General features: G+C 35.8%; 45 protein-coding genes and 2 tRNA genes (2 of these 47 cut by a window edge). 26 read left to right on the top strand and 21 right to left on the bottom strand.

Annotated elements, in window-relative coordinates; all coding sequences use genetic code 11:
- Positions 1–317 carry the end of a hydroxymethylglutaryl-CoA reductase, degradative gene (locus ACHRV3_RS19115; RefSeq protein WP_395435822.1) on the top strand. The gene continues 997 nt to the left of window position 1, outside the view, so the window shows 317 of its 1314 coding nt (coding positions 998–1314); its start codon lies off the left edge, out of view; the stop codon is at positions 315–317.
- 94 nt (positions 318–411) lie between these two features.
- On the top strand, positions 412–1326 hold the full coding sequence (locus ACHRV3_RS19110; protein WP_395435823.1) for a GYDIA family GHMP kinase: 915 nt from the start codon (positions 412–414) through the stop codon (positions 1324–1326).
- 362 nt (positions 1327–1688) lie between these two features.
- Here the strand turns inward: ACHRV3_RS19110 and ACHRV3_RS19105 are convergent, their stop codons facing one another.
- From ACHRV3_RS19105 to ACHRV3_RS19080, 6 genes are all read right to left on the bottom strand, one after another.
- Entirely contained in the window at positions 1689–3788 is a 2100-nt protein-coding gene (locus tag ACHRV3_RS19105; RefSeq protein WP_047772730.1) for a peptidylprolyl isomerase, read from the bottom strand.
- Positions 3789–3896: 108 nt separating this feature from the next.
- Positions 3897–5156 carry a hemolysin family protein gene (locus ACHRV3_RS19100; protein WP_395426536.1) on the bottom strand — a complete coding sequence of 420 codons (1260 nt, stop codon included), beginning with the start codon at positions 5154–5156 and terminating at the stop codon, positions 3897–3899.
- 3 nt (positions 5157–5159) lie between these two features.
- Entirely contained in the window at positions 5160–5354 is a 195-nt protein-coding gene (locus ACHRV3_RS19095) for a hypothetical protein (RefSeq protein WP_395426535.1), read from the bottom strand.
- Positions 5355–5362: 8 nt separating this feature from the next.
- Positions 5363–5914, bottom strand: a complete 552-nt coding sequence (gene lptC, locus ACHRV3_RS19090) for an LPS export ABC transporter periplasmic protein LptC (protein WP_047772725.1) — start codon at positions 5912–5914, stop codon at positions 5363–5365.
- Positions 5915–5964: 50 nt separating this feature from the next.
- Positions 5965–7197 carry an outer membrane protein transport protein gene (locus tag ACHRV3_RS19085; RefSeq protein ID WP_230004389.1) on the bottom strand — a complete coding sequence of 411 codons (1233 nt, stop codon included), beginning with the start codon at positions 7195–7197 and terminating at the stop codon, positions 5965–5967.
- Positions 7190–7924 carry a type III pantothenate kinase gene (locus tag ACHRV3_RS19080; protein WP_395426533.1) on the bottom strand — a complete coding sequence of 245 codons (735 nt, stop codon included), beginning with the start codon at positions 7922–7924 and terminating at the stop codon, positions 7190–7192. Before ACHRV3_RS19080 ends, ACHRV3_RS19085 begins: the two co-directional genes overlap by 8 nt.
- 99 nt (positions 7925–8023) lie before the next feature.
- On the opposite strand from ACHRV3_RS19080, the gene ACHRV3_RS19075 reads away from it, so the two are divergent.
- From ACHRV3_RS19075 to ACHRV3_RS19060, 4 genes are all read left to right on the top strand, one after another.
- Positions 8024–8099: transfer RNA gene (locus tag ACHRV3_RS19075), tRNA-Phe, on the top strand.
- A 1148-nt stretch (positions 8100–9247) separates the two neighbouring features.
- Positions 9248–9323, top strand: a tRNA-Phe gene (locus ACHRV3_RS19070).
- 1051 nt (positions 9324–10374) lie between these two features.
- Positions 10375–11868 (top strand): MFS transporter, encoded by a 1494-nt coding sequence (locus ACHRV3_RS19065; protein WP_395435824.1) that lies wholly within the window; start codon positions 10375–10377, stop codon positions 11866–11868.
- Between the two features lie 11 nt (positions 11869–11879).
- Positions 11880–12101, top strand: a complete 222-nt coding sequence (locus ACHRV3_RS19060; protein ID WP_047777813.1) for a DUF6814 family protein — start codon at positions 11880–11882, stop codon at positions 12099–12101.
- A gap of 249 nt (positions 12102–12350) precedes the next feature.
- On the opposite strand, the gene ACHRV3_RS19055 is transcribed toward ACHRV3_RS19060, so the two are convergent.
- The 4 genes from ACHRV3_RS19055 to ACHRV3_RS19040 all read right to left on the bottom strand — a co-directional run bounded on the left by ACHRV3_RS19055 (position 12351) and on the right by ACHRV3_RS19040 (position 21059).
- Positions 12351–15218 carry an alpha-amylase family glycosyl hydrolase gene (locus ACHRV3_RS19055; protein WP_395435825.1) on the bottom strand — a complete coding sequence of 956 codons (2868 nt, stop codon included), beginning with the start codon at positions 15216–15218 and terminating at the stop codon, positions 12351–12353.
- An 82-nt stretch (positions 15219–15300) separates the two neighbouring features.
- The gene (locus ACHRV3_RS19050; RefSeq protein ID WP_395435826.1) at positions 15301–16401 is read right to left on the bottom strand and encodes a SusE domain-containing protein; all 1101 of its coding nucleotides are present in this window, start codon (positions 16399–16401) and stop codon (positions 15301–15303) included.
- 19 nt (positions 16402–16420) lie between these two features.
- Positions 16421–18046 (bottom strand): RagB/SusD family nutrient uptake outer membrane protein, encoded by a 1626-nt coding sequence (locus ACHRV3_RS19045; RefSeq protein ID WP_047777836.1) that lies wholly within the window; start codon positions 18044–18046, stop codon positions 16421–16423.
- Between the two features lie 37 nt (positions 18047–18083).
- The gene (locus ACHRV3_RS19040; RefSeq protein WP_395435827.1) at positions 18084–21059 is read right to left on the bottom strand and encodes a SusC/RagA family TonB-linked outer membrane protein; all 2976 of its coding nucleotides are present in this window, start codon (positions 21057–21059) and stop codon (positions 18084–18086) included.
- A 236-nt stretch (positions 21060–21295) separates the two neighbouring features.
- Here ACHRV3_RS19040 and ACHRV3_RS19035 point away from each other — a divergent pair, with 236 nt between their 5' ends.
- The 11 genes from ACHRV3_RS19035 (at position 21296) to ACHRV3_RS18985 (ending at position 35898) form a co-directional block, all read left to right on the top strand.
- Positions 21296–22327: a LacI family DNA-binding transcriptional regulator gene (locus ACHRV3_RS19035; RefSeq protein ID WP_047777805.1), complete on the top strand. Its 1032-nt coding sequence runs from the start codon at positions 21296–21298 to the stop codon at positions 22325–22327.
- 180 nt (positions 22328–22507) lie between these two features.
- Positions 22508–24025 (top strand): MFS transporter, encoded by a 1518-nt coding sequence (locus tag ACHRV3_RS19030; protein WP_047777803.1) that lies wholly within the window; start codon positions 22508–22510, stop codon positions 24023–24025.
- Positions 24018–24677 carry a beta-phosphoglucomutase gene (gene pgmB, locus ACHRV3_RS19025; protein WP_395435828.1) on the top strand — a complete coding sequence of 220 codons (660 nt, stop codon included), beginning with the start codon at positions 24018–24020 and terminating at the stop codon, positions 24675–24677. Before ACHRV3_RS19030 ends, pgmB begins: the two co-directional genes overlap by 8 nt.
- A gap of 254 nt (positions 24678–24931) precedes the next feature.
- Positions 24932–27235 carry a glycoside hydrolase family 65 protein gene (locus ACHRV3_RS19020; protein WP_395435829.1) on the top strand — a complete coding sequence of 768 codons (2304 nt, stop codon included), beginning with the start codon at positions 24932–24934 and terminating at the stop codon, positions 27233–27235.
- Positions 27236–27260: 25 nt separating this feature from the next.
- Positions 27261–29375, top strand: coding sequence for a glycoside hydrolase family 97 protein (locus ACHRV3_RS19015; RefSeq protein WP_395435830.1), 2115 nt, complete (start codon positions 27261–27263; stop codon positions 29373–29375).
- Positions 29376–29530: 155 nt separating this feature from the next.
- Positions 29531–31393 (top strand): glycoside hydrolase family 13 protein, encoded by a 1863-nt coding sequence (locus ACHRV3_RS19010; RefSeq protein ID WP_395435831.1) that lies wholly within the window; start codon positions 29531–29533, stop codon positions 31391–31393.
- A 316-nt stretch (positions 31394–31709) separates the two neighbouring features.
- Entirely contained in the window at positions 31710–32387 is a 678-nt protein-coding gene (locus ACHRV3_RS19005) for a glycerophosphodiester phosphodiesterase (RefSeq protein WP_395435832.1), read from the top strand.
- Positions 32388–32526: 139 nt separating this feature from the next.
- Positions 32527–33735, top strand: coding sequence for an NAD(P)/FAD-dependent oxidoreductase (locus tag ACHRV3_RS19000; RefSeq protein ID WP_395426524.1), 1209 nt, complete (start codon positions 32527–32529; stop codon positions 33733–33735).
- Between the two features lie 10 nt (positions 33736–33745).
- Positions 33746–34318: a Crp/Fnr family transcriptional regulator gene (locus tag ACHRV3_RS18995; RefSeq protein WP_395435833.1), complete on the top strand. Its 573-nt coding sequence runs from the start codon at positions 33746–33748 to the stop codon at positions 34316–34318.
- A 60-nt stretch (positions 34319–34378) separates the two neighbouring features.
- Complete coding sequence (locus ACHRV3_RS18990) at positions 34379–35050, top strand: MBL fold metallo-hydrolase (RefSeq protein WP_395435834.1); 672 nt, start codon at positions 34379–34381, stop codon at positions 35048–35050.
- Positions 35051–35172: 122 nt separating this feature from the next.
- A complete protein-coding gene (locus ACHRV3_RS18985) occupies positions 35173–35898 on the top strand; it encodes a hypothetical protein (protein ID WP_395435835.1) in 726 nt (241 codons plus the stop codon).
- A 313-nt stretch (positions 35899–36211) separates the two neighbouring features.
- Here ACHRV3_RS18985 and ACHRV3_RS18980 read toward each other — a convergent pair whose 3' ends face one another.
- The 5 genes from ACHRV3_RS18980 to ACHRV3_RS18960 all read right to left on the bottom strand — a co-directional run bounded on the left by ACHRV3_RS18980 (position 36212) and on the right by ACHRV3_RS18960 (position 45790).
- The gene (locus tag ACHRV3_RS18980; RefSeq protein WP_395435836.1) at positions 36212–37771 is read right to left on the bottom strand and encodes a RagB/SusD family nutrient uptake outer membrane protein; all 1560 of its coding nucleotides are present in this window, start codon (positions 37769–37771) and stop codon (positions 36212–36214) included.
- 11 nt (positions 37772–37782) lie between these two features.
- Positions 37783–40824 carry a SusC/RagA family TonB-linked outer membrane protein gene (locus ACHRV3_RS18975; protein ID WP_395435837.1) on the bottom strand — a complete coding sequence of 1014 codons (3042 nt, stop codon included), beginning with the start codon at positions 40822–40824 and terminating at the stop codon, positions 37783–37785.
- Positions 40825–40905: 81 nt separating this feature from the next.
- Entirely contained in the window at positions 40906–41763 is an 858-nt protein-coding gene (locus ACHRV3_RS18970; RefSeq protein WP_395435838.1) for an ROK family protein, read from the bottom strand.
- A gap of 18 nt (positions 41764–41781) precedes the next feature.
- A complete protein-coding gene (locus tag ACHRV3_RS18965; RefSeq protein WP_395435839.1) occupies positions 41782–43041 on the bottom strand; it encodes an MFS transporter in 1260 nt (419 codons plus the stop codon).
- A gap of 136 nt (positions 43042–43177) precedes the next feature.
- Positions 43178–45790 carry a glycosyl hydrolase 2 galactose-binding domain-containing protein gene (locus ACHRV3_RS18960; protein ID WP_395435840.1) on the bottom strand — a complete coding sequence of 871 codons (2613 nt, stop codon included), beginning with the start codon at positions 45788–45790 and terminating at the stop codon, positions 43178–43180.
- A gap of 372 nt (positions 45791–46162) precedes the next feature.
- Between ACHRV3_RS18960 and ACHRV3_RS18955 the strand changes: the two genes are divergently transcribed.
- Positions 46163–47326 carry a substrate-binding domain-containing protein gene (locus ACHRV3_RS18955; protein ID WP_395435841.1) on the top strand — a complete coding sequence of 388 codons (1164 nt, stop codon included), beginning with the start codon at positions 46163–46165 and terminating at the stop codon, positions 47324–47326.
- Between the two features lie 195 nt (positions 47327–47521).
- On the opposite strand, the gene ACHRV3_RS18950 is transcribed toward ACHRV3_RS18955, so the two are convergent.
- Both ACHRV3_RS18950 and ACHRV3_RS18945 read right to left on the bottom strand, forming a co-directional pair.
- On the bottom strand, positions 47522–47995 hold the full coding sequence (locus tag ACHRV3_RS18950; protein ID WP_047777775.1) for a TspO/MBR family protein: 474 nt from the start codon (positions 47993–47995) through the stop codon (positions 47522–47524).
- A 102-nt stretch (positions 47996–48097) separates the two neighbouring features.
- Entirely contained in the window at positions 48098–48406 is a 309-nt protein-coding gene (locus ACHRV3_RS18945) for a hypothetical protein (RefSeq protein ID WP_395435842.1), read from the bottom strand.
- Between ACHRV3_RS18945 and ACHRV3_RS18940 the strand changes: the two genes are divergently transcribed.
- The 6 genes from ACHRV3_RS18940 (at position 48405) to ACHRV3_RS18915 (ending at position 53821) form a co-directional block, all read left to right on the top strand.
- The gene (locus ACHRV3_RS18940) at positions 48405–49508 is read left to right on the top strand and encodes a diphosphomevalonate/mevalonate 3,5-bisphosphate decarboxylase family protein (protein WP_395435843.1); all 1104 of its coding nucleotides are present in this window, start codon (positions 48405–48407) and stop codon (positions 49506–49508) included. The two genes, ACHRV3_RS18945 and ACHRV3_RS18940, sit on opposite strands and share 2 nt — an antisense overlap.
- 30 nt (positions 49509–49538) lie before the next feature.
- The gene (locus ACHRV3_RS18935) at positions 49539–49757 is read left to right on the top strand and encodes a hypothetical protein (RefSeq protein WP_395435844.1); all 219 of its coding nucleotides are present in this window, start codon (positions 49539–49541) and stop codon (positions 49755–49757) included.
- A gap of 308 nt (positions 49758–50065) precedes the next feature.
- Positions 50066–51004 carry a mevalonate kinase gene (locus ACHRV3_RS18930; RefSeq protein WP_047777768.1) on the top strand — a complete coding sequence of 313 codons (939 nt, stop codon included), beginning with the start codon at positions 50066–50068 and terminating at the stop codon, positions 51002–51004.
- Positions 51005–51120: 116 nt separating this feature from the next.
- Positions 51121–51711, top strand: coding sequence for a DUF502 domain-containing protein (locus ACHRV3_RS18925; RefSeq protein ID WP_230004362.1), 591 nt, complete (start codon positions 51121–51123; stop codon positions 51709–51711).
- A gap of 50 nt (positions 51712–51761) precedes the next feature.
- Positions 51762–52718: a geranylgeranylglycerol-phosphate geranylgeranyltransferase gene (locus ACHRV3_RS18920; protein ID WP_230004361.1), complete on the top strand. Its 957-nt coding sequence runs from the start codon at positions 51762–51764 to the stop codon at positions 52716–52718.
- 194 nt (positions 52719–52912) lie between these two features.
- The gene (locus tag ACHRV3_RS18915; protein ID WP_047777762.1) at positions 52913–53821 is read left to right on the top strand and encodes a pseudouridine synthase; all 909 of its coding nucleotides are present in this window, start codon (positions 52913–52915) and stop codon (positions 53819–53821) included.
- 87 nt (positions 53822–53908) lie between these two features.
- On the opposite strand, the gene ACHRV3_RS18910 is transcribed toward ACHRV3_RS18915, so the two are convergent.
- Both ACHRV3_RS18910 and ACHRV3_RS18905 read right to left on the bottom strand, forming a co-directional pair.
- Positions 53909–54508, bottom strand: a complete 600-nt coding sequence (locus ACHRV3_RS18910) for a DUF937 domain-containing protein (RefSeq protein WP_047777760.1) — start codon at positions 54506–54508, stop codon at positions 53909–53911.
- 284 nt (positions 54509–54792) lie between these two features.
- Complete coding sequence (locus ACHRV3_RS18905) at positions 54793–55293, bottom strand: DUF456 domain-containing protein (RefSeq protein WP_395426510.1); 501 nt, start codon at positions 55291–55293, stop codon at positions 54793–54795.
- Between the two features lie 93 nt (positions 55294–55386).
- On the opposite strand from ACHRV3_RS18905, the gene ACHRV3_RS18900 reads away from it, so the two are divergent.
- Positions 55387–55725 (top strand): hypothetical protein, encoded by a 339-nt coding sequence (locus ACHRV3_RS18900; protein WP_047777756.1) that lies wholly within the window; start codon positions 55387–55389, stop codon positions 55723–55725.
- A gap of 48 nt (positions 55726–55773) precedes the next feature.
- Positions 55774–56259 carry a hypothetical protein gene (locus ACHRV3_RS18895; protein ID WP_047777755.1) on the top strand — a complete coding sequence of 162 codons (486 nt, stop codon included), beginning with the start codon at positions 55774–55776 and terminating at the stop codon, positions 56257–56259.
- A 225-nt stretch (positions 56260–56484) separates the two neighbouring features.
- On the opposite strand, the gene ACHRV3_RS18890 is transcribed toward ACHRV3_RS18895, so the two are convergent.
- Both ACHRV3_RS18890 and ACHRV3_RS18885 read right to left on the bottom strand, forming a co-directional pair.
- Complete coding sequence (locus ACHRV3_RS18890; RefSeq protein WP_395435845.1) at positions 56485–57588, bottom strand: glycosyltransferase; 1104 nt, start codon at positions 57586–57588, stop codon at positions 56485–56487.
- Positions 57585–57671 carry the end of a lysylphosphatidylglycerol synthase domain-containing protein gene (locus ACHRV3_RS18885; RefSeq protein WP_395435846.1) on the bottom strand. The gene runs 858 nt beyond the window's last position, so the window shows 87 of its 945 coding nt (coding positions 859–945); its start codon lies off the right edge, out of view; it ends in the stop codon at positions 57585–57587. Before ACHRV3_RS18885 ends, ACHRV3_RS18890 begins: the two co-directional genes overlap by 4 nt.

Here is a 57671-nt window from a genome sequence, read left to right as displayed (position 1 = left end):
CACTTGCACTGGGTACCGTTGGCGGACTGACCTCCTTGCATCCGTTAGTAAAATTGTGCTTAGAGGTGCTTCAAAAACCTACTGCAAGAGAACTAATGGAAGTAGTTGCCGTTGCCGGTCTGGCTCAAAATTTTGCCGCATTACGCTCGCTAACGACAAACGGAATTCAGGCAGGCCATATGAAAATGCACCTAAATAATATTATCAACCAATTTGAAGCCACCGAAGAAGAGCGTCATTTGATTAAAACACACTTTAAGACCAATGCAATTTCTCACAGTGCTGTGGTTGAATTTATAGAAAACTTACGAAAATAATCAGAAGTTACTCTAGTGTTTGTTGTCCTTTTTTACTCCTCAAATTTTTTGAGGAATATAAAAAAAACATTGCACCGGAGTCAAAAGAGACAGAATGAAAACAACCTTTTACAGTAACGGCAAACTCTTAATTACGGGTGAATATCTGGTTCTAGATGGCGCTAAAGCTTTTGCCTTGCCAACAAAATTTGGACAAAATTTAGTCGTAGAAGACGGAACAAACAAGGAAATTAAATGGAAAAGTTACGATTTTGACCATCAGATTTGGTTTGAAGATTGTATCTCTTTTTCGGATATTATAAACAATCCAATTGCACAAATTGAGACTGTAAAAACGACCTTAATTACGATTTTGCATGAGGCTTATCTCTTAAATTCTGATTTTATTAATCAAGCTCAGGGTTACCTTGTCACAACGGAACTTACATTTCCAAAAAACTGGGGATTAGGCACTTCCTCTACCTTATTGAACAATATTGCTCAATGGGCCAAAATAGATGCCTTTACGCTACTTAAAAACAGTTTTGGAGGTAGTGGTTACGATATTGCCTGTGCACAACACAATACTCCGATTATTTATCGTCTGGAACAAAATGTACCTGTAGTAGAGTCTGTAACTTTTAATCCGGATTTTACTCAAAATTTATTCTTTGTTTACCTTAATAAAAAACAAAGTAGTAAAACGGCCATAAATGCTTATTACAATAATAAAAATCAAAATTTAGCCAACAGCATTACCGAGAATAACAAAATCACGGAGGCGGCCTTAAAGGCAAAAACCTTAACCGAATTTGCTTACGCCTTAGAAAAACATGAAACACACTTAAGTAATATCTTAGAATTGGAAACGATAAAAGAAATTGCTTTTCCTGATTTTAATGGTGTTGTAAAAAGCCTTGGTGCATGGGGTGGCGATTTTGTGTTGGTGATTTCAAAAGAAAACCCAAAGGAGTATTTTGCTTCAAAAGGATATGAAACCATTCTTACTTATGCGGAAATGATATTGTAAAAAGACACAATACTACGCAACAATTTAAAACTCATTTGATTATAACATACCAAAAGGAAGCAATCTCAAACAGCGAGATTGCTTCCTTTTTATTTACAAACACTTTTAAAAAGTTAAATCCAGAAGTACCTTCTTTACAGTAACTTCCTAATTGATTCAGCGAGTTTATATCAAAATCTTCGCTCCCTTGGTAATTTCTTACTTAAAAAATGTGTTTTTCTTCGAAGTGTAACCAGTTGCATTAGCGAAGCATCAATCCTTATTTCTTGCAATTCTGTCCTCACAACTAAGGAAAATAATAGGCAAAAAAAAAGCCATCTCTAATTTTAGCAGAGATGGCTTTTTTAATTATTTTGATAGACCTAGTAGTTAAACTGTAATCTGTTGTCTTCGATTTTAGCATTGTTTTTTAACGCTGGTAAAATTCTGCTTGCATCAGATGCGCTTTGTGCTTTTACCTTTTCAATGTAAGGAGCATGACTTGCAATCGCCGGAGCTTTTACAGTACTAACATTCTTCACTACATAAACTCCTGTATTTCCTTCAATTGGAGCAGAAATTTTATTTGCAGCTAAAGCAAATGCATTACCAACAACTTTTGGCTCTTGTCCAACTCCACCAGGTAAAACCGGATTATCCATAGTTACGTTAGCAGCTTGTTGAACAGCAACACCAGCACTTTTAGCAACTGCTTCAAGACTAGATCCTGTCATTTTAGCTTTTAGCATTTCTGCTTTTTTCTTGTTTTTCAAGATTGGCTCTACATAAGGTCTTGCCGCAACTACAGATACCAAACCTGATTTGTTTTCGCTTTTATATTGAGCAATAACGTGACCAATATTAGCGATTTCAAAACGCTTAACATCATTTTTATCTGTTTCTTTATCAAATGCCCATCTTATAATGTTACGTTGATTTCCTAATGAACCAAATGCTTCGTCCATTGCTTTTGCAGTTACAGGAGGAGCTACTTTTAATCCTAATTCTTTTGCTGTTGCATTAAAATCATTCTTAGCAGCATCCATTTCAAATTTAGTTGCCAAAGTAAATACTTTATCAGAAGTTACCTCAGAAGGCTCGATTTTTTGAGCTATTGTAGCTAAACGAATTCCGTCTTGTTTGTCTGTGATTTTGATAATATGAAATCCAAAAGGAGTTTCTACTAAACCAACTTTTCCAATTCCGTTACTGAATACAAAATCATTGAAAGGTTTTACCATTTGGTTTGGACCAAAATATCCTAAATCACCACCTTGTTGTGCAGATGAATCATCAGAACTTGTAAAAGCTAACATCATGAAACTATCCGGATTAGCCTGAACCTGAGCTAGAATTTCTTCTGCTTTAGCTTTTGCTTCTTCTTTCGTTCTTTTCTCTTTTGTATTTGGCGTTTGAGAACCTGTATATCCAATTAAAATATGGCTTGCTTTTGCATTAACTCCTGCTTTAAATCCAAGAGATTTAGAAATACAGTAGTATTTACCAAAAACGTAAGGTCCGTAGATTTGACCCGGAGCTAAAGAAAACAATTTATCTGCATCAACTGCAGGCAAGTTATTTTTAGCAACATAAGTAGAATCGTAAGGAACATCAGAATTTGAATTTACAAATTCAGCAATGTTAGTTGCATTTCTGAAACCTGGCAAAGTATCGTTTTTACCTGTTTTTGCATTGTAAACAACACTTCCTGATAACAAAGCAGTAATCTTAGCTTTAATTTCAGCTTCGTCTTCTTTTGAAGCTTTATCTTCAACTAAAACATATTGAATTTCACGAGTATCATCCGCTTTGAATTTTTTCTCGTTTTTCTTCATGTAGTCCACAATTTCTGAATCAGAAATTTTCACTTCACTATCTTTAATAGAAGAATACAATCCGGCAACATAAGCAAAATTTACTTTGTTCGCTTCCATTTCGTATTTCAACTTTCCTTCACTAGCAGTTGTGTAAAGTCCTGATTTTACTAATGTATTGTAGATTTGAAATTTTGCATTTAATGTAGCATCTTTCTCTTTATCTGCAATATATTGTTTTGCTTCAGGATTTGATTTAAAGTACTCTTTGAATTTAACGATATCAAACATACCAGCTGCATTTAAGAACATTGGGTTTTTACCAATATTCGGATCAGCTTTCAGAACTTCAATTAAGTGTTTTTCACCTACTCTCAATCCTAATTTTTCAAACTGAGTTGATAATAATGCGATTGAAACCTCTTGGTCCCAAACTCTGTTAGCAGCTTCGGTAGAAGAAATTCCCTGACCACTTTTTTCAACATTACTAACTTTAACTCTAAAGTCTTCAAATGAAATGTCTTTTCCATCGATACTTCCTACATCTTTCGAACTTTGACCGAAAGTCCCTCTGGTGAATAGATCTTGTATTATAAATGCAAATAATGCAAGTGCAATAACTCCTATTAATAAAGCGGAACGCTGTCTAATTTTTGCTAAAACTGCCATTTTTATTATCGTTAATTTTATATTCAGTTTGCGAAAATACAATTATCTAGTTAATAACAATACAACTAGGGTTTTATTTTACACATTTTTTTTCAATTACTAAAAAAATCACTCTTTTATAGTCATTTTTACTAATTCGATTTTCTTATTTGTTGCCTCTTCTATCACGAAATGATAGTTATCAATCACTATTTCTTCTCCTTTTTGAGGAATTTCTTTTGTTGAATTTACTATAAAACCTCCTAAAGTACCGTATGAATCCTCTTCGGGAATACCCAATTTATAGGCTTCATTCAAATATTCCACATCTAAACGAGTCGAAAACAAATACTTACCCTGACCCAGCTCCTGCTCTATCAATTCCTCATCCAGATCATGCTCGTCTTCGATCTCACCAAAAAGCTCTTCTACAATATCTTCTATAGTAATTATCCCTGCTGTTCCTCCATGTTCATCTAAAACAACGGCGACATTCTTTCTTTTTTTGATCAACAGATTTAACGCGTCTTTTATCGAAATAGTTTCCGGAACAAACTCTACTGTCATCAAAACCGATTTGATTGTTTTTGGCTTCTTAAACAGATCAAAAGAATGCACATAACCCACAATATCATCTAATGAGTTTTGACTCACTACAATTTTAGAATATCCGGTTTCTATAAAAACTTCTTTAAGTTCTTCAACACTGTCAAATAAATCCACCGCAACAATTTCTGTACGTGGTGTCATAATATCGCGCGCTTTTACACCCGAAAATTCTAACGCATTTTGAAAAATCTGAATTTCTGAATCGACTTCTTCATTATCCTCAACAGAACTCATTTGTTCGTTAATATAATTTCCGAGCTCTACTTTACTAAAATACAGCTGTACCTGATCTCCCTCTGTTTTAAAAAATTTCTTTAAAACAAAATCTGAAACCCAGATAAAGAAAGTCGAAATATAGTAAAATAGTCTATAAAACAGATAGGCCGGAATTGCAAAAAATTTAATTAAGGAATTGGCATAAATCTGAAAGAAAACCTTAGGAAGAAACTCAGCTGTAATCAAAACTATGAAAGTAGAAATTACGGTCTGAATCAACAAACCAGCAACCTCAGAAAACCGATAGCCCAATTGAGTTAGCTGCATCAGGATCAGATCACCCATAAAAAAACCATAAACCACCAGCGCCACATTGTTACCAATGAGCATTGCAGCAATAAATTTAGAGGGATTACCGGTAAGTTTGGTAAGAATTTGAGAGAGAAAATTATCCTGTTTTTTTTCTATTTCAAGATAAATTTTATTCGAGGAAATAAAAGCAATTTCCATTCCTGAAAAAAAGGCTGACAGTATTAAACATAGTATTATAATACCAATCTCCATTTTTTATTGTTTTTTGTTACGATCGTCAAATTTCCTGGCAAATTTTCTCCTGAAGAAAAACATAAAAACGGCTAAACCTGCAATTATAAAACTCATCGTAGAGCCCTCAATTCCTTCGTTTAGCTTTACAACGCCATCATAAATAAAGAAAACTGCAAATAATATGTAAACGTATTGTGTGTATTTTAAATAACCCATAATATAATTTATTCTTCGGCTTCTAATTCGCCTGTTATTCGTTGTGAATTTATCACTTTAAAATCCTTACTAAAATCAATTCCCTGTCCGTAAGAAACCCCTTTTGCATCTGTAAGCTTAAATTTTCTTTCGGTATAAAACCATTCGTTCTTCTGATCAAAATACAACTGCTCTGTCTCCAGCATCTGACCGGTTTCTGATGTGATTTTCACTTTTCCCTGCAAATCAATAATTCCGGTTGGCTTATAGGAAATAGCGTAATTTGATCTTATAAAGGTACGCTTTAGATTTTTATCATATAAAGTAACATCAATTCCCTTTGGAAACTCTGTAAACGGAAAATCGAGATTCGAATAATCCAACATTTTAGAACTAACCAAAACTCCGGTTATACGTCCTGAATCCGTATATTTTATATTTACGGTATCGGCATCACTACCGGGAACAAACTCTGAAAAGTTACTTTTCTGAACTTCTTTAAAATTACTTTCGCATCCAAAAAACATTGTCACAGCAAGAACTGTGACAATTGTTAGTATATATTTCTTTGGTAAATTCATTTGCCAAATGTAGTAAATTGTACTGAGCTTAAAAAAACATAAAGTTATGTTTAGTTGAATCTGCTTTTCACAAACCATCTATCGTTAAAAGAGAAACTCATGCTAAAATTCATGTAATTTTCTTTAACTAAACCTGATGAAGTAGTTCCCTTTTTACCAAATTCAATTCCAAAATTTACATTTGAAAAAGTCCCTGTAATTGGAAAACCGGCACCCAATGTCATACCAACATCATTAATTGATTCATTATTGATAATCAAACCTACTTTTTCATATTTAAGACCTGCTCTATAGGTAACTCTGCTTAAGTAACTTGAGAAAGAAGTATAGTTAGGAATGTAATAACCCCCAACAGCATATTTTGAAGATTTTTCGTAACGTACATTACTAGCTGTATTGTAATAATTAGCAAGTGAACCTGCATCACCTTGAAAAGCCATTGTAGTACCTACTAACCATTTTCTCGCTTCTCCAATACCTGCACCAAATGTAAATTTACCAGGAATCTTTAACTTAACCGAATTTTCAGGATAGGTAAACGTGTTCGGATCTCCGTCAACTTCAGTAATTCTGCCATTGTCTGAATTTAAATTACCCGAGAAGGTATAACTCAAACTCGTATACAAGTTCAATTTTTTATCAATCTTCGTCTGATACATTGTACCAATATTAAAGTTCACCCCTGATAACTCAGAAGTATTTGTTTCTCTGGTAGCATTTTGAACATCAGTTTTCATCTCTACGCTTGTAGTCGTGATTTTACCAAAATTATATTGTACATCAGCACCAATATTCCATTTAGGTGTAATTTTGTAACCAAGTCCGAAAAACACTTTATTAACTCCACCCTTTCCTTCTAACTGACTGCTTATTGCGTCCGGAATAGTAGTTTTGTCATTTGAAATTCTATACCCAACTGAAGTTAAAGGAACCAAACCAATAGCAGCACCAAACTTACCCATCGGAATACCTAAAGCCAAATAATCAAAAGTTGATCTTTGTGCTTTTGAAGTCTCTTTATCCGTTTTTATTTTAGTTGTTCCAAAAGTACCTCCAACACTAAAAGTGGTTTGTCCCAAACTGGCATAACTTGCGGGATTTTCAATATTCAAATGTATCGAATCCTGCTCTACTGCAACTCCCCCCATAGACCTGTATTCAAGAGTTCCTTTGAATCTTGCATCACCAATTCCGTAAAAAGAATAAGGCGATGAAGTACCTTGCTGTGCAAATGAAACGAACGATATAAGTAAACAAGTACTTATTATAATTTTTTTAATCATTGTCGATTTTATATTGAAATGTTTGGTTCAAACTTTCTAAAAGGAAATTTGAATTGGCAAATATGGTATTTTTTAATCGTTTAGCCAAAAAATCTGCATCGCCACCCGTTAAAATTATTATAAAATTTGAAAAATTTGCCCGATACTCCTCGATAAAACCATCAACCTCATAGACAAACCCGTTGACAACACCAGAATGAATGGCCTCTTTTGTAGAATCACCTATATAGTGTTCCGGCACTTCTAAAGTTAGCAAAGGCAACTTGGCCGTAAAATTATGCAGTGCTTCATAACGCAATCTGAGTCCGGGAGAGATTGCACCACCTAAATACTGATCTTTTTCGTCTATAAAATCATAAGTAATACAAGTCCCGGCATCTATCACCAATCTATTTTGTTTTGGAAACTGCAAAGTGGCTCCGGCTGCCAAAACCATCCGGTCTATTCCTAACGTTTTTGGAGTTGCATATTTGTTTATGAAAGGAAAAACGTCTTCATGTGTCAAAAAATGAATCGTAAGCTGCTTTTCGAAAGTCAAAAAAGCTTGTTTTTCGATATTTCCGACCGACGCAACGACCAAATCGGTGCAATTTTGAAATTTTTTTAAAATATTTTCAATTTTATTCTCGAACTCACTTTTCTCAAAAACGAAGCTCTCCAAAATACTACCTCCCTCAAAGACAGCCGCTTTAATTCTAGTATTTCCAACGTCAACTGTTAAAACCATATTTATTTTTTTACCTGTGCGAAGATACGAATTGATTTTTTTAAACAAATGTTTTGGATAAACCAAAAATGGTTCTATCTTTGCACCCGCAATCAGCACGGTGCCTTAGCTCAGATGGTAGAGCAATGGACTGAAAATCCATGTGTCCCTGGTTCGATCCCTGGAGGCACCACCAAAACCCGAATAGCAATATTCGGGTTTTTTGTTTTTATACCTTTTCTAAAAAACAAAGACTACTTGTTCTTGATCCCAGATCTGATGTTTATTAAATTCCAAATTTTGAAATTCCAAATTCCAATCTCGAAGAAGCGGAACGGATGTAGAAATTGTCTTTCTTGTTTTTAAATTAAACCTAACAGGTTTTAAAAACCTGTTAGGTTTGGTTTTTGAGGTATTTTTTCACGCAGATTTAGCAGATTTTTTTAGCATTGCTTCTGCCGAAATCTGCTAAATCTGCGTGAAACTTTATTTTGCCCCCAACTTATTCTTGATCCCAGATCTCATGATTTTGAAATTCCAAATTTTGAAATTCCAAATTCCAATCTCGAAGAAGCGGAACGGATGCAGAAATTGTCTTTCTTGTTTTTAAATTAAACCTAACAGGTTTCAAAAATCTGTTAGGTTTGGTTTTTGAGGTATTTTTTCACGCAGATTTTGCAGATTCTAGCAGATTTTTTCAGCATTGCTTCTGTCGAAATCTGCTAAATCTGCGTGAAACTTTATTTTGTCCCCAACTTATTCTTGATCCCAGATCTGATGTTTATTAAATTCCAAATTTTGAAATTCCAAATTCCAATCTCGAAGAAGCGGAACGGGTGTAGAAATTGTCTTTCTTGTTTTTAAATTAAAGCTGACAGGTTTTCAAAACCTGTTAGGTTTGGTTTTTGAGGTATTTTTTCACGCAGATTTTGCAGATTCTAGCAGATTTTTTTAGCATTGCTTCTGCCGAAATCTGCTAAATCTGCGTGAAACTTTATTTTGTCCCCAAAACTCACATGTCATTCTACAAAAATCAACAGCTCTTTGTTAAAGTACCAAGCGCATTTTCTTACAATATAAAGTAAGACCAAAATAAACCTCAAATTAAACCGGTTTGTTATTTTTACTCCCCAATCTTCTCACTCCCTACAAAGAGAACTCAGGAGTTTACTCAAAATGAGCACACTAGTTTCCTAAGAAACTTTACAAATTTTGAACTTACTATCTTAAAAATTGCTTCAAAATTTCAAACTTTAAAACCTTAGATTTAATTTTTTAAAACAATCGTGTAAAATGTTTTGGATAAACCAAAAATCCTCCTATATTTGCACCCGCAATAAGCATGGTGCCTTAGCTCAGATGGTAGAGCAATGGACTGAAAATCCATGTGTCCCTGGTTCGATCCCTGGAGGCACCACCAAAACCCGAATAGCAATATTCGGGTTTTTTGTTTTTATACTTTATCCTTATTATGGACCAAGTCCAAAAGTTATGGATTCTTACTAGAATCCTTCTTCTGAGTCCGAGAATCTCTCTCGCAAAGTCGCAGAGTCGCTAAGTTTTTTTCTGCTTTTTTTGACCTTTACACCTTTGTTATTCTCGAAAAAAGAAATCCCTACTTCTACAAACCCTTTTTAATTTATAAAATTTAAGGCTCTTTTATTTATTCTGCCACAGATTTAAAGGATTAAAATGATTAATAATTTGTGACGCAGAAAAAATAGACACGAATTGCACCAATTACACAAATTAATTCGCGGCAATTGGTGTAATTCGTGGCAAACGATTAAAAAAATGCCACAGATTAAAAGATTAAAATGATTAAACAATCCGTGCGAATCCCTTTAATCTGTGGCAAAAAATAATTCGCGACAATTAGTGTAATTCATGGCAAACGATTAAAAAGAAAGCCACAGATTAAAAGATTAAAATGATTAAACAATCCGTGCGAATCCCTTTAATCTGTGCCGAAAAATAATTCGCGACAATTAGTGTAATTCATTGCAAACGATTAAAAAAAATGCCACAGACTAAAAGATTAAAATGATTAAACAATCCGTGCGAATCCCTTTAATCTGTGGCAAAAAATAATTCGCGACAATTAGTGTAATTCGTGGCAAACGATTAAAAAACACAGAACACAAGTTTATCTTATTCTACAAATCCGTAAATTAACTCCTCTTTACCATTCGTTAATACCAAAACATTCCAATTTAAATTTTAACGCACTACTCTTGCTAATTGCTTTTCGCAACGAAATAGCAGTAAAAATTTACAATAAATAAAAAAGAATGATTGCAACTTTTCAAAGACCTAAAGTACTTTCCTTACAGCAAAACCGAAAAAACCGTTGCTAATAATATAAATTAATATTTCACAAAAAAAGTAGCGAATAAATAAAAAATTATCCTTTATATTCGTAAAAAATTTACATAATGTTTTATTTAGTGTCAAAATCACGTTTTTAATTAATGAGTAAGACTTCTGCAAAAGGAATTTGGAAAGTAATTTCCGCCTCATCCATGGGAACCATGATAGAATGGTACGATTTCTATATTTTCGGAAGTTTGGCCGTTGTCTTATCGACCAAATTTTTCCCGGGCGATAATCCGACTGCTGCTTTTTTATCGACTTTGGCCACTTTTGCAGCCGGGTTTGTGGTGCGCCCGTTTGGTGCTTTATTTTTTGGAAGACTTGGTGACATCATTGGTCGTAAATATACTTTTATGGCTACTTTATTATTAATGGGTGGCTCCACTTTCTTAATTGGATGTATTCCGAGTTATGAAACAATCGGCTTTTTAGCTCCTGTATTGGTACTGATTCTTCGTTTACTACAAGGACTTGCTCTTGGTGGTGAATATGGCGGAGCTGCTACTTATGTCGCTGAACATGCTCCTGAAGGACAGAAGGGATATTGGACCTCCTGGATTCAAACCACAGCTACTGTGGGGTTGTTTATCTCTTTGATGGTGATTTTGGTGACTAAAAATACGCTTTCGGCAGCTGCTTTTGATTCTTGGGGATGGCGTGTACCGTTTTGGATTTCTATTGTTATGGTTGGTGTCTCTTATTTGATACGAAAAAATATGGATGAATCTCCGGTTTTCGCAAAAGCAAAAAAAGAAGGAACTACCAGCAAAAATCCGCTTAAAGAAAGTTTCGGAAATCGCTATAACTTAAAATTTGTTTTGTTGGCCTTATTTGGTGCTACAATGGGACAAGGTGTTGTTTGGTACACGGGGCAGTTTTATGCGATGAGTTTTATGAAAACGGTGATGAATATTAATTCTTCACAAGTTGATAGTTTGTTGGGAATTGCGCTATTACTGGGAACTCCTTTTTTCATCTTCTTTGGATGGCTGAGCGACAAAATAGGACGTAAATATATCATGATGTCGGGTATGCTTCTGGCAATTTTGTTCTACAGACCTATTTACAGAACAATGTACACCACAACTGATGTGGAACACAAAACGGAAATCACAGCAAAAACGACACAAACGGTCGAGAATTCAAATAACGGAAGTTCTGTAACTACAACGACAAAAAATTACACGGATGGCACATCCGCGGTCGAGAAAACAACATATGTATCAAAAAAAGAAACACAAAAAAATATTTCAATTACAATAAACCCAAGTGATAAATGGACTTTAGTTTTTCTGGTCTTTATTCAGGTGTTATTTGTTACCATGGTGTACGGGCCGATTGCGGCATTTTTAGTAGAAATGTTTCCAACTAAAATCAGATACACTTCGATGTCTCTGCCGTATCATGTAGGGAATGGAATTTTTGGAGGTTTACTTCCTGCTATTTCAACCTATTTTGTAACACATGCCAAAGAAGCCGGAAAACCTGACTTTTATCTTGACGGATTATGGTATCCGATCATCATTGCTTCGGTATGTTTTGTAATTGGAATGATTTATATCGATACTAAAAACCAAACCACTCACCTTTAAAATTTTAAAACATGAATGCGATTAAACAAATTTTGGGTGTTTTATGGGTTATCCTCGCGGCGGCGGCGGCTTATTTCTGCGTCTTTGAATTTGGTTTACCAAAACTACTTTCGGACAAACAGGATGATCTAGTTTTTGGCGTTATTATCCTTTTTATCCTTACGCCATTGATTGTCTTAGGTCTGGGTACTTTTGGCTATTTTTCTGTAATTGGAGAGTATAGCAAAAAGTAATAAATTATACTCCGTTGGGTGTAATTCGGAGGAATATGATTTAACATATAGGGATTTAGGATTGACAATTTAAAACGCTTCAAAAAAAAATCGTATTTTTTATACAGAATCTTTTTAAGCAAAAACATCTTTCAGGCTTTGTTAACTATAGCTCTATGTGTTAAAAAAATACAGTCTGCCGGTAAATGAAAACGAAAAAGGCTGTCTCTTATCAGACAGCCCTTTTACCATACTAAAACTAACAAATCATTATTTTTTGATGAATTTCATCACTTGCACTTTGTTATTCTCATCACTTGCTTTAACCAAATACAATCCTGTTTTCAGATCACTTACTGTAAATTGAAAATCTGATTTTCCATTGGTAGCAAAACTTTTCACCAACTGGCCGGAAATCGAGTAGATCTGAACTTTAGTTGTGGTTACATTTAAAGTAAAATAATCTGAAACCGGATTTGGGTACAGACTTACTGTGTTTCCTTTTTCAAAATCTTCGATTGCCAAACTTGCTTGTTTATTACCGTAAATTCGGTATTCTCCCGCCGGTAAGCTGATTGGAGCAGCAGCATCCGTAACATTAATCGTTGTGTTGTCCATCAAATTATACCAAGTTCCTGTATATTGAAAACCGGTTGCAACGTTTTGTGTGGTAACGTCAAAATTGGCAATAATTAAAATGTCTTTTAATTGTGTTGAAGCCAAACTGCCATTGGTGATTTTTATATTTACACTTAACGAATTTCCGTCTGCAATTGTAGGTGTTCCCAGAAAAACAGGTTCCGTTGTTTTAAGCGTAATCATCTTAGCCCAATCGTTGTAAATTTTATCTCTGTTTGAATTCCCTAACCAGTTCTCTACCCACTGAGGTTGCGGTTTCGTATCTAATTTACAATCTCCCGGTATAGTTGGTGAGGAATCATTTACAGTACCGGTGTTACACGTAAAAATTGATTCGTCCCAGCCTAGTTCCCCAAAATGCCAAATCATTTTTGGCCCCGGAACTAATAAAGAAACTGCTCCAATGGCTGACATTCTTGACAAAGCGGTATTCAATGTTTTTACATTATAAGTTCCACTTGAATTTCCGTATTGGATATTTTTATACATCAAACGTTCCTCATCGTGACTTTCTGCGTATCCCATCAGGCGATTTGCCTGAAAACCGCGACTTGCACTTGTCATTCTCGATATATTACTGGTATATCCCATAGACAGTTCGTTGTATGGATCTGTCATTTTACCCCACATCATAATTCCTTTACTTGGTGTTTCGGCAATTCTGTAGTTCGCCCACTCTTTCTCTTCAGCATCTGTTCCCAAATGTTCAAAAATGGTATAATGTGTTGGATCAAGACTCCACGAATAATCTGCATATTTTTTCAATACATCAACCCGATCCTGCTGGAACGCATTGGTACAAGATTCATCTGAAGCAGTACAGGCTTGTGTAAATCCTTTGGTTAAATCCCAACGGAAGCCGTCAATTTTATATTCTTCGATCCATTGTTTGATCACACGATCCACATAATATTGCGTTTTTAACGACTGATGGTTAAAATCCTCTCCTACATTGTAACTGTGTCTGGCAACGGTATTAAAATAAGGATTCTCGGTAGTAGGAGATCCAAAACCATCTCCATCGGGATCGTTCATCCACATTCTCACCATTGGATTTCTGCCGAATGCATGGTTTAAAGCGACATCCAGAATAACCGCAATTCCGTTTTGATGACAGAGGTCTATGAGCTCTTTTAATTTATCTGAAGTCCCATAGAATTTATCTAAAGCCATATGAAAAGAGGTATTGTACCCCCAACTCTCATTGCCTTCAAACTCCATTACAGGCATCAATTCAATGGCATTTATTTTAAGATTTTTGAAATAATCTATTTTATCTATTAAATTCTGATAGTTTTTGTTGGCGTCAAAATCACGAACCAAAACTTCATACACAACCAACTTCTCTTTTTCAGGTTTTGTAAAATTCGTTACCTGCCAAGGATAAGCCGTTTGCCCTGTTTTAAGTACGGTAACTTCAAATTGTTGTCCGGCAGGATAAACCGGCATATTTGGATAAGAAGCAGCAGGAATGTACGGATCATCAAAAGGAGACAATACTAAAGTAGAATAAGGGTCTGCTGTTTTTACCAATGAAGGTGAATTGGCCAGTGGTGTTGCATCTACCACCCAGTATTGATAGGTGTTGTTTACTCCCGATACCAAACCTGTTAACTCTAACCAGAATTTACCCGAAGTCGGGTCTTTTTTCATGGCATAAGCTGCTGTTGGCTGCCAGTTATTAAAACTTCCGGCAACGTAAACAAAGTCTTTTAAAGGAGCATCCAAAACCAAGGTTGCTTTAGTAGCATCAGCCGTATTATAATTAATTCCATCAATCAAGCCTGCCGGCATTGCCTGCGAGACTGTATTAGGATTTACCACTGCTGAAAACTTTTTTACAATTGTAGTCGTTCCCTGAGTGACACTTAATTCATAACTCTGATTGTTTGTAATCCCAACATGAGAATACGAGTAAGTTGCAGTACTTGCATTTGTATTGATAATTGCTCCGTTTGCTTTTAAGGTATAACTTGCGGCACCGTTTGTATTTGTGGCAGTAATATTGAAGTTCGCTCCCGAGGTAATAATGGTCGTGCTGTTTTCAATTGGCGCGGTTAGATTGGCCTGAAAAGAGCCAACTTCGACCACAATATCCTGCGATTGTTTGTTACCACTTCCGTCTTTTGCTTTAACTAGAAATCCTATTCTGCCGATTCCTTTTCTGCCAAAATATACAGATGGTGTAAATGTTTTTGTATATGTATCTGCTCCGGGATTATAGGTAAACTTACTCGCTTCGTTTGATGCGGTCCAGGACCCGTTAGACGGAGAATCCATTTGACTGGTATCGTTTACATCATAAGACCATGACCAAAGATATAGCGCATTTCCGGTTACCGACCATGTTGCTTCGTTGATACTGGTTCCGTTAATCGTAATGGTAATTGGTGTAGTATCCTCAAAGGTTTGCGGATTTATTGAGTAGGTAACGGTTTGATTTTGAGCAAAAGCAGTTACTGCAATCAATAAAAATATTGATAGTAAAGTTTTTTTCATAATAATTGTGGTTATTCGGTTAGTTAGTCAGATTAAAAAAGGGCTATCTAGCAGATAGCCCCTTTTAATATTTGGGAAAGTTTTATCCCTGATTAGGAATCATCAAATAGCTTCCGTCTAAATCATTGAAATAAATTACATATTTAGATTTTGCTACTGGTATATTATCACCTGAACCTCCTCCTGAGAATGGAGTTGATCCTCCCCATGAAACATCCCAGTTATTTTCTGCTCTAAATTTAAGACCTCCGTCATTTAAAGAAGTGATGCCTAAAGTCCAGATATGATCATTGAAAGAAGATTTTATCATAGGAGTTGAGTTATCCCAGCCTTTTGGCGTACTGTCTCCAATAATACCAACTGTTGAGTATGTTTTCGCTGCAGAAGCATCGTAAGCAACCAAGGTATATTTTAAAGTTTTCACATTCATAGTGAAAGTATAATACCCATCTGCTGCAATTGCAATACTGGCAGGATCTGCATCACCATCTGTTCCTCTGTACACAAGAGTACCATTAGCTCCACCGTACATTGGTGCCCAGTTTCCTAAGTTTTTAATTGTTTTGAAATAACCTGCTTTAAAAAATCCTGTGAATTTATATTCATCAGCATTTTTAGGATTTCTGAATAAAATCTGATTTCCTTTATTGTTATCCCAACCTGATACCGTGGCATCCCCTACTAAATACCAATCGGTAAATTTATAGTCTACTTTTCCAACGTAAGGAGTTACACTAATTGTAATTAAACCTTTAGACACCTGAACAAATCCACCAGCCACATTTGATGCAATTTTTACATCATACATTGCAGTAACCTCCGGTTTTCCACCCAAGTCAATTGCAGCCTGATTTAAATCCTTAACCAGTACTGAAGCCTCCTTAATACCATTAATGGTAGAGGCAAGTATTTTAGCTCCTTTAAAATCACCCCCTTTTTTGTCTATTAACAAAGTATATTTTACTGCTACCGCAGTAGAATATTCTGCCGCTGACCATGTAAATTTAGCAGCTTCTGCAGATGCTTTATCAACATCCAGGGCAAAATCCTGTCCTGTTGCCGGCGCGGTAATTTCCGGTGCCGTAACAGTATAAAGAACTTCTCTTTCGTCAACAGCATCAGCATTACATGACACTGCTAATACACCAATAAATGCGATTAAAATTTTATATATATTTTTCATTTTAAAATTTTATAAGATGTTAGTATCCTGGATTTTGCTTCAATGTTGGATTAGCCTGAATATTTCTTGCAGGAATCGGCATTAAGTCTCTGTACGATTCGGTAGATTGTCCACTCATAGAACCACCTTTCCATTGCCAGGTTTTAGATCCGCCGCTAAATTTTCCAAAACGAATCAAATCAGTTCTTCTGTGACATTCCCAGAACAATTCTCTTCCTCTTTCATCCAAAATAAAATCAAGGGTTAAGTTCTGAGCAGAAATTGTCTGAGCATTTGCTCTTGTTCTTATTTTGTTGATATAACCTAAAGCAGTAGTAATGTTTCCGGTACTAGCTCCTCTAAGAGTTGCTTCCGCATACATTAAATAAGCATCTGTTAATCTGAACATTGGAAAATCAATATCCGGGATATCATTTCTTTGTGCTGCAGAACCGTCTGCTTTTTTATTGATGTATTTGGTTACCGCATAACCATCCGTAAAAGTTCCAACATTAGCAATGTCTTTTGATTGACCATCTGTATAAAATGTACCTCTGTTGTCTCCCGTTGCAGTTTCGTCCGGGAAAAGATTTACAAACTCTCTACGAGTTCTGATTCCCTGCCATCCACCGTCCATTCCTCTGGAAGCAGCGTTCATACTACCTCCGATAGAAGCGTGCATAATGAAACTCATTCCTCCACCAGTCGCTCTAATCGCATTACCATCACCAATAATTGGGAAGATAAACTCAGCTTGAGCACCATTTGTATTATTATCTGCAGAGAACAAGTAACGATAAGGAACATCTGCAAAAGTATATGCTGAATTAATAACCTCACTACATAATGTCGCTGCTTCACTATTTCTGTCTACACCTGTATATACTTTAGAATTCAAATAAATCTGTGCCAATAAAAATTTAGCTGCAGTTTTATCTACTCTTCCATATTCATTTTGTTTTGAAGCTACTAAGCTATTATCTAAGTCTTTTAATTCAGACTCTACAAAAGCAAAAACTTCTGCTCTTGATTTTTGTACCGGATAAAAGAAACCAACAGGATCGTTTTCTGTAGTAATTGGCACATTTCCGAACAAATCCATTAAATTGTAATAAGAAAAAGCTCTTAAGAAACGGGCCTCAGCTCTAAATTTAGCGATATCTGCTTTTAAATTTGCATCAACACCTCTTGCTGTTAATTTATCATCTGTAGTTTGTCTTAGAAACTCATTAGCAACACTAATATGATAAAAAGCTCTTGAGAATGTTCCTTCCAAGAATTCATTGGCCGGAGACCAGGTTTGAGAATTCAGTGTTGGCAAAGTACCATCTGCCCAAGCAATAATTGCCTCATCTGTAGGAAACTCTTGTGTTACAAAAAGTAAACGTAAGTAACTACTAAAATCACCACCAAGCCCTGCAATATCAGGGTTTTTTCCAGGTATCGCTGCATCACCATCACCATCATTTCCTCCAACGTACAAACCTGCGTATAATTTAGCCAATACTTCTTTGTATGATTTGGGATCTTGAAAAAAGGTCTCAGATAGAAATTCATCATCATCCTTTGGCGTCACGTTTAAGTCGTCCGTACACGAGGTAAGTGTCATACTTATTCCTAAAACGAATAGGAAAAAATAAGATATATATTTAAATGATATTTTCATTTTGTTTGTTTTTAAATTTTTGATTTTCAATCTGCTATTAGAAATTGGCATTTACTCCAAATAAGAAAGTTCTTGCTCTCGGGTAAACATTATTATCAATTCCATTGAATTTCTCAGGATCTAAACCGTTGTATTTCGTAAGAATGAAAACATTTTGTACTCCCGCTGTAAATCTTAAAGAAGCTGCTTTGATTATTGTTTTATCAAAAGTATACCCAACCGTAACGTTATCCAATTTGATAAAAGAAGCATCTTTCAGGTAATAATCAGACAGGTAACGTGATGTTCCGTTATCTTCAAAAGTAAAACCAGTATTATAGTAATCTGAACTAACGTTAGACAAATCACTCTGTCTTCTTAATCCGGCATCAGAATAACCTAAATTAGAATTTACGTTATCAAAAATATGGTTTCCTAAACTTGCTCTCCAGTTCATTGTAAAATCAAACTTTTTGTAGTTTAAAGTAGAGAACAAACCAAAAGTATAATCCGGAGCTGCTTTACCAGCTCTGTAGCGGTCATTTACATCAATTTTCCCATCTCCGTTTCTGTCAGCATAAGCTCCTGCAATTGGTCTTTTGTTGTTGTCGTACAATTGTTGGTATAGAAAGAATGAATTTGGTGAAGACCCTACTGAATTAATCAAAATTTTATTTCCATTTCCACCCGCTATATTGTCTCCAATTAAATACCCTTGGAAACCAGGAACTGTAATTCCTAAATCAGAAATTTTCTGATCAATATAAGTCGTATTAAAAGCTACATTCCAAGTTAAATTATCATTCTTAATGATATCTGACTCAATGCTAAACTCAACCCCTTTTGTTCTTACGCTACCAATGTTAAAGAATCCTTGGTTTCTTAAGTTTGCACCATCAGGAACTGCAATTTCTGCTAATAAATCACTTGATTTTTTGTCAAAATAGTTGATCGTTCCCGTAATTCTGTTGTTTAAGAATCCATAATCAACACCAACGTTAGCCTCTGCTAATTCTTCCCATTTTATATTTTCGTTATATCCTTCCGGTCTTGCCGTTGCATAAATCGTATTACCGAAAATATATTGTGAGTTAATTGTTCCAAGTGTTACCCTGCGTAAATAATCATATTGCGCTGAGATATCTTGCTGACCTGTAGTACCATATCCAACTCTTAATTTTAAAGTAGAAAGAGTTGCATTATCTTTTAAGAAAGCTTCTTCAGATACATTCCATGCAAAAGCAGCTCCACCAAAATTACCCCATCTGTTGTCTTCAGAAAAACGGGAAGTTCCGTCTCTTCTGTAGTTTAACGTTAGTAAATATCTACTGTCATAACCTAAATTCAAACGACCAAAGTAAGACTGTAAGTTAACATCCGGGTCAGTAGCAACATCCGAATTAGGATTTGGTTGTCTAACTTCTCCTGAAGAATACTTTTCTTTTTGAAACAATTGGTAGTTATAACCTGCTGTCGCATCAATTTTAATTTTTCCTAAATCTTTAGTATAATTAAAATAAGCATTTAAGTTTTTGTTCTGAAGTGCATCTGTGTAGTGACTATAGTTTCCTAAATTCACATAAGCCGGATCAGTAAAAGGTTTTGGTTGATATCCCAAGACACTTTGAGTACTTACCTCCGTATATCCACTGCTGTCAAATTTATCAATACCTGCTTCTACCACAGCTCTTAAATCTTCAAAGAAATGGAATTTATAATCTAATCTGATGTTACCCCATTTTCTTGTTGAAGTTGCTCTTCTGTTATCCTGATTCAATCTTGCAACAGGATTTCTTGCCGGTAATAAAGGTAAGTTTCCATCAGCATCTAACCATTCAAAATAACCTCCGTAACGAGAACCCGCTTCATAAACCGATTGTGTTGGATCAAATCCGATCGCGCTACCAATTACTCCACCTTCATCCTGAAATTGATTTTTACCGAATGATACATTTCCGCTAATATCAATTTTCAAGTGATTATCGAACAAAACCGGATTTAACGATATCGATGTCGTAGTTCTTTCAAAAGAAGTGTTTCTTAGGATTCCGGGATTATCAACATTTCCAACAGATAAACGTACCGGTAATTTATTAAATAAAGCACCACTTACAGAGATATTGTTGTTTGTTGTTAAAGCTGTATGAAAAATTTCTTTCTGCCAGTCTGTATTGGCAGTACCTAATAAAGCTTGTTGCTGCACAGAACCCTTTGTCATTACCAATTCACGGTACTGGTCTGCATTCATTACATCTACTGTATTTGCTACAGTATTGACACCAACCTGAGAACTGAAATTAACTTTCACCTTCCCTTTTGATCCTTTTTTAGTGGTGATTACGATTACACCATTTGCTGCTCTTGATCCGTAGATCGCAGCTGCAGAAGCATCTTTTAAAACGGTAAAAGACTCAATATCATTAGGATCTATAGTAGATAAAATACTTGTAGAACCACTTGGAACAGCATTACTTAAAGGCAATCCGTCTAATACAATTAATGGCTCGTTAGAAGCACTTAAAGAAGACCCTCCACGAATACGGATATCCGCTTTTGCGCCTGGTGCTCCTCCTCCGGTAACATTTACACCCGAGATACGACCGCTAATCAGACTTTCCGGAGTTACGTTGATTCCTTTGTTAAATTCTTTAGAAGAGATTTGTGATACAGAACCCGTCGCATCCTTTTTCTTAACAGTTCCGTAACCTACTTGTACCACAACTTCCTTAAGTTGATTGGTATCTTCTTCAAGAGAAACTGTTAATGTTTTTTGTCCGTTAAAGGCTATCGTTGACGTCTTATATCCAATAAATGAAACCAGAATTTTGTCGCCGTTTTTCACATTAGACAGCTGAAATTTACCATCAAAATCTGTTGCTGCTCCGCCCGGAGCACCTTGTACATTTACGTTTACTCCCGGAATCGGCTGTCCTGTAGCCAGATCCTTTACAACGCCATTTAATGTGTTCTGAGCCAACACACTAAAAGGTAGTAAAAGGAATAAAAATAACAACTTTTTATAAATTGTTTTCATACTTTTTGTTTAAATTAGTTTTGAGTTTTTGATTGTTAGTTAAGTTTTTAATTTTACTTCGAATCTCAAAATTAGGAATTAATTAACATGCTCAACGAGTTACGATTTTCAGACCGCTACGAAAACGTGGTAGTGTTGAAAACTTTCTATTTTTTGTAATCTTTTAGGTCAAAAATTATCAATTATAAAAATATTAGATACCTTTATTAACAATTAGATTTTTCTCAAATTAACATATGAAACGCAAAATAACCCTGAAACAAATCGCAAAAGAACTCGATGTCTCCATCTCAACTGTTTCGAAATCACTGCGAAACAGTCTTGAAATTGGCGAAGAAACACGATCGAAAGTCCAGGCTTTTGCCAAGTTTTACAACTATAAACCCAACAATATTGCCCTTAGTTTAAAAAATCGGAAAACCAAAAGTATCGGTATTATCATTCCGGAAATTGTACATTATTTTTTCTCTACCGTGATTAATGGAATTGAACAGGTAGCCAACGAAAATGGCTATAGTGTAGTCATCTGTTTATCGGATGATTCGTTTGATAAAGAGGTCTTAAACATGGAAATGCTGGCCAACGGAAGTATCGACGGTTTTATCATGTCACTTTCTAAAGAAACCCAGTTTAAAGGCGACTTTCACCACATTACCGAAGTCATCAATCAAGGTATGCCTGTTGTAATGTTTGACCGCGTTACCAACGACATTTTATGTGACAAAGTAATCATTGACGACAAGGCTGCCGCATACGAAGCAGTACAAAGTCTGATTGACAACGGTCGTAAAAAAATAGCCTTGGTTACTACTGTCGACTATGTGAGTGTTGGGAAATTAAGAACGGATGGCTACGAAAAAGCATTGTTAGACAACGGATTGCCTTTTAATGAAGATTTAATCATTAAAATTGAAGATGTAGATACTTGCGAAATCACCATTAGTCAACTTCTGCACGACAGAGCTTTTGATGCTGTTTTTGCCGTAAATGAACTTTTTGCCGTAACAATTATCAAAACCGCTCATAAGATGGGACTTAAAGTTCCCGAAGATCTTGCCGTAATTGCTTTTACTGACGGAATTATCTCCAAATATTCAACTCCAAGTATTACGACCGTAAGTCAAAGTGGTGAAAAAATGGGAAACAAAGCCGCTAAAATGCTTATAGAAAGACTGGAAGCCGAACATGATGATGACGAAGAAGAAGATGAAAACTACACTACAGAAGTCATCGAAACCCATCTTATAAAAAGAGAATCTACGGACTAAATTTCTTAAAATCAACCCTTTCCAAAGTCATAAAAAATATTTATGACTTTTTTATTAGCATATATCTAAAAATAATTAATACTTTTACCTCCGCTCAAAGCTTTTACTTTTACTTCGAAAAAATAAGTAAGTTTTGATAAGCAAAGCGCTTATCGTCTAATTAATTCTTTAATTACGATAATGGAAAAGCGTAAATTAAGTTTCTGGGAAATTTGGAACATGAGTTTCGGTTTCTTAGGAATACAGTTTGGTTTTGCACTGCAAAACGCAAATACTTCTAGAATTTTTGAAACCCTTGGTGCTAAAATTGACGAAATTCCAATCTTATGGATTGCCGCTCCTGTTTCCGGTCTGATCATTCAACCTGTAATTGGATATTTTAGCGACAGAACATGGACCAAATTAGGCAGACGCCGTCCCTATTTTTTAATTGGTGCGATTCTATCCTCTGTGGCTTTATTCATTATGCCCAACTCTCCGACTTTATGGATTGCTGCCGGAACTTTGTGGATAATGGATGCCTCGATCAACGTTTCTATGGAACCTTTTCGTGCCTTTGTTGGTGATAATTTACCGGAAAAACAACGCACTTTAGGTTTTGCGATGCAGAGTTTCTTTATCGGTACCGGAGCTGTTGTAGGTTCTGTTTTGCCTTATCTTTTTACCAATGTTTTTGGCGTGAGCAATACCGCTGCGGAAGGGATTATTCCTGATTCTGTCAAATGGTCGTTTTACATCGGTGGAATCGTTTTTTTGCTTTCTGTTTTATGGACGGTTTTCAAAACAACAGAATACACTCCCGAAGAACTTCATGCTTTTGAAGAACAAGCTAAAAAAGACAAAGAAGAAATCATCAATCCGAGAACCGACTCTGATGATAACATAAAAAAACAGCTTACTTTGGGCGTACTGTTAGCGGTAGTTGGTACACTGACCTCTTTCCTGATCTTCGAAAATTCTTTAGCCAAAGAACTATACATTCTTTTTATCGGATTAATTTTCATGGGTGTTTTATTTATGATAGCCTCCCGATTAAGAACTTCGAAAGTCAACAATGGTTTTACGATTATAATGACCGATTTACTGAACATGCCTGCTACAATGAAAAAATTAGCATGGGTACAGTTTTTCTCTTGGTTTGCCCTTTTCTCCATGTGGATCTATACCACACAAGCCGTTACACAACATATTTTTGGCACAACAGACACTACTTCAAAAGTATACAACGATGCTGCCGATTGGGTTTCTGTACTGTTTACTGTTTATAACGGAATCGCCGCCGCAGTTGCTTTCCTATTACCGGTTATTGCCAAAAAAGTAGGGATCAGAGCAACACATTTACTGGCATTATGCGCGGGAGGTGTTGGTTTAATTTCAATTTATTTCATAGGCGATAAACAACTTCTTATACTGCCGATGTTGGGTATTGGAATAGCGTGGGCTAGTATTTTATCCATGCCTTATGCCATGTTATCCGGTGCTTTACCGGCAGCAAAAATGGGGTATTACATGGGAGTATTCAACTTCTTTGTGGTAATTCCGCAAATTGTAGCGGCTACGATATTAGGATTTGTAATCAAACAATTCTTCCACAATGAACCTATTTACGCTTTAATCATCGGCGGAGTATCCATGATTTTTGCTGGCTTGCTAACGCTAAGGGTAAATAACAGAACTAAAATTGAAATTCATGAATAACAAAAAAGCATTCGTATTCGACCTTGATGGCGTGATCGTCGACACGGCCAAATATCATTTTTTAGCCTGGCAGAAAATCGCTCAGGCATTACATATAAATTTTACACACGAAGACAACGAGTTGCTAAAAGGCGTAAGTCGTGTTCGTTCTCTAGATATCATACTTGAATTAGGAAATGTTCAGGCTTCACAGGAAGACAAAGACAAATGGTTAATTCAAAAAAATGAAGATTACTTATCTTATTTAGTTGACATGGATGCCAGCGAAATTCTTCCGGGAGTTTTTAAAACATTACAACTTTTAAAAGATAAAAACCAAGGAATTGCTTTGGGTTCAGCCAGTAAAAATGCAAGACCAATTTTAGAAAAAACAGGGATCCTCTCTTACTTCGATGTTATTGTTGACGGAAACGACGTTACCAATGCAAAACCCGATCCGGAAGTTTTCTTAAAAGCGGCGCAACTATTAAACATTGACCCAAAAAATGCCATTGTATTCGAAGATTCTGTTGCCGGAATTCAAGCCGCAAACAGAGCCGAAATGGTAAGTGTTGGAATTGGTGAGAAAACAGTTTTACACGAAGCCGATTATATTTTTAAAGATTTCACCGAAATCGACCAGAGCTTTATTGAGAAACTAATTAGTCAATGAGAGAATTGATCAATTAGATAATGAGGAAATTAGATATTTTTTTAGAAACTCGAATTATCAAATTGGCAAATTGACACATTATCTAATTATCAAATTATCAAATTGGCACATTATCAAATTAAAAAAAACGTACAACAACCGCAATTCAAAGGATAACAAATTAGAAAAGTTAATTATCTCAATTGACACATTATCGAATTATCTCATTTTCTAATTGACGCATTATCGAATTGCCAAATTATCAAATTATCAAAATGAATCAAGATTATATAAAACCAGACAATTGGTCCATCATAGAAGAAGGATTTGATGCCGGCAGCGTAAAATCCTCAGAAAGCCTTTTTAGTATCGGAAACGGTGCTATGGGACAGCGTGCCAATTTTGAAGAAACCTATTCCGGTGAAACTTTTCAGGGAAGTTATATCGCAGGAATTTATTATCCGGACAAAACCAAAGTGGGTTGGTGGAAAAATGGATATCCAAAATATTTTGCAAAAGTATTAAATGCACCCAATTGGATCGGAATCGACATTGAAATCAACGAAGAAAACCTGGACTTACACCATTGTACGGAGGTAAGAAACTTTCGCAGAGAACTGAATATGAAAGAAGGATGGTACAACCGTTCTTTTGAAGCGGTTCTGAAAAACGGAACTGAAATCGCTGTAAACGTTCGTCGTTTTCTTTCTTTAGATTTGGACGAAGCAGGTGTTATCAAATACGATATTACACCGCTGAATAAAGATGCCAAAATCGTTTACAAACCTTATATCGATGCCGGAGTAACTAATGAAGATGCGAACTGGGATGAAAAATTCTGGGAACCATTGGAGGTAAAAAAAGGCACCAATGAAGCTTTTGTAACGGCACAGACTTTTAAAACGCATTTTAAAGTTACGACTTTCATGCACAATACGATTTTTGCAAATGGTGAAAATGTAAATATTTCGCCTTCAATAATCGACTCAACTGCAGATAAAGTGCAGTATACCTATGGGACTATTATTGCAAAAGGACAAACTTCCTCTATTCAGAAAATTGGAGGGTATACGGTTTCTTTAAATCATGAAAACACTTTAACGGCTGCCGAAAAATGTATCAAAGCCGCTTTAAGTTTAGGATACAATACCTTGCTTCAAAATCAGAAGGAGGCTTGGAGTAAAATCTGGGAAATGTCAGATATTACGATCGATGGCGATGTCAAAGCACAGCAAGGAATTCGTTTTAATATCTTTCAATTAAACCAAACTTATTTAGGAAAAGACAGTCGATTAAACATTGGACCAAAAGGTTTCACGGGCGAAAAATACGGTGGATCTACCTATTGGGATACCGAGGCATATTGCATTCCGTTTTACATGGCGACCAAAGACCAACAGGTGGCCCGTAATTTATTGACCTATCGTTTCAATCAATTAGACAAAGCGATTGAAAATGCAAAAGACAATTTAGGCTTCAAAAATGGCGCTGCTCTTTACCCGATGGTGACTATGAATGGCGAAGAATGTCATAACGAATGGGAGATCACACACGAAGAAATTCACAGAAATGGTGCGATCGCTTTTGCTATTTTCAACTACTATCGTTACACCGGAGATTACTCTTATATTCCCGAAAAAGGATTAGAGGTTTTAATCGGAATTGCGCGTTTTTGGCACCAGAGAGCTTCTTTCTCTAAAGACAAAAACCAATATGTAATTTTGGGTGTTACAGGTCCAAATGAGTACGAAAACAACATCAACAATAATTTCTATACCAATTATATTGCAAAATGGTGTATTGATTATGCTGAAGAACAAATCAAAAAAGTAGCTGTTGAATATCCTGCTGATCACAAACGTATCCTTGAAAAAGTAACGCTTTCTGCTGCCGAAATTCAGGAGTGGAAAAAAGTAGCGGACAATATGTACTTCCCGATTTCAGAAGAACTAGGGGTTTATTTACAGCAAGACGGCTTTTTGGACAAAGATTTAGTTCCTGTAAAAGATTTGGATCGTTCGCAAAGACCGATCAATCAAAAATGGTCTTGGGATCGTGTTTTACGTTCGCCTTACATTAAACAGGCAGATGTTTTACAGTGTTTCTACTTCTTTGAAAATCATTTCTCTAAAGAAGAATTAAAACGTAATTTTGAGTTTTACGAATCGTTTACCGTTCATGAAAGTTCGCTTTCTCCATGTGTGCACTCGATTCAGGCAGCTGCTTTAGATAAAATGGATATGGCTTATACTTTTTATTTAAGAACTTCCCGTTTAGATTTGGACGATTATAACAAAGAAGTGGAAGAAGGTTGTCATATTACCTCAATGGCCGGAACGTGGATGAGTATTGTAGAAGGTTTTGGTGGCATGCGTGTGATCAAAGACCAACTTCATTTTTCACCCAAAATCCCAAAAGAATGGGACGGTTATTCCTTTAAAATAAACTTTAGAAATCGAATTGTGAAAGTCGCTGTAAATCATATTGAAACTATATTTACGGTAGATAGCGATCAGGATTTAACTATTATAGTGAATGACAAACCACTAACGATAAGCAAAATGGCTCAAATCAATTAAAGTCGAAAATTTTAAACTTAAAATCATGAAGAAATTATTTCTTGCAAGTTTCCTGCTGTTTGCATTTAGCACAGTAGCCCAAGCGCAACAATTAAAATCACCTGAAGGAAAATTTGTAATGGAATTTTCGCTTCAAAATGACGGAACGCCAACTTATAACTTAAAGTACAAAAATAAAGAAGTTGTAAAAACCAGTAAACTTGGACTTGAACTGAAAGGGGATCAAAAATCTTTGTTGAACGATTTTACAATTGCGGATTCCAAAGCAACCACTTTTGACGAAAATTGGAAACCGGTTTGGGGAGAAGTAGATCAGATTAGAAATCATTACAATGAATTGGCTGTTACTTTAAATCAAAAAGGAACAGACCGTCAAATCGTGATTCGTTTCCGTTTATTTGATGATGGTTTAGGATTCCGTTATGAATTCCCAACGCAAAAAAACCTTACTTACTTTATCATTAAAGAAGAGAGAACTCAATTTGCAATGGCGGGCGACCACACTGCTTTTTGGATTCCGGGAGATTACGATACTCAGGAATACGATTACACCAAATCGAAATTATCTGAAATCAGAGGTCTGTCTGAAAAAGCCTATACCGTAAATGTTTCGCAAAAATCATTTTCGCCAACTGGTGTACAAACTTCATTGATGCTAAAAACAAATGATGGAATCTACATCAATTTACACGAAGCGGCTTTGATTAATTATTCCTGTATGCATTTGAATCTGGATGATAAAAACATGATTTTCGAATCTTGGTTAACCCCGGATGCAAAGGGCGATAAAGGTTATATGCAAGCACCAAGTCATTCGCCATGGAGAACGATTATGGTAAGCGATGATGCGAGAGAAATCTTAGCTTCAAAAATGACTTTGAACCTAAATGATCCTTCCAAAATTGATGATACTTCTTGGATTAAACCCGTAAAATATATCGGAGTTTGGTGGGAAATGATTACAGGTAAAAGTTCTTGGTCGTACACCAACGACTTCCCAACAGTACAATTGGGTGTTTCTGATTTTTCAAAAGCAAAACCAAACGGTACACATGGAGCTACCAATGCCAACGTAAAAAAATACATTGATTTTGCTGCTAAAAATGGTTTCGATGCTGTTTTGGTTGAAGGTTGGAATGAAGGCTGGGAAGACTGGTTTGGTCATTCTAAAGATTATGTTTTTGACTTTGTAACGCCTTACCCGGATTTTGATGTGAAAGGTTTACACGAATATGCCAAATCTAAAGGGGTGAAAATTATCATGCACCATGAGACTTCAGGTTCTGTTCGTAACTATGAGCGCCATATGGACAAAGCGTATCAATTCATGAAAGACAACGGTTACGATGCTGTAAAAAGTGGTTACGTTGGAGATATTTTACCTCGTGGCGAAAACCATTACGATCAATGGATTGTCAACCACTATCAATATGCTATCGAAAAAGCAGCTGATTATAAAATTATGGTCAATGCGCACGAAGCAGTTCGTCCAACCGGAATTTGCAGAACTTACCCGAACTTAATTGGAAACGAAGCCGCAAGAGGAACAGAATACCAAGCTTTTGGAGGTTCTAAACCCAATCACGTTACTGTTTTACCTTTTACACGTTTAATTGGTGGTCCAATGGATTACACGCCGGGAATCTTCGAAATGGATATCAGCAAAATGAATCCGGACAACAAATCTCATGTAAACAGCACCATCGCCAATCAATTGGCTTTGTATGTTACCATGTACAGCCCGTTGCAAATGGCAGCGGATACTCCGGAAAACTATGATCGTTTCCCGGACGCTTTCCAATTCATCAAAGATGTTGCTGTAGATTGGTCTGAAAGTAAATATATTGAGGCTGAACCGGGAGATTTTATTACCGTTGCCCGTAAAGCAAAAGGAACAAACAACTGGTTCGTTGGAAATGTAAACGGTGAAACGTCTCGTACATCCAACATTGATTTCAGCTTCCTTGAAAAAGGTAAAAAATATACCGCTACAATTTATGCTGATGCAAAAGACGCACATTACAAAACAAACCCGCAAGCTTACACGATCAAAAAAATTAGTGTAACAAGCAAATCAAAATTATCGCAGTTGTCTGCTCCCGGTGGAGGTTATGCCATTAGCATTATCGAAACTAAATAATTTCTAAAGACAAGTGATTTCCCCCAGAATTACTTGTCTTTTTTTTTTAGAATCCCTTTTCTGTCACATCTAATTTTGTCACATCGAGCGAAGTCGAGATGCAGTAATAGTTCTCGATTTCGCTCGAATGGACAAAACAAAAAAATTTATAAATTATGAGCATTAAAAAAATAAACCAATCGATCCATAGAATAACGCTACTTGTTCTCTTATTCTCTGCTTCCGCGAAAGCACAGATTCAGAAAGTAGAACCGCCTTTTTGGTACGCAGGAATGAAAAATCCGGAACTACAAATTATGTTCTACGGCAAAAATATTGCACAATACGAAGCTTCCGTTTCAAACAATGTTGTCATTAAAAATGTAGAAAAAACAGAAAATCCGAACTACGTTTTCCTTACCATTGACACACAAAATCTCAAAGCTTCTGAATTGATTTTTTCTTTTAAAATGAAAAACAAAGTCGCTTTTACCCAAAAATATTCCCTTAAAGAAAGAAGAGCCAATTCAGCCGACAGAAAAAGCTACGATGCCTCTGACATGATCTACCTAATCATGCCAGATCGTTTTGCCAACGGGAATCCTAAAAACGACAGCAATGCTGCTTTAACGGATAAAGAAAACCGCAAAGATCCAAGTGGACGCCATGGTGGAGATATCGAAGGAATAATCAAAAACTTAGATTACATCGCTGCTCTGGGGGCAACTACAATCTGGAATACCCCTTTAAACGAAGACAATGACAAACAACATTCGTATCATACCTACGCCCAATCTGATGTTTATAAAATAGATCCGCGTTACGGAACCAATGAAGATTACGTTCGTTTAGCTGTCGAAATGCATAAAAGAAATATGAAACTGGTGATGGACTATGTAACCAATCACTGGGGAATCACCCACTGGATGATGCAGGATTTACCAACAAAATCATGGTTCAACAGAATCGATAATTATGCACAAACACACCACCGTCGTGAAGTAATCACCGACATTCATGCTTCAAAAACAGACAAAGAAATCTGCCTTGACGGATGGTTTGTTCCTTCTATGCCGGATTTGAATTTAAGAAATCCATTAGTAGCAAAATACCTGACTCAAAATGCCATCTGGTGGATTGAATACGCCAATCTGGACGGATTCAGAGTAGACACTTACAATTATTCTGATCCAACGGCTATGGCAAATTGGGCAAAATCAGTTACCGATGAGTATCCAAACTTTAATATTGTGGGCGAAATCTGGATGCACAATCAGGCGCAATTGGCCTATTGGCAAAAAGACAGTAAAATTGGGGCTATTCAAAACTACAATTCGAATTTACCAAGTGTAATGGATTTTACGTTACAGGATCAGATTGGTTCGGCTTTTAATGAAGATGAAGCAACCTGGGACAATGGAATGATCAAATTCTACAACAATTTTGCTTTAGATTACCTGTACCCAAACCCGAATAATATTTTGGTTTTCGCCGAAAACCACGACACCAACCGTATCAATGATGGTTACAAATATGATGTGGCAAAATACAAACTGGTCATGACACTACTGGCTACCGTTCGTGGAATTCCACAATTGTATTACGGCTCAGAAATCGGAATGGGTGGTGATAAAAGCAAGGGTGACGGTGGCATTCGTCAAGATTTCCCGGGTGGATGGATTGGTGACAAAAACAATGCTTTTACCAAAGAAGGAAGAACAGAACTGCAGGCACAATATTTCGATTTCACCTCTAAATTATTCAACTGGAGAAAATCGAATGAGGCAGTTCATTTCGGAAAAATGACCCATTATATTCCGGAGAATAATATCTATGTTTACTTTAGATATACAGATTCTAAAACGGTGATGGTTGTTTTTAATAACAATGCGAAACCACAGACTATTAAAACCGATCGTTTTAGAGAAAACATCAAAAACTATAAGTCCGGAAAAGATGTTATTACCGAAAAAACATTTGATTTAACTACTGAAATTACTTTAGAGCCTAAATCGGCTGTTGTTTTAGAGTTGAACTAGGAAAAATTAACTGCAAGGGGCGCAAAGAAAAAAAACTTTGCGCCCCTTGTCTTTACTTTGCGATTAAAAAATTAGACATAAGGTTCGCAAAGATTTTCTTTTGCATACAGATTTAGCAGATTAGGCTGATCTTATTTACTCTTTATAAAAAATCTGCGCAATCTGCTAAATCTGCGTGCAAAAAAATTAGGTATAAAATCAAAAGAGAACCGTCGTAATGCTATAATTAAACTTTGCGAACCTTGCGGTTAATTTTTTACTTTACACAAAGATTACGAACTCAAAAAACACGAACTTTGCGGTTAAACTAAAAAAGATGCTAAAAATAGCCCATCGCGGTGCCAAAGGCTACGAACCCGAAAACACTTTAAAAGCATTTCAGAAAGCATTAGACCTAAAGGCAGACGGAATTGAACTCGACGTTCACCTCAGCCTTGATGGCCATTTAATAGTCATGCATGACGAAACCATCGACAAAATGACCAACGGGAAAGGTTTTGTAAACACCCTATCTTTATCCGAATTAAAGTCTTTTTTAATCGCTGACCAATACGAAATTCCAACCTTAAATGAGGTTTTTGATCTGATCGACAAAAAATGTCTGATCAATATCGAATTAAAAAATGCGGATACATCGGCTAAAGTGGTCGCTTTAATTCACCAATACATTTCTGAAAAAAGCTGGAATTACGAACACTTTATTGTTTCAAGTTTTGATTGGAATGCCTTGCAGGAAGTGTATCATTTAGATTCAAAAATCCTTATCGGAGTTCTAACCGAAACTGCTCTTGATACCGCTTTGACTTTCGCCGAATCCATAAAAGCATGCGCCATTCATCCGGATTACCAGCTGCTAAATCAGGAAAACACAAGACAAATACAAGAAAAAGGTTTTTGGGTTTTACCGTGGACAGTCAATGAGGCAAATGACATTCAAAAAATAAAAAGTTACCATGTAGACGGAATCATCAGCGATTTCCCGGATAAAATATAATGCTTTAATTTTGCCACAGATTAAAAGGATTCGAAGGATTTCAAAATCTGTGTTAATCCTTTTAATCTGTGGCAAAAAAAAGAACCCACAAAATCAAAAATTCGTGCTAATTCGAGCAATTCGTGGCAAAAAAAATAATATGATCAAAAATTTCGACATAATAATCGTTGGCGGAGGTGCAGCAGGATTTTTTACCGCTATTAATATCGCAGAGAAAAACCCAAAACTAAAAATTGCTATTTTAGAAAGAGGAAAAGAAGTACTCTCTAAAGTTCGCGTTTCCGGTGGCGGAAGATGCAATGTGACGCACGCTTGTTTTGAACCGAATGAATTAGTTAAATTTTACCCGCGTGGTGAAAAAGAGCTACGTGGCCCTTTTCATCAATTTTGCTCGGGAGATACCATTGAATGGTTCGAAAAACATGGCGTAGAATTAAAAATTGAAGACGATGGCAGGATGTTTCCCGTTTCAAATTCTTCGCAAACTATTATCGATTGTTTCTTAAAAGCAACCGAAAAATTAGGCATAAAAGTATTAATTGGTCAGAGCGTACAATCCATCTTTAAAAGTGAAAAGCATTGGAAAATTGATACACAGAATGAAAATTACGCAGCAGAAAAATTAATTCTTGCCACCGGTAGCAATCCAAAAATATGGGAAATGTTGCAAACACAAGGTCACGCGATCGTGAGTCCGGTACCTTCCCTGTTTACTTTTAACATTAAAGATTCCCGTATCAAAGAATTACCCGGAGTGGCAGCTCAGGTAACCGTAACGGTAAAAGATACCAAACTCGAATCAACAGGTCCTTTGTTAATTACCCATTGGGGAATGAGCGGCCCTGCAATCCTTAAACTTTCCGCTTGGGGAGCAAGAACTTTGTTCGATAAAAATTATCAGTTCACCATTTTTGTCAATTGGCTTAATGACGTGGACACTGAAGATGCGGAAAAAATACTAAAAGACTTAAAACAAGAGCACGCTAAAAAAGCCGTTTCTAAAAAATCACCCTTTGATTTTCCAAATCGTTTATGGGAAAGTTTCGTCTTAGCCTCAGCAATTGACGCGGAAACCAAATGGGCGGATTTATCTAAAATTCAATTGCAAAATTTGGCTTCACAACTTACCAAAGCAAAATTTCAAGTCAACGGAAAAAGTACTTTTAAAGAAGAGTTTGTAACCGCGGGCGGAATTGACTTAAAAGAAATCAACTTTAAAACTATGGAAAGTAAGTTACATCAGAATCTTTATTTTGCCGGAGAGATCGTAAATATCGATGCCATTACGGGTGGATTTAACTTTCAGAATGCCTGGACGAGCGGGTTTATTTTAGCCAATAGTATTTAGTTTTAGAGCTATGGAATCTTCCTTAAAAGAACAAATTCTTTCGATTGCCTCCTTTACAGAAAAGGAAATAGAAAAGATTCTTTCTTGTTTTGAATATGAAAAATTTGATGCTAAAACGTATCTCTCTTCTATTGGAAAAATCAGCAACAGAATTTTCTTCATTAGTAACGGATTAGCCCGTACCTATTATTTAAAAGACGGAAAAGAGATCACTACGTATTTAAGCTGCGATAATGGTTTTATTTCTTCTTACTCCAGTTTCATCAACCAGACTCCGTCTTACGAGAATATTCATTGCCTTGAAGAATGTGAAGTTCTTTCTATAAATTATGAAAAAATGCAGTATTTATATGCTGTAATTCCAAATTGGGAACGTGTCGGCAGAATTCTCGCTGAGCAAAACTATCTCTGTATGGCAGATCGAATACTAAAACTTCAAATGATTCCTGCAAAAGAAAAATACCTGACTTTTCTTGAAACGGCTCACCCCAAAATCATTCAAAGAACGCCTTTGATTCATGTGGCTTCTTTTTTAGGAATCACGGCGGAATCTTTAAGCCGGATCAGACAAAGCATTTCTTAACATTTGTCAAGAGAATTTAAGGGCTGAATTCAAATCTTTGCTTACATAAAATTTGAAAAGATGAAGACTATAGCCAAAGACGTTTACCAGATTCCCCTATTTCCACGAAATGCGATTAACTGTTATCTGATAGAAGATGTTCTTGTTGATGCCGGAATTAAAAGCTCTGCCGGAATTATTTTAAATGCTTTAAAAAACCACACGGTAACCAAACATGTACTGACGCATGCCCATGCAGATCATCAGGGAAGCAGTAAAACGATTTGTGAAACGTTAAGCATTCCGCTTTGGTGCAGTGAATTAGAAAAAACAGCCGCAGAAAACGGAAATGTTACTTTTGAATATCCAAATCCCACACATTTGATTCCAAAATTTCAACAAAAATTCTGGGCGGGAGAAGGGCATTCCATATCGCAAACCTTAAAAGAAGGAGATGTTATAGCCGGATTTACAGTAATTGAAACTCCGGGGCATTCTAGCGGACATCTTTCTTTTTTCAGAGAAAAAGATGGTCTGCTCATTGTTGGTGATGTTTTAACGAATATGAATTTATTAACCACAATAGTTGGGTTACATGAGCCTCTCGGTTTATTTACGACTGATCAAGAACTAAACAGAAAGTCAATTCTAAAATTAGCCGCTTTAAAACCTAAAACACTCTGTTTTGGTCATGGACCGGTTTTAATAAATAACGGAGAACTAGAAAAGTTTACAGAAAAAATATTCCTATAAATTTATGAAACCGGAAAAGGAGGTTACTTTTGATTTCCAGATCAATTAACAAGACTTTACATCTTCCATAAGTTTTCATTAAGACAATTCTAATAATTTTACTTTCATCAAACTAACCTTTTATGAAAGTAAAATTACTTACCACAATTTCTTTTTTCACCTATCAACTTTCCATTTCTCAATCTGATAAGTTACTTCATGGAAAAGTTCTTTCCAACAATAAACCCCTCGGAAAAGTAGAAGTCATTAATAAAACGGCGAAGACCAGCACAACGACAAATGATTTGGGAGAGTTTTCTATTGCTGTAAAAGTGAGAGATAGTTTATTGTTTTTTTCCAGTGCTTACTTTTTTACAAGACTAAAGATAACTAAGGCAACTATTGCTGAAAACAATCTTCTTGTCAATATGGTTGTCAAACCGGAAGAGTTAAACGAAATAGTCATCACCAACATAAAGTTTGATAAAATCAAATACGATCCGGATGCTATCAACAAAATAGATATTTTTAAAAGAGCCAACGATCTAACCCGAACCATTCCCGGTTATAAAGACGGAACAATAGCCAACGGAATGTCGCTGGCAATTCCGTTTGGAAATGGAAAACCAAAAAAAGACAATCAGAATCAAAATGATTTTAAGAAACTAATTGCCAAAACCTGCCCTCCTGATTTTTTCACTAAAGAGCTGAAACTAAATGCCGAAGAAGTTCCTTTATATCTCGAGTTTTGTGATGCTGACCCAAAGTCTAAAACCCTTTTAGAACACAGCAATATTTTAACCACAATGGATTTTTTGTATGCTAAAAACAATGAATTTAAGAAACTGAAGTCAGAGGTTAAAAATTAATAAAACAACTTGGTGGGTATAATTTAGCTAAATGTTTTTTAACACATAGAGACATAGATTTTTATTTTACAATTGGAGAAATTTCAAGAAAATCATAAATTTTTTGCCTATTAATTTAAAAGCTGAATTCGATTTTTAAGTTACTGATTGATGCATTGCTCTTTTCTTGTAAGGCCTTTTCCAAGCTTTGTTGGCTATGTCTCTAGGTGTTAAAATGAATTGCATCAAATAGATTAAAACACAAATTCGATATACAAAACCTTTTAACCAGAAGGCTCTGCATACCGAATTTGCTAAACATGAAAATATACGTTTAATACCCTGGATTTTGCTTTAAATTCAAATTAAACAAAGCGTCTGACGGGAGACAATACAACAAATATTTCTCTGAAGACGTATTCTTTTTCAATTCTCTGACACCTAGAAAAGTTCCAAAACGAATCATATCATTTCTTCTCCATCCTTCCCACCATAATTCTCTGCCTCTTTCAAAATAGACATTTTGGAGTGTTGCTGTTGGAGCTGGAACTCCTGTACGAACGGCAAGCTTATCCAAAATATCCTGAGCAGAGCCATTGCCTGATACCGAACCTCCTCTAAGAACGGCTTCGGCTTCCATCAACAAAGCATCGGCATAACGCATTAAGATAAAGTCGTTTTCAGGATTGTCTAAATTATTTACATCGGGCTGGTATTTTTGAGTTCTGATTCCGGCAGTTTCAATCGTTGGTCCTGAGAGAATTAGTTGTACTTCTTTGGTAAAAAACAAAAGGTTTCCGTTTCTGTCTTTTAAAGGAATTGTTCCTCCCGGTGTAATTACTCCCGTCACCTCATCGGTTGTCTCAGGAGCATACATTTGTCCAAATTGAAATCCGATTGGGTTCCCGAAATGCGCGATAATTTCAGGAGTCGAATGCTGGCGACGTTCGTCTGCGGCATTAAAACGATCGTAATATTCTCCTACTGTACAAAAGCCGTTGTAGCCGTCCGGTGTTTGATTGTAATGCATCCCGTATCGCCAGTAATCACCAAGCGCTCCTCCATCGCCCAATACATTTTTTGAAGAGAATAAAATCTCAGGCGAAGTGTTATTTTCCGGAACAAAATTATCCCAATACGAAGCGGCTAAACTACTTTTTATGGCTTCTACATGAGCAATAACCTTATTCATATTTGCGGCTTCAAAAATATATGGACCAGCTGGATTTGCTGCTTTGAAAACCCCAATATTCAAATAAATTTTAGCCAATAAAAAATGACCTGCATCACTATTGACTATACTTGCATCTCCCGCAACACGTTCCGGTAAATCATTCAAAATAGACTCTAATTCGGTAATTACAAAATCGGTTGCCTGTGCTCTGGTCCATACTTTAGGGTCATTTGTTAGTGGAGATCCCGGTTCTCTGTACGGAGTTTGTCCGTATAAATCCAAAACATTGTAATAAAAGAAGGCTCTTAAAAAACGCGCCTGAACAATTTCGGAAGGATTCTTAGACTTTTCGATTATCGTATTACAATCGTACACACTTGCCAACAAACTGTTCCAGGCATTTCTGATTTCAACGTTATCGGGCGTCCACGTAAGTGCATGAAATTGTCTCCAAGTACCATTATCATCCCAGTCTCCTCCTCTTGTGGGACCGACTAAGGCATCAGTAGACATTTCGTTAAGAGTATGCATTTGCTCTTGTACCTGAAAATTTCTTAATCCCTGATAAGCGGTTCGCAACAAAGCGGCGGTATTAACAGGAGTATTATCTCCTCCGGTGAGGGTTCCGTCTAAAACTTCTTCATTCAAATTCGTACAGCTAACACCTAAAAACAATGTACTGGCGAAAAAGATACTTTTTATAATATTTTTAGTTTTCATAATTTTTAAAATTAAAATGTTACGTTAAGTCCAAAAGCGATGCCTTTTGATCTTGGGTAGGCCAGATAATCCATACCAGCAGAAGGAACTCCGTTAACTTGTTTATTGATATCTACTTCGGGATCAAATCCTGTGTAATTGGTAAACAATAATAAGTTAGAACCGTTTGCATAAATGCGTACATTTTTACATTTCATTCGTTCAATTAAAGCTCCGGTAAAAGTGTATCCAAATGTTAATTCACCCATTCTCAAAAAATCTCCTTTTTGCAAAAATTTCGTCGAAGGGGAGTTTGGATCTCCTTGCGCTTGCTCCGAATAAGCGGCTTTCTCGGTAACATTTCGACCTCCTAAAAAGGCGCCTTTAAAGAAATAAGCATTTTGTGTATTGTCGTAAATATAATTTCCTGCTACTCCGTAAAAGGAAACTACGGCATCAAATCCTTTGTATCTGAAGGTAGAAGAAAAACCATAATTTAATTTTGGCAATGGTTGCTTGTCTAACAATTGTTTGGAGGCCTCTCCAAGTCCGACTGGCTGTCCTGCGGCATTGGTATAAATAGAATTGCCCGTAGCATCATATCCTTTAAAATCGTACAGATAATAGGAATAAAGCGGTTTATTATTGGTGATTACTTGTGTATAAGCGCCGTCTAATCCCTGACCATTTAAACCACCGGTTCCTACAGTGCCTCTGAAGTTTTTCATTTCGTTTTTCAGGAATGAAGCATTGGCTGAAATTTCCCAAGAGATATTTTCCGTCTCAATTATTTTGTAATCCAGACTAATTTCAACTCCTTGATTGATTAGATTTCCGGGTAAATTTTTGTTACGTGGTGTATTGGGTCCCGGTTGTGTTGAGGCTTGCGGAACAGGAAAAATTAAATCTTTAGTATCTCTGTAAAAGTAATCCAGACTACCTGTTAATCTGTTTTTTAACAACGTAAAATCAGTTCCGATACCCCATGATTCTGTCGTTTCCCATTTTAGATCATCGTTGGCATTCGAATCGATATTTAAATTTCCGTTATTCCCGTAACTTGCTCTTCCGATTGCTGAATTGGGAGCAAACTCCTGATTTCCTGTGATTCCCCAGTTGGCTCTTATTTTTAAATTATTAAGCAGTCCTTCTTTATTTTCGAATAAATTATCGGCAAAACCAATCGACGGAAATGTTCCGTATTTGTTGTTGGCACCCAATTTGGTAGAACCGTCTGTACGAACTGTGGCAGTAAGCACATATTGCTTAAAGAAAGTAGCATCAGCTCTGGCATAAAAAGATTGTAACTCCGAAACATTTTTAAAAGAACTCGATCTAAACTCATTCTGTAGTCCGCCTTCAATATTATCTATTAAATTGGTTTGAGCCAAATCATATCCTTTCCCGGAAGTTACAAAACCACTGGCGAGGTAATAATAATACGAATAACCGACTAAGGCATTCACATTAAAATTGTCACTAAATTTATTGGTATAATTTAAGTTGTTTTCAAAAGTTTTATTGAAATTGGTGATTCCCTGAATCGAGGCTGTACCGTATTTCGTAATAACAGGATCTGATCCCGGAACGGTTCCGAAGAATGCATCTCCCTGAATTTGCATGGTTGGCAAAATTTGACTTTTTCTGGTAGAGCCCGAAGTTTCAACCCCGAATAGGAAATTGTATTTAAAGTGACTTCCTAATCGAAGTACCGCATTAATGCTTCCTAATAATTTATTGGTGTTTGTATAATCTTTATAAGAGTCTAATAATTGTACCGGATTCAGGTAGGTTTCACTTACCACATTATAATGTCCATCGGCATTGTAAATTGGTCGCGTCGGATTCCAATATAAAGCTGCTCCAATAACGTTCCCGATGTAACTCGCGTTGTTTGTTATTAAAGTCGTTTCGTCGTTTATGCTCGCATAAAGCAATTTTGTATCTACTTTTAGTATTTTATCGAAAAAATTATTGGAGTTGAAAAACGAAACGGTGTACTTGTCCAAACCGGTGTTTTTTACAATTCCTTTATTATTGCTTGTAGAGAAAGAAACTCTCGTACTCGAATTTTCGCTTGCCGAATTGAAAGATAAAGTATTGTTTATTGCTATTCCTTTCTGCAATACAGCGTCTTGCCAATTGTAATTTCTTCCTCCAAAATCCTGGTTATTAATTTGTGGAGTCCCTGTCACAGGATCTGCCGGTATAGAAGGTACTCCGGCTGCTTTACTGGCTGCCACAAACTGATTCGCATTCATGACACCAAAATTTCCGGCTTTTGTACTGAACTGAGTTGAGGTACTAAAGTTGAATTCAGGAACATTAGATTTTCCCTTTTTAGTCGTAATTACAATCACACCATTTGCGCCACGAGCACCGTATATGGCGGTAGACGAAGCATCTTTTAACACCGAAATAGACTCGATATCTGCTTCATTTATAAAATTTAAAGGATTTTTCGCCGAAGAGGTTCCCAGTAAATCAGCCCCTTCTGCCGATACGTCTCCACCGCTTAACGGAACACCGTCTACCACAATCAAAGGCCCGTTGCCCGAACGTACAGAAGAAGAACCTCGCACCCGAATGGTTACGGCAGAACCCGGCTCTCCGCTGGTTTGTGTAACTTGTACGCCCGCTACTTTACCTCTTAACAATAAAGCCGGTGAAGTATTCGAAACTCCATCAAAATCTTTAGACGAAAGCACGTCCACCGCCCCTGTTAAATCTTTCTTTTTTGCGGTTCCGTAACCCACTACCACCACTTCATTTAACTCGCTGCGGTCTTGCGCCATCGTTACATTTATCTTGGTTTTGTCCCCTATGTTTACTTCTTGGTTTTTAAGACCTATGTAACTAAAGATTAAGACTGCGCCTTTCCCTACGTTTTTAATTGTAAATCTTCCATCAAAATCGGTTTGAGCTTCATTTTTGCTTCCTTTTACTATAATCGAAACACCAGGAAGCGGCCCATTTGAATCCGAAACCAGCCCTGACACTTCCTGCGAATACATCAAGCTAGTACATAGCATGGTTAAAATAACCATTAAGCCTTTTTGTAGACTATTTTTCATTGTAATACTGTTTTAGTTAATAATTTTGGTCTTTGTTTGTTAGTTGTATTCAAATGGTTTTCAACTGTTTTTGTGCAGTCCTTATGCTGTTACACTATTAAAATTGTAAACCAGTGCAGCAGCCCCTAAAACGGCGCTGTTTTTAAGTTGTGATTTTTCTATTTTGAGTTTCTTTAATTCAACAGGAAACATAAAATCCTCAAGTCCCTGCCAAACGGCATCAATAAAAAACTCATATGAATTACTTATGGATCCACCCAGAATTATGGTTTCAGGATCGTAGGCGTATAAAACTATTTTGACAACCTCAGCCAGGTTTTTTCCGTAATCCTTAAAAACTTCCAATGCTTTCTGATCGCCATTTTTGGCTTCCAAATAGAGTTTTTCTCCATCTAATCCGCGGGAAGTAAAAAACCCGCTGGCGCAATATTGCTCGATAATTCCATCCTTATAAGAGATGCTTCCTATTTCTCCGGCTCCGGTGTTTACGCCCTGATACAGTTTGTTTTCGATGATGATTCCACTGCCAAGCCCCGTTCCGATAGTCACTCCGACAAAGTTTGTAGCGTTCCTTCCTTTTCCGAAGAAATTTTCACCTAAGGCAAAACAATTCGAATCATTGTTGACGTACACCGGAATTTTAAAATGATTCTCGAGTATTTTTTTCAAGTGAACTTCTTTCCAGGATGGTATTGCAACTACATCGTATACAATTCCTTCTTTCCAGTCTACTACACTTGGCACTCCAATACCAATGCCTTCACAATCGGGCTGATAAACTTTTTCTATGGCTTCTATTAATCGGTCTAAAACTATTTGTTCAGATTCTTTGGCGGGTGTATTTAACAGACATTCGGAAATTATTTCATTCCCTAAAATAAGGCTGGTGTGAATTTTTGTTCCTCCCATGTCAACGCCTATAATTTTTCTTTCCGACATTTTTACAACTTTATATAATTATTGATTTTCTTTTGTTTTCTTTACATTTATTATGGCATTATTTACCAATGGTTTAGCCCAAAAACCAATGCTGAAGATATATCCCAGCGTACCATACAAAACCGTCATGGCATAACGCAACCCAATTATATCGCCCAGTTTCCCGATTAGTAACGACATAACTGCTCCGCCTACAATACCGGTACATAAAATACCCGAGAAGGCTCCATGATTATTTTTAAGAGAATTTAATGCCAATGAAAAAACGACTGACCACATTACCGAAAGGGCAAAACCGGAGAGTGGAAATGCGTAAAGCGAAACCTCTGCGGTACCAAACAGCGCAAGAGTCAGACTTATAATAGCGCCTGTGGCAAACAAAATAAGCACTTTACGACTGTCTAAGAATTTAAGCAAAAGCAATCCCAGAAGACAGCCTGCCGTTAAAAGTCCCCAGAAATAAGCCACCGCTTCGGCACCAATCGTCTGAGGGGAATATTGATGATAATCGCTTAGAAATTTTGACATCCAATTGGCGATTCCCTGCTCTGTGCCTACGTAAGCAAAAGTTCCAAAGAAGAATAAAAGCACCGTTTTGTTTTTAAGCAAATCTTTGTAAACGCTCCAGGTTCCTGCTTTTTCGTCTTCCACTAACTCAACTTTCGGGAATTTAAAAAGCAAAATAATAACAGCCATTGTGAGTGCTGTTATAGCAAAAATCCAGTATAAGGAAACCCAATTCAGAGTATTAGGAACCAGTTTTGAGAGGATTTCCAGAAACTCGTTTGCATTTGTTCGGTCGTGTTTGATGTTGGTCACCAGATAACTATAAACCAGCGGACTTAAAAAAGAAGCCAATCCAAAAAACAATTGCGCCATTACCGAATTGAAAGCAAAATGTTCTTCACCTCCCGAGACTCTTAACAAGGGATTAATGGCTACTTGCAAAGCGGCCATCCCGATTCCTATTAAAAACAGCGAAACCAAAGCCATAGCATAATAAGGAAACAATCCGAACAAGAGTGAACCTACTGCGGCTATCAAAAAGGAAAACGTCATTACTTTTTTCTCTCTGTATTTCTCAAGCAAAACACCTGCTGAGGTTGACATTACACCATAAGCCGCAAAAAACGAAAACGGAAGAAAACCAACCATACCCAATGATAAATGGTAACTATTGATAATATCCGGAATCAATGGCCCCATAATGTTAGTCAGAAAAGAAATAACAAAAAAGGTCAAAAACACCAATCCCACTGTTAACTTACTCGTTTTCATCTGTTTGTTTATTAATTAAAAAGTTAGATTTAGGCATGCGTTTTCCCTTTGAATAAAAAAGTCTTATTTTGGATTTCTTATTCGCTTTATTTTAAATAGTTGTACTTCACTATTTACAGAAATGATCTTGCTGTTATTAGTCTACATTCCAGCCTTTGTATCTAAAAACGGGTTTTTCGCCTTTTAAAGCAGCCACCGGAAAAGTGACTTTTATTGTCCTGCTTTCTTTTGGTACTAATGAGATATAGTTATCTTCCCACAAAACCGGAACTATTGATTTCCCTGAAAGGTCTCCAACGATATTTAACTCAATTAAAAACGCGATAGCGGCTGATGGGTTTTTGAGTTCCACCGTAACCTCATAGTTCTCTTTTTCCTTTTTTATGGTATGCTGAGCGGCTATTTTTACTTTAGGCAATTTATCCAAATCTTTAAAGTCAGCATATTCCATTAAGGGCGTGTGTATCCAGTCTGATTTTTTAAAATCGAATACATCTTTTTTAGTCGACAACCAATAAAAATTATCCGCAATTGATTTTCCATTCTCATCTGATAAATTCATTTTCAGAAAATAGATTTTTGAATATGCTTTATCATTCGGTAAAGCGATCGTTTTGTACGAAGCATTTCCATTAACCGAAACCGTTTCTTCCTTTTCGAAAATTACTTTTCCGTCAAAATCAAATACCTTGACCCGAGCTTTCAATTTTTTAGTTTTCTGCGGATTTAAATTGCTTACATAAACCGCGTTATCACCATAATTGTAAGCGATATTTACCTGACGCGCGCCTAATCTTGCTCCATAAAAAGCGGCATTTGGCAAGAGATTGTAATCCCAAAACTGCCAGATTAGTTTGGGCCACGGCGAGTTAAACATCCATTGTACGATTCCTGTCGTATTGCTTCTGTTTATTGCAAAAGCTTCGTACATCGAACGCATCGATTCTAAATTTGAGGCCTGACTTTTAAAAGTAAAATCCTCAACATTATTCTGAATTCCGTATCTGTTGTTGAAAGCCGTTGTGAAACGCTCAAGGGTTTGAAATTCATTTCTTCCACAATGAAAATCCCAAGTTGTATTTATAGGCCATAATTTATCTTCGGGAATCATGCTTTTTACAACTTCAAGTGAAGGAACCTGAGGCCCCGGGCCTGTTTCAGTGTTAAAACCAAAAGCACCACCGTTCTCTGTGTCCACAAACCAATAATTGGGCGCTACATATTCATAAGGACCATTCATTTTTACTCCAGTTTTTCCTGAAATCGTACTTTCCATTCCTTTGCAAGACATTAAAAGAGGTCTCGAAGTATCAATTTCTTTAAACAAAATATTGTATTTTTCTTCCAATTCCGGACGAGGTAATTTATCACTCCCCATTACCCAGACAAAAATACTCGGATGGTTTCGTAGCCAATTCACGTGATCGCGGGTATAGTTGATAATGAGATTCATGTCTTCGGGAGTTTTGATCGACATAAAATCATCTTCCGGTTTGTCCAGGTACCCTTTCCATTCCCATTGACAGCTCCAACCCACCATCAGCAAAAGTCCCATTTCATCGGCCATTTCGTAAATTCTTTCGCTATTTCCCCAAAAACCTTCCATCCTAACCGTGTTCATGTTAGTCTGTTTTACATATTCTAATTGGGCTTTTACTTTTTCTTCGGTATCGTTTAAGAACATTCCATCGACCCAGCCGCCGCCTTTAATCAGAACTTCAACACCATTTAATTTATAACCTCTGTACCCTTTTGCAGTGATATAATCTTCGACTTCACGTATTCCGAAAGAAGTAGCTTTTGAATAGGAGACTTTTTTATTGGTTTCAATAGACAGGGTTAACGTGTACAAGTTTGGTTTTCCTAATTCGTACGTCCACCACAAACGAGGATTTTTAATATTCAACTGTTTAAATTCTGAAGATTTAAAAACAATGATTCGCTTCTCAAAAGGCTGAAGTGTTACTTTCTTTTCGAAAGTGATGTTTTCAATTTTTCCTTTTAAAAGTGCTTCTACCGCTTCGTTGGTATGGTTTACAGCCTCAGCCGAAATTTCCAATGTTGCATTCTTGTATTCTTTTTTATCAATTTTTGAGGTCACAAAAATGTTATTCAGACTAGTTTTATCTGAAATTTTAAGCTTTACAGGTCTCCAAAGTCCCAATTCGCGATCCGGTGCCATAGGTGCCCAATCGACAAAACCAATTGAAGGCTCATCCGGCTTTTGATGAAAAACTTCAACAGCAAGCACATTTTTTCCCTTTTTTATATGTTTTGAAATGTTTAAAGTAAATATTCTGAAACCTCCGAACAAACTGTCTGCAGCAGCAATCTTACTGCCATTCAGCCAAACATTGGCCCGATAATTAATCCCTTCAAACTGCAATTCTGTATTTTTTGAGGTGTCTTCGATAACAAATTCATTTCTATACCACCAAGGCACTCTAAATCGTGTCGTATCTACTTTACTGATGTTTTCCCCCATAAAAATATCAGCGTATTCTTTATTGGCAATTAAAGAAGCCATCACCGTTGACGGAACTGTGGTTGTATACCATTTTGAAACATCAAAACCGGCTACAGAAATCTTATCTCCCGAATTGTTTATTTGGGCAGATGATGCTATAGTCCAGCCTTCTTTTAATTGTTGTTCGAATTTTACATTTTGAGCATTTACAGCCATCATGCTGCTCATTACCCAAAAAAGAAATGAAATTAAAGTAGCATTAGTATAATTTATATTCTTCATAATTTTTCTTTTAATCTAATTAGGGAGATTACTATTGGTTAAAATTTAGGGTTTGAAACATTTTGGTCTTCTGACTTAGTCATTTAAATTCATCATTTTTTTACTACAAAATAAAAAAGGATATATTTCACTAAAACAAATTAAATGCTTCTAAAAAAGGTTAAAAAAACTAATAATTAAAACATTTTTAAGCATTTCATTAAAAACCACAAAACAAAAGTAGTCTTGTAATTGAATTGATAATGGTATATTTGCGATAATTAATCTTCATTTTGCGAATATTTACAATTCCAAAATCCGAAGCAAACTAGTAGTTATTTTCAGATTTCATTTTAATGTAAAGCACTGTATCCCAATTAACATCTAATAAAAATGACACCCAAAGTATTATTGTTAGTTAACTTTTCTGAAGAATATGGCCGAGGGCTTTTAAACGGAATTGCGAAATATTCCAGACTATTTGGTCCACTTAACTTTTGCCGGATTCCAATTGTAAGCGGAAATAAAAAGGATTTAAAAAATGCCATTGCATGGGCCAGAACCTGGGGCGCCAATGGCATTATAGCGCAAATTGAAAATGAACAGGTATTTGAAAAATTGCTTTCGTTAAACATTCCAATCATTGCGCAGGATACTAACGAACGTTTTGCCGGCATTCCAAACATTACCGGGCTTTATAAAGAAACGGGACACATGGCCGCTTCTTATTTTATCGAAAAAGGCTTTAAGAATTTTGCTTTTTATGGCTTTGACAATATTGTCTGGTCACGTGAACGATGTGAAGGGTTTTGCGAAAAAGTGAAAGAAGTCAATTGTAACGTTCACATCTACCAACATCAAAAAGAAGAAACTCCGCCATTATGGAGCTACAAGGAATCACAACTTGCCGATTGGCTTAAAGCTTTACCAAAACCAATCGCCATAATGACCTGCGACGATAATCAGGGGCAACATGTCACTGAAGCCTGTAAAGCAGTTGGCATCAACGTTCCCGAACAAGTCTCTGTGCTTGGAGTCGATAATGACCTGAGTATTTGCAATCTGTCTGATCCTCCTTTGTCGAGCATTTCTTTAAATACTGAAAAAGCCGGTTTCGAAACGGCACAGCTTCTTAGCAAAATGATGCAAAATAAAGAAGGGATTTACAACGATATTCAGGTAGAACATTTACAAATAATTACGCGCAGATCAACCGATTTTCTGGCGGTAAACGATAAAGAAATAAGCAAAGCGCTCCATTTTATCTATTACAATTATAAAGAAAGAATTGCCGTAGATGATGTTGTGAAAGCTACCGCATTGTCGAGAAGAGTTTTAGAAAAAAGGTTTCAATTGGTTTTAAAGCGAAGTATACTGGACGAAATCAACACTCTAAGAATCAAACAGGTCAAACAACTTTTGATCGAAACAGATCTGTCTGTCACAGAGATTTCAGATGTTTGTGGTTACACGGATATTAAAAATCTTTCGAGATATTTTAGCCGACACGAAGGGGTTAATCCTTTAGAATTTCGAAAATTGAAGCAATTGAAATAATTAATAAAGTGTCTTCTAAACCTTAATAGTATAAAGTTTAAGAACCTAAAACATCTTTTTTCAAACGCTTCCATTTTATAAAAAATACAATCGAGCAAATCAATAAAAGCAAAGACACTATTGAAACACTAATCAAGGGAACAATAAATTAAACCTCAAACTTGAAACAAAAAAAACAGGAACCAAAAAACAACATCAATTCAACCACCAAATACTGGCATTCAGAATTGCAGCAAAAGCAACCCAAACCATATACGGAATTAGTAAATACCCTGCTGTTTTGTTGATTTTAATAAATTTCAAATACGTTTCATAAATCATCAATTCTAAAACTGCAATCTCAATCAGAGCCAACATTGGGTTTTTCAATCCAAAGAAAAGATACGACCAAATCGCATTTAAAGTCAATTGAATCAAAAAGAAACCTAAAGCCGTTTTTACCTCTTGATTTTGTTCTTTTATTTTATCCCAAACCAATCCTGCTGCTACCGCCATTAAAACATAAAGAAACGTCCAAACCGGCATAAAAATCCAATTGGGCGGATTAAAAGCTGGTTTTACAAGCGTAACATACCAAGTCTCAATACTGGGTCTTGTAACCGTACTGGCAGAATAACCCACTAACAAACAAACCATTAAAGCAATTACAATTCGGACTATTTTATTCATTGTATTAAATTTTAAGCCAAAAATAGACAAAAAATGGACTTTTAAACCATATAAGTGATGTAAGTTCAGGAAAGTCTATGCGCTACTTCACACTGTCTCACATCACTTATATCGTTTAAATTTGCCACTTTTAGCATCAAACAAATAAAAAATGAGCTTTGTATAAACCAAACAAGCAAAGTAAAATCCAAGCGCTGCCTTATATTTTCTTACATCACTTATATGGTTTAAATATTCCCTTTTTAGCATCAAACAAATAAAAAATGAGCTTTGAACCCTATAAACCAAACATGCAAAGTAAAATCCAAGCGCTGCCTTATATTTTCTCACATCACTTATATGGTTTAAATATTCCCCTTTTAGCGCCAAATAAATAAGAAAAAGTATCTTTGTCAAAATTTTATATTTCATGTTTACAGCAACTGATTTTATTCCAAATAAATATACTTCGGATATCGAAAAAGATAATTTTGAGTGGAGCGCTCCCAGTAATATTGCATTAGTAAAATACTGGGGCAAAAAAGACAATCAGATTCCGGCGAATCCATCTGTGAGTTTTACACTTAACAATTGTAAAACGATCACTAAACTGGCTTTTGAGAAGAAACACACTTCGGCTTCGCTCAGTGTGACGGCGAATGATTTTTCTTTTGATTTGCTTTTTGAAGGAAAGCCAAAAGAAGATTTTAAACCCAAAATTCAGAAGTTTTTAGAAAGAATCGAAGTATATCTTCCTTTTTTGAAACACTATCATTTTACGATTGACACTCAGAACACCTTTCCGCACAGTTCAGGAATTGCCTCTTCGGCATCTGGAATGGCGGCTTTGGCAATGAACTTTATGAGTCTCGAAAAAGCACTGAATCCTGAAATGACCGACGATTATTTCTTTCAAAAAGCTTCATTTCTAGCACGTTTAGGTTCGGGAAGCGCCTGCAGAAGTGTAAAAGGAAAAGTGGTTGTTTGGGGAAATCAAGCCAATATTGAAGGTAGTTCTGACTTATTTGGAGTTGAATTTCCGTACGCCATACATGACAATTTCAAGAATTATCAAGACATCATTCTATTAGTCGATAAAGGCGAAAAACAGGTTTCCAGTACCGTTGGACATGATTTAATGCACAACCATCCGTATGCCGAAAGACGTTTTGCTCAGGCACATGAAAACCTGGATCAGTTAATTGCTATTTTCGAAAGCGGTAATCTGGACGAATTCATAAAAGTAGTAGAAAGTGAAGCCTTGACTTTACATGCTATGATGATGACTTCTATGCCCTACTATATTTTGATGAAACCGAACACTTTGCAGATCATCAATGCGATTTGGAAATTCAGAAAGGAAACTCAGATTCCGGTTTGTTTTACGCTTGATGCTGGGGCAAATGTTCACGTTCTGTATCCCGAAAACGTTAGCGAAAAAGTGTTACAATTTATTCAGGACGAATTAGTTGTATTTTGTCAGAATGGTCAGTACATTTGCGACAAAATTGGAGATGGTGCAATTGCATTATAATTTTTGTATCTTTAATTAAAAATTCAGATTATGGACATTCAATTAGAAAAACTCGAGTTGATCAAAATGTTAGCAGATACAGAAGATCCCGCTATCATTCAGTCCATCCGCAAAATTTTTAAGAAAGAAAAAAAAGATTGGTGGGAGGAGTTGACGGAGAATCAGAAAGCAGACATCGCTCAAAGTGAATTGGAATTTGAAAGAGGTGAATTTACAAGTTACGAAGAGGTGATGAAAAAATACAGCTGATGGATCTTAAAATAAATTTTTCCAAAACAGCTGAGAAAAATTTAGATACTGTTTTAAATTTTATTGAAACAAGATGGTCTAAAAAGTCGAAAGATATGTTTCTTGTGAAATTCCGAAAAGCAATTTCTATCATAGTTACGAATCCCGAGATTTTTCCGAAATCATCCGTAAATAAAAAATATCGTAAATGTGTGGTTACAAAACAGTCGAGCCTATTATACAGTTTTAGCGTGAATGAAATTAGGATTCACACTATTTTTGACACCAGACAAGACCCAAATAAAATAAAGAAAGACATTAAATAAATTATGAAAGGACCATTATTTTACTCGAAAATATTACTTTTTGGAGAATACGGAATTATCCGTGATTCCAAAGGACTTTCTATTCCTTATAACTTTTACAATGGTGCTTTAAAGAAAACCGAAGAACCTTCGGCGGAAGCTATTGCATCAAACGCAAGCCTGAAACGTTTCGTAGACTATCTTGAAACCTTACAAACAGAACAACCGGAATTGGTTACTTTTGATTTGACTACTTTAAAAAATGATGTTGAAACAGGTATGTATTTCGATTCCAGCATTCCACAAGGATACGGAGTTGGAAGCAGCGGTGCTCTTGTAGCGGCGATCTACGATAAATATGCTACAAATAAAATTACCGTTTTAGAAAATCTAACTCGCGAAAAACTGTTACAGCTTAAAAATATATTTTCTCAAATGGAGAGTTTTTTCCACGGAAAAAGCTCCGGTTTAGATCCTTTAAACAGTTATCTAAGCATTCCAATCTTAATCAATTCTAAAGACAATATTGAAGCAACCGGTATTCCGACTCAAAGTTTTGACGGAAAAGGCGCTGTGTTCTTATTAGACTCCGGAATTGTAGGCGAAACGGCTCCAATGGTAAATATTTTTATGGAAAACCTAAAAGACAAAGGTTTCCGTACCATGCTTAAAAACCAGTTTGTAAAATATACCGATGCCTGCGTAGAAAACTTTTTACATGGCGACATGAAATCGTTATTCACCAACACCAAGAAACTTTCTAAAGTTGTTTTGAACAACTTCAAACCAATGATTCCGGAACAATTTCACGGGATCTGGCAACACGGAATTGACACAAATGATTATTACTTAAAACTTTGTGGTTCTGGCGGTGGCGGTTATATTCTGGGTTTTACTGAAGATTTAGAACGCGCTAAAGTTTCGTTAAAGGACTATAAATTAGAAGTTGTTTATCAATTCTAATTTATAATTTCTCCAAAATTTTACCGTTCCAATAAGTAGAATTCAATTCTATTTGCCTTTTTGATTTTGTTACTTTGTCTGATTTTTTTATAAAAATTTAAACTAAACATGTCAATATGAAAAGTATCTTAAGAATTATAAGGACTACTCTTGTTGGAGGAATTCTTTTTTTGGTTCCGCTTGCCATATTTTTTATTCTCCTTGAGAAAGCCTATCATATTGTACAAAAAATAACACTTCCTTTATCGAGTCATTTGCCTAAAGTAAAAATATTAGGATTGGCGCTACAGGAAATAATCGGATTAGTAATTATCATCGTTATCTGTTTTTTAGCAGGTATAGTTGCCAAAACAAAAACGGCAAAAAATCTGGTTACTAAACTTGAAGATAAAATTTTAAGCCTGATTCCGGGATATTCGTTCATGAAAGGCATAAATGAAAACATATTCGGAACTAACGATGAAGAGAATTTAAAGGTAATTTTGGCTCGTGTAGATGATGGTTGGCAATTTGCTTTTTTGATCGAACAAATTAATGAAGATCATTTTACCGTTTTTATTCCGGATGCACCAAATCCAATGGGTGGAGGCGTTTATTTTATGGAAAAAGAACGAATTAAAGAAGTACCGGTTTCACAAAGAGAAGCGCTGCAATGCATAAGAAAACTTGGATTTGGTTCTGCAGCTCTATTAAAAGATGTACTTTAGCATTTAAATCCGTTAATGCTAATTAAAAAACAATAACCTCTAACAAAAAAATGTTAAGCAGAAAGAATAAAATTTTGGCGATGAAAGTTATTAGTTTGTTCTCTGTAGTGAGAGGTTACAACATTCCGATCATTGTTTTAGCACAGTATTTATCTGCCATTTTTATTCTGGCTCCCGAAAAAAGGGCTTTAGATATCTTACTTGATTTTCGCTTATTTTTAATCGTTTTTGCTTCTGCTATTACCATTGCTTCAGGTTATATTATCAATAATTTTTACGACAGTCAGAAAGATTTAATCAACAGACCCAATAAATCGATGTTGGACAGACTGGTGAGTCAGAAGACTAAATTATCGGTTTATTTTACTTTGAATTTTATTGCTGCATTAATGGCTCTAATTGTTTCCTGGAGAGCTTTTTTCTTCTTTTCCGGTTACATTTTCCTCATTTGGTTTTACTCCCATAAAATAAAAAAATACCCTATTGTCGGGAATTTAACTGCCGCTTTACTGGCTGTTATTCCTTTTTTTGCCATCTTACTCTATTTCTACAACGCCATATCATTTGAAGAGATTGAAAACCACATGAGTCACTTTGCGGTAATTTCTGCCCACGCCATGTTTCTGTTTTTATTGTTATTGATTCGCGAAATGATAAAAGATTTAGAAAATCTGAAAGGAGATCTGGCCAACAATTACAAAACTATTCCAATCATATACAATGAAAAGGTTTCAAAACAAATCATAACGGCCCTGACGTTTTTGACTATACTACCCGTTTATATTTTAATCAACATTTACGATGTGGGTTACATGGACATTTACTTCTATGTCTGTTACATCTTTTTGCTTTTTTTCCTGCTTTATCTCTGGAAATCAAATACAAAAGAGCAATTTTTACTGCTTCACAACACGCTAAAATTCTTAATTGTATCAGGGGTTTTCTGCATTGTTTTGATAAACCCAAGCGTTTTATGGCATGGAAAGAGTTTACTGCTTAAGATTTGATTTTTTATAATGAAGATGTAAAATATGAAATGTCACGTGTAAGATCTAAGATGAAACTGTAAACGTAGATCTAGACTGAAAACTAAATCACAACACTCGGTAAATCAACAAAAAAACAAGGCTATCAATCTAAGAACATTGAACTTAGGATTATTTAGCAAGAATAAACTATCTTTGCACAAATTACAGAATTTATGAACAATAAGGAAGGCAATAATAAAAGAGGTGGTTCTAGACCAAATAGCTCCAGATCAAACTCTAACAAGCCAAAACCTGCCATGCAAAAGCGTGCTCAAGGGCCGAAAAAAGTAAAACCTGCCGTGAAAGCAGCGGAGGAAGAAGCGGCACAAAAACTTAAAAAACAAAATCAGGCACCTAAAAGACAAAAAGCTGCTGACGAAATCCGTTTGAATAAATATATTTCGAATTCAGGAGTTTGCTCACGTCGTGATGCCGACATATACATTCAGTCTGGAAACGTAAAAGTAAATGGCGTTCCGGTTACTGAAATGGGATATTTAGTAAAATTAAATGATGTTGTAAACTTTGACGGTGTTACGCTTACTCCTGAGAAGAAAGAATACATCTTGTTGAATAAACCTAAAAACTTTACCACTGCTCTTGACGAAGGTCAGGAATACCGTAATGTTTTAGAATTAGTTCGTGGTTCTACTACAGCTAAAATTGCTCCAATTGGAAGAATGGACAAAAACACAACTGGTTTGTTGTTGTTTACAAATGATACTGATATGATTCGTAAATTTACTTTACCAAGTCAGAAATCATCTAAAATCTATCAGGTATCTTTAGATAAAAACCTGAAATATGAAGATTTAGAAAAAATCAGTAAAGGTTTAGTTCTTGACGGACACCGCGTTTTTGTAGAAGAAGTGAGTTATATTGACAATGAGCCTAAAAGCGAAATTGGACTTAAATTACGCTCTTCAAATGTAAAAGTGGTTCGTGCCGTTTTTGAACATTTTGATTATGACGTTTTACGTATCGATCGTGTTTCATTTGCAGGTCTTACCAAAAAGAATTTACCAAGAGGTAACTGGCGTTTCCTGACGGATCAAGAAATCATTAATTTGAAAAACGTTTAATTAGCTTCTCAAATAAAAATACAAATCCTATTTTGCTTCTGTAAAATGGGATTTTTTATTTTATAACAATTCTGACTAAGGGAAATATTAAAAGAAGTTATGTCCGAAAAGGGTAAAAATGGACCTTCCTAAGCTTGCTTGGTTTTTATCGTCTACCGTTTCGTAACAGGAGAATCCAAGTATTATTTTGATTCCGGGGTGAATACTGTTTAAGATATCTCTTTTCTGCTCTTCCAGCAATAATTTTAAACTATCTAAAAGCTGAACATTATTCTTAAGATACGAAACGACCAGTAGTGCTGAAAAATTAAGAATTTCTCTGGCGGTTTCACTTTTGATTCCGACTTCATTAGAAATCATTTCAGAGATCCGTCCTTTTTTGTTAGCGAAAATTTCTTTCAATAAACCATTTCCTTCTAAACGATAACAATCGTCAACTGATAAAATTCTACCAGAGGCAAAATCAACCTCTCCGTAAAATGTTGAATCCTCCTCTATCGATGACACTATTTGCTTATAGAAACCCGAATCCTCCGCTTTATTATACAATCCCATCAGAACTGTACCTATTGAAACATCAATTCCCTTTATTAAAAGAGCATCATTTTCAAAATAAAACTTATTCAACTTTGAGACAACATTAGAAGATATGAAACGTCTAAGTTCAATTTGTAGGTTCGGAGTCATACTATTTATTATTTTTAGAATTATTTAAATCCATTCAAAATAATCGACAAAGTGGGGCTTTTAATCGTTTATCTGGATAAAAATATAAAATATTTTAACATTTTCAAAAAATATGTTTAAAATTCACTAAAGGATTTACTGCTTATTTAACATCGAAAGCAAAAAGCCTCAATAAACATAACCCTTTCGTTATCAAAACAAAGGAAAAAAAGAAGGAAAGAAAATTAAAATATTTTTTGAGGAAATCAAAAAAATAAGAAAAAGCTTAAATCCTGAATGAAGATTTAAAACAATAAACTTCGATTCTGCCATACTATACTTATGAAAATCCCTGTAAAAATGATGCAAAACAAGAAGTTAATAAATCCCGAAGCAAGGAATCCCAACAAGGATCCTGTTGCCGCTTTTAAGGCGCGACGATGGTTTTTGGAATCATAAATAAGCTCCCCGATTAAAGCACCAAAAAAGGGCCCTAAAATTACTCCAAAAGGAATTGGAGAGAGAATCCCGACTATTAATCCAATATTAGTACCCCAAATTCCATAGGAGCTTCCGCCAAACTTCTTTGTTCCCTTGGCAGGAATAACATAATCCAAAATGGTAATAATTACGGTTATCAAAAGTGTAATTCCCAACAGCCAATAATTATTTTCGACAGCCTTGGTTAAGTACAACAACAACAAACCCACCCAACAACTGGATAATCCGGGTAAAACCGGTAAAAAACTACCAAAAATTCCAACTATTACACATACAAAACCAAGTAACACCAATATTAAATCCATATTTTTTTTGTAAATTCGTTCTTACAAGCAATTTAATCAACTATAACAATGTCAAGACTTTTGCCCTTATCTTTATTTTGTTTTTTGATCTTTATGAGCAATGTAAATATACACGCACAGGCCAAAAAACTTTCAATCGATGACCAATTAATTCAAGACAGTATTTATAAAAGTAATAAGAAAAAAGTATTAAATTTTTCTATGAAAGATTTTAATGCGCTTTTCCTCGAGTATTTTAATCGCAGGAGTGATCCAAATATTGTATTAAGCAAAACAGAATTTTATAACTATACCGTTCAGATTGCTACTTTTTCAGATCGCCTTTCGGCTTTATATCCTGAACAGAAAGAAGTTGCAGCGCAAAACAAAGAAGAATGGCTTTCAAAAAGCTATGAAGAATATCTCCAATACAAAGCATCCCAAAAAAAATAATCGTATTTTTACAACCGAATCAAATCAGTTTCATTCAACATCAAAATCTTGAGACAACTTCTTCTTTTTATAGTCGTTTTACTTTTCAATTCTTGTCAATATTTTGAGAAGCAGGTTCCGTCTGAAAAAGAATTGCTGCAAAAAGAACTAAAATCGATTAACTGGAAAGAAGTTGATGAATTCCCCTCTGTAGTAGATTGCGAAAAAATAGCGGATAAAAAACTGCGTCAACAATGTTTCTTCGAAAAAATGGCACAGCTTATTCAGGAAAAATTAGATATCGATTCCCTTTCTATTCTTTATCCCGAACTTGATACGATTGAAGTAAAAGTGACCGTTTTTCCTAATGCTACAATGCAATTTGAGCCTCAATTCCCAAAAGATTCTGTTGCTTACGACACAATCAAAATTGACAGTATCCTGCACGCGCGTTTAGTCGATTTCCCTAAAGTAAATCCTGCCATCAAACGCGGAATTCCGGTAAAAACCCAGTTTATCCTACCTGTAATTATTAAAGCAAAAGATGCTAAGTAAATTGGTTTAAACCATATAAGTTATGTAAGAAAATATAAGATTGTCTTTAATGAACCTATATCACTTACATGGCTCAAATCAGACTCTGTTTGTTTTAAAGACGATATTCTAACCATATAAGTAATTTAAGAAAATATAAATTTGCTTTAAAATGAACTTATATTACTTACGTGGTTCAAATTACACACAGCTTGATTTAAGATTTAAATGTTTGTACTTTAAATGCTACACTTTAAACCGTCTCTCTTTCCATTCGTAAGAACCGAATAAACTGTACAAAGCTACCGTCGAGCTAAAAAAGGGATATAAGATACTGCTCAGAATAAGGTTTTTTATTCTGGTCTTTCTTAAAAACTGATTTGTGCTATAAAGCAATACAAAATCAATTATGAACTTTGAAAAGACAAACAAGACAAAAAGCTTCCACGACCAGATTCCAAAGACAAAAAGTACAGTTCCGATTACAAAACTCAGATTTCCGAAGAAAACAATCAATCCCAGCGCCTTTCCAAAAACACTCTGATACGAACTTGTTTTGGCTGCCCAGCGTACTCTCTGATAAAACAATGATTTCCAGTCCTGCGTTGGTTGCGTGTGTACAATTGCAGCTTCCGCTTTTAAATAATGAATTTTTTTTTGACATAATTCTACTCCTTTTTGAAGTAAAAAAACATCATCGCCACTCGCAATTTTATTATTACCATCAAAACCATTTAATTTTTCAAACAAAACTTTTGTGTATGCAAAATTAGCACCGTTACACATAAAGGCTCTTTCTAGTCCAAAACTTCCAATGGTTGCTCCTTGTAAACTGGTAAGATCCAACTGCTGAAAATGGTGCAAAAATGAATCCTCACAATCGTAGGTAACCGCGCCCGCTAACATCGAAACCCTATTCTCCTGAATATAATTATCAAAAGTCAGCAACCAGTTTTCCGAAACGATACAATCTGCATCGGTAGTAATAACCCAATCAGTTTTTACATGTTGCATTGCCGTAGAAATAGCGTCCTTTTTAGGAGATTCCGAAACCCTGATCGTGTCGATCACCGAAACCTGAAACCTGAAACTTGAAACCTCAAAATGATCACTAGACTGATCATCCACCAAAATAACCTCAAACAAATCAGTCGGGTAATTGAGCTTTGAAAAGCTTGCTAAAAGATGCGGCAAATTATCTGCTTCGTTTCTAAAAGGTACTATAATTGTAAAACCCGTTTGAGGCTTTAAATTATTCTCTTTGTACTTCTTTACTTTGGTATAACCATAAATAAGCCACCCAATTGTTAGCACATAAATTGCTAATATGACCAACAAAGCCAGGCTCATTTTGCGGTTTTAGTTTTAAAATTCAATACATAATAGCTGCCTAAAATGACCGGCAAAACCACATTTAAAAACCACATTAAGGT

The organism is Flavobacterium sp. FlaQc-49 (assembly GCF_044005985.1).
Lineage (GTDB): Bacteria > Bacteroidota > Bacteroidia > Flavobacteriales > Flavobacteriaceae > Flavobacterium > Flavobacterium cupriresistens.
This window is presented reverse-complemented; position numbering and strand designations above follow the sequence as displayed.

Coding starts and splice junctions, on each gene's coding strand:
- ACHRV3_RS19110 (WP_395435823.1), top strand. CDS start 412: ATGAAAACAACCTTTTACAGTAACGGCAAACTCTTAATTACGGGTGAA.
- ACHRV3_RS19105 (WP_047772730.1), bottom strand. CDS start 3,788: ATGGCAGTTTTAGCAAAAATTAGACAGCGTTCCGCTTTATTAATAGGA.
- ACHRV3_RS19100 (WP_395426536.1), bottom strand. CDS start 5,156: ATGGAGATTGGTATTATAATACTATGTTTAATACTGTCAGCCTTTTTT.
- ACHRV3_RS19095 (WP_395426535.1), bottom strand. CDS start 5,354: ATGGGTTATTTAAAATACACACAATACGTTTACATATTATTTGCAGTT.
- lptC (WP_047772725.1), bottom strand. CDS start 5,914: ATGAATTTACCAAAGAAATATATACTAACAATTGTCACAGTTCTTGCT.
- ACHRV3_RS19085 (WP_230004389.1), bottom strand. CDS start 7,197: ATGATTAAAAAAATTATAATAAGTACTTGTTTACTTATATCGTTCGTT.
- ACHRV3_RS19080 (WP_395426533.1), bottom strand. CDS start 7,924: ATGGTTTTAACAGTTGACGTTGGAAATACTAGAATTAAAGCGGCTGTC.
- ACHRV3_RS19065 (WP_395435824.1), top strand. CDS start 10,375: ATGAGTAAGACTTCTGCAAAAGGAATTTGGAAAGTAATTTCCGCCTCA.
- ACHRV3_RS19060 (WP_047777813.1), top strand. CDS start 11,880: ATGAATGCGATTAAACAAATTTTGGGTGTTTTATGGGTTATCCTCGCG.
- ACHRV3_RS19055 (WP_395435825.1), bottom strand. CDS start 15,218: ATGAAAAAAACTTTACTATCAATATTTTTATTGATTGCAGTAACTGCT.
- ACHRV3_RS19050 (WP_395435826.1), bottom strand. CDS start 16,401: ATGAAAAATATATATAAAATTTTAATCGCATTTATTGGTGTATTAGCA.
- ACHRV3_RS19045 (WP_047777836.1), bottom strand. CDS start 18,046: ATGAAAATATCATTTAAATATATATCTTATTTTTTCCTATTCGTTTTA.
- ACHRV3_RS19040 (WP_395435827.1), bottom strand. CDS start 21,059: ATGAAAACAATTTATAAAAAGTTGTTATTTTTATTCCTTTTACTACCT.
- ACHRV3_RS19035 (WP_047777805.1), top strand. CDS start 21,296: ATGAAACGCAAAATAACCCTGAAACAAATCGCAAAAGAACTCGATGTC.
- ACHRV3_RS19030 (WP_047777803.1), top strand. CDS start 22,508: ATGGAAAAGCGTAAATTAAGTTTCTGGGAAATTTGGAACATGAGTTTC.
- pgmB (WP_395435828.1), top strand. CDS start 24,018: ATGAATAACAAAAAAGCATTCGTATTCGACCTTGATGGCGTGATCGTC.
- ACHRV3_RS19020 (WP_395435829.1), top strand. CDS start 24,932: ATGAATCAAGATTATATAAAACCAGACAATTGGTCCATCATAGAAGAA.
- ACHRV3_RS19015 (WP_395435830.1), top strand. CDS start 27,261: ATGAAGAAATTATTTCTTGCAAGTTTCCTGCTGTTTGCATTTAGCACA.
- ACHRV3_RS19010 (WP_395435831.1), top strand. CDS start 29,531: ATGAGCATTAAAAAAATAAACCAATCGATCCATAGAATAACGCTACTT.
- ACHRV3_RS19005 (WP_395435832.1), top strand. CDS start 31,710: ATGCTAAAAATAGCCCATCGCGGTGCCAAAGGCTACGAACCCGAAAAC.
- ACHRV3_RS19000 (WP_395426524.1), top strand. CDS start 32,527: ATGATCAAAAATTTCGACATAATAATCGTTGGCGGAGGTGCAGCAGGA.
- ACHRV3_RS18995 (WP_395435833.1), top strand. CDS start 33,746: ATGGAATCTTCCTTAAAAGAACAAATTCTTTCGATTGCCTCCTTTACA.
- ACHRV3_RS18990 (WP_395435834.1), top strand. CDS start 34,379: ATGAAGACTATAGCCAAAGACGTTTACCAGATTCCCCTATTTCCACGA.
- ACHRV3_RS18985 (WP_395435835.1), top strand. CDS start 35,173: ATGAAAGTAAAATTACTTACCACAATTTCTTTTTTCACCTATCAACTT.
- ACHRV3_RS18980 (WP_395435836.1), bottom strand. CDS start 37,771: ATGAAAACTAAAAATATTATAAAAAGTATCTTTTTCGCCAGTACATTG.
- ACHRV3_RS18975 (WP_395435837.1), bottom strand. CDS start 40,824: ATGAAAAATAGTCTACAAAAAGGCTTAATGGTTATTTTAACCATGCTA.
- ACHRV3_RS18970 (WP_395435838.1), bottom strand. CDS start 41,763: ATGTCGGAAAGAAAAATTATAGGCGTTGACATGGGAGGAACAAAAATT.
- ACHRV3_RS18965 (WP_395435839.1), bottom strand. CDS start 43,041: ATGAAAACGAGTAAGTTAACAGTGGGATTGGTGTTTTTGACCTTTTTT.
- ACHRV3_RS18960 (WP_395435840.1), bottom strand. CDS start 45,790: ATGAAGAATATAAATTATACTAATGCTACTTTAATTTCATTTCTTTTT.
- ACHRV3_RS18955 (WP_395435841.1), top strand. CDS start 46,163: ATGACACCCAAAGTATTATTGTTAGTTAACTTTTCTGAAGAATATGGC.
- ACHRV3_RS18950 (WP_047777775.1), bottom strand. CDS start 47,995: ATGAATAAAATAGTCCGAATTGTAATTGCTTTAATGGTTTGTTTGTTA.
- ACHRV3_RS18940 (WP_395435843.1), top strand. CDS start 48,405: ATGTTTACAGCAACTGATTTTATTCCAAATAAATATACTTCGGATATC.
- ACHRV3_RS18945 (WP_395435842.1), bottom strand. CDS start 48,406: ATGAAATATAAAATTTTGACAAAGATACTTTTTCTTATTTATTTGGCG.
- ACHRV3_RS18935 (WP_395435844.1), top strand. CDS start 49,539: ATGGACATTCAATTAGAAAAACTCGAGTTGATCAAAATGTTAGCAGAT.
- ACHRV3_RS18930 (WP_047777768.1), top strand. CDS start 50,066: ATGAAAGGACCATTATTTTACTCGAAAATATTACTTTTTGGAGAATAC.
- ACHRV3_RS18925 (WP_230004362.1), top strand. CDS start 51,121: ATGAAAAGTATCTTAAGAATTATAAGGACTACTCTTGTTGGAGGAATT.
- ACHRV3_RS18920 (WP_230004361.1), top strand. CDS start 51,762: ATGTTAAGCAGAAAGAATAAAATTTTGGCGATGAAAGTTATTAGTTTG.
- ACHRV3_RS18915 (WP_047777762.1), top strand. CDS start 52,913: ATGAACAATAAGGAAGGCAATAATAAAAGAGGTGGTTCTAGACCAAAT.
- ACHRV3_RS18910 (WP_047777760.1), bottom strand. CDS start 54,508: ATGACTCCGAACCTACAAATTGAACTTAGACGTTTCATATCTTCTAAT.
- ACHRV3_RS18905 (WP_395426510.1), bottom strand. CDS start 55,293: ATGGATTTAATATTGGTGTTACTTGGTTTTGTATGTGTAATAGTTGGA.
- ACHRV3_RS18900 (WP_047777756.1), top strand. CDS start 55,387: ATGAGCAATGTAAATATACACGCACAGGCCAAAAAACTTTCAATCGAT.
- ACHRV3_RS18890 (WP_395435845.1), bottom strand. CDS start 57,588: ATGAGCCTGGCTTTGTTGGTCATATTAGCAATTTATGTGCTAACAATT.